The organism is Micromonospora sp. NPDC049799 (assembly GCF_040656655.1).
Lineage (GTDB): Bacteria > Actinomycetota > Actinomycetes > Mycobacteriales > Micromonosporaceae > Micromonospora.
Map to the genome: position 1 here is coordinate 1 of NZ_JBFAMU010000003.1, position 55,717 is coordinate 55,717.

The following is a 55,717-nucleotide window of genomic DNA, read 5'->3' on the forward strand; positions in this document are numbered from 1 at the left end:
CGCGAGCAGAACCCCGCCAAGTTGGAAGGCGGCCCATCCGTCATCGCTGGTTGGTAGTTCGGGCCAGCCCAGTGCGCGGTAGAACGAGCGCAGGGCGCTGATGTCGCCCGCGCCGAGGGTGACGACGGACAGCCGGGAGGGGGCGCTGCTCATGCTGCCGATTATGCCTTCTCGCTGCCGCCACGTGGCCGTTGACATCAACGGCTGACGTCAACCGATAGCGATTCCTCATCGCGACATCCCGAGCCTATCCCGAGCGGACAGCGGCAGATCCGTGCACGTGATCTTCGTGCGCATGTCAGTGTGACGGCTGCATCCCAGGCCGAGGCGTAGCATGAAGCGGCTGTGTACGTCCGCCCGCGACGCTTACCGTGGGCCGGCCGGTAGGTTGTTTCGGGGAGAAACCCGATGTCGCCGAGATGTGGCAGGCCCATTGTGACCGCGCTGGTTTCCACCGCTGCTGCGCGACGCCGAGGTCGGCGACATCGATGCAGCCCTTCTTGATGCGGGGGCCGCAGGCTGCGTGAGCGCCTACTCCTGAGTCCTTGAGAGCACGGCGGCGGCCGTGATGCGCGACTGGAAACCGGCAGCCATCAATCGGATGGTCCATCGTGACGCGAGACGGACCGCCCAGACAAATGGACGGCGCATCCTGCGGGTTGGTGGCTGACGCCACCAACCCGCAGATGGCCAGCGACTACAATCCGCAAATCCTCAGCGGACAGTGAAGCGGATCTCCTGCTGCAGTGCTAGGCGGCATCCCGCTGGTCCAGCCACTTGAGAATCGCCTGGTTTGTTTCGTCCGGCTTTTCCTGCTGGATCCAATGACCGCAATCCAAACTGACCACTTCCACATTCGGCACGAAGTCTGTCAGTCTTTCGGACCTCGCGACCGTATCGCGGTCGCCGTAGATCATGAGGGTAGGTTGTCGGATGATTGGGTTCACGTCCGCCAGCAGACGCCAATTGCGGTCCAGGTTTCTGTACCAATTCAGACCGCCCGTGAAACCTGTTGATTCGAAGGCGGAGACGAAGACGGCCAGTTCGCTGTCGCTCATGATGGGCTTACCGAGTGGGGTTTCCATTCTGGCGAGGTTGATCAACGCATTGCCCGGCTGCGGCTGCGCGAGGGGCACGTCCTTCCGGTACATGTTCCGGAGGAACTGGAACGTGTTCTCCTCGAACACGGCGTCCGCGACGCCCGGCTGCCGGTTGAAGTGGACGAAATAGAAGTCGCTACCGAGCACATCCTCCATGAACTCGATCCAGGGCTTATCCCCGCGCTCGAGGTACGGCAGGCTCAGGTTGATCACCTTGTTGACACGGTTCGGGTGCAACAGGGTCAGGCCCCAGACGACGGCTGCGCCCCAGTCATGACCAACGAAGGTGGCATCGCCGTATCCGTAGTGATCGAGCAGTGCGACGAGGTCACCCGACAGGTGTGCGATGTCGTAGTCGGTGACTTCGGTCGGGCGGGACGAGTTGCCGTAACCTCGCTGGTTCGGGACGATTACGTGGTAGCCCGCTGCCGCGAGGGCGGGCATCTGATGGCGCCAGGAGAAGGCGTGCTCCGGCCAGCCGTGACAGAGCACGATGGGGTTCCCCGTGTTCTGCCGGCCGGCTTCGAAGACTTCGAGTTCCACACCGTTGACCGAAATGCGGGTGGGCTCGGGAAAATCGGTTGTCATGCCGGCATCTTGCCGACCGATACCGGTCACCTCCTGACCGGTTTTTGTGGAAGTGTTGTCGGAGTGCGCGCCGACCGGTTGATGGCCATCCTCCTTCTGCTGCAACATCGCGAGCAGGTGACAGCAGCGGAGGTCGCCCGGGAGTTGGAGATCTCCGAGCGCACCGCCCGCCGTGACCTCGACGCCCTGGGTATGGCCGGAGTCCCGGTGTACTCCATGCAGGGCCGAGGCGGCGGCTGGCGCCTCGTGGGCGGTGCCCGCACCGACCTGTCCGGGTTGACCGCAGGTGAGGCCCGCGCCCTTTTCCTGGTCGCCGGCCCGGTCTCGGCTGCGACGCCGGCCGTGAAAGCGGCGCTGCGCAAGCTCGTTCAAGCCCTGCCGGAACCCTTCCGGGTGCAGGCCGAGGCGGCAGCGTCGTCGCTCGTCATGGACCCGCAGCGATGGGGGGCGAGCCGGGCCGAGCCCCGACCGCCTCGCTTCCTCGACGCGCTCCAGGACGCGGTGATCCGCGGTGTCCAGGTCCGGCTCGGCTACGTCGACCGCGAGGGCACCGAAACCGAGCGAACCGTCCACCCGCTGGGCATCGTCGCCAAAGGCCCATCGTGGTACCTCGTCGCCAACACCGAGGCAGGTCGGCGGACCTTTCGGATCGACCGCGTTTCGTCCGCCGACCCGACCTGCGACCCCGCGCACCGGCCCGAGGACTTCGACCTTGCCGAGGGCTGGCGCGCGATCGCCGACGAGGTCGAGCGCAAACGAATGCCCCTCGAAGTCCGGGCGGTGTGCGCGCCCCAGGGGATAGGCGTGCTCCGGATGGGGTTCGGCGGTCGGCTCGAAGTGGGAGGTTCAAGGACCGACGGTCGCATTGAGGTCGTGATCCGCGGCAACGACGAATACATACTCGCTGGCGAACTTGCCGGGCTGGTCGAATGGATCGAGGTCACCGGCCCTCCGGGTGTGCGAGACCACCTAGCCTCGATCGGCAACACGCTCGTCGAGCGATACGGCTGAGACCGGCAGGACGTCGTACGGCAGGACGACAACCGAGGTCATCGGGCTCTACAGCCACCGACGAACTCCGACTGACCACACGCCACTACGACGAGACGAGCCCCATCTACGCGGCCCAGCTCCCCGTCTCCGTAACGACGAGCTGTGAGCGAGAATGCCGCTCGTCATCGACGCGGTAAGGAGCAGCAGCCGGGGCAGCACCCCAGCATGGGGCGACGTCGACGCACGCTCATCGGCAGGACCGCGCGCCGAGCATCGCCGCGCCCTCTGCCACGTACCGTGACGCCCGGTCGGCGGCATGTTGGGGCGTTGGGCGGCGCCTGAGACGCGAGCACGATCGCCCGCCGTCGGTCACTAGCGTGAGCCGGGTGATCCGAGGGAAGGCGCGGCGTGGAAGCTCCCGCTAGGCTCGCGCCGGTGATGACCCGGACAACCCCTGCACGGCCTCTGGATCTCAGTGAATTGTTCTCCGGCGTCAACGCGTTTGCGCGAACCGCGACGCGGCTGCATCCGCGGCCCGGCGACCCCGACGTGGGAGGAAGCCACGTCGGCGGGAGGTTGTTGTGGCCCGCCGATGAGCCGTGGCCGGTCTGCGCAGGGCCGCACGTTGTTCGCCAGGAGACCCCGATTGCGCCGGATCTCGTCGCCCGGATGCAGGCGGGAGACTGGGCCGCGATGCAGCAGCTGGCTCGGGACGTTCCCGGCTTCGCCGGAACGATGACCACGGACCAGGGCTCGGTCGCGATCGGCTCCGTGACCGTGTCCGAGCCGACGCCGAGCCCGATGGTGGCGGTGGCCCAGTTGCACGCCGCCGATGTTGCGGATCTGCGCTGTCCCGATGACGCCGATCTGTTGCAGGTGCTGTGGTGCCCGAATCAGCACCGCGACGGGGACTATGCGGGACCGGCAGTCCAACTGCGGTGGCGCACGGCTAGCGGCGTCACGACCATGCTGCCCACCCCGCCGCCGCCCACTGTCGCTCGCGAGGAGGACTATCTGCCCCGTCCGTGCGCTCTACACCCGGAACAGGTCGTCGAGTATCCCTGGTGGCAGGAGCTACCGGCGGAGTTGGGCCAACGGATCCGGCAGTGGGACGACAGCCGTCAGTTTGGTGAGGAGACCTACTTCTCCGTGTCACAAGCGCCGGGGTGGAAGGTCGGCGGATACGCAAACTGGGAGGTGTCCGATCTGCGGCCGATGGACTGCCCTAACTGCCGCCAGCGCATGGACCTGCTGCTCACCATCAGCTCCAGCGAATCCGACGGTGGGAGCTGGATGCCGGTGGAGGAATCCCACCTGCAGCCGTCGTGGACCGACCCCCAGTGGAGGGCCGTCAACGAGCCAACCGGTATCACGGTCGGCCGCCGCGGCGACCTTCGGATCTTCGCCTGCTTCAAGTGCCCGGCAACGCCATACAGGCTAAACCTGCAGTGACCAGCCCGGACCGACGCCGTCTCCTCGCCAGCGAGCGACCCGCGGCAGATGAGTACGGCGAAGCGCTTTCGTCGGCCGGCTCCGGGGGCGGCACTTTTCTGGCCGCCCCCGTGTCTGGTCAAATCCTTGCCGATACCGCAGCAGCGACGTCGCCCCGGTGCCGGCCTGGCCACGCCTCGGCTCAAGCCTCAGCTGACGAGTGACGATCTCATCCCTGCAAGACGCGCCGCGGCTTGAACCGGCGAACCTCCTGCGGCCAGCCGCATGCCTCCGCGATTTTGCCAGCCCACATCCGGGCGGTCGCCTCATCCGGCACGTCCACGATGGTCAGGCCACCCAGGAACTCCTTGCTCTCGACATAGGGCCCGTCGGTGAAGACCATCGCACCGCTTGTGGCGTCTGCGCTGAAGACCGGGCCGTCCTCTTCCTCCAGGCCCCCGGCGAAGACGAATGCCCCGGCGGCCTTGATCTCGTCAACAACCGCCCTGGCGAGTGGACCGCGCCCGCGGAACCACTCCTCGGTGTGGTCACCCACCCACTGCTGATTGAAGTAGATGAGGTACTCAGGCATATCCGCTCCCTCTGATCGTCCGGACCCGACGTCCGTCTCTGCATACGCTACGAACGGCATCCGGCAGATCCGACACTCTCCAGCTTGATTTCTGTCAACCGGTCAACCGTCGCACTCACATCGGCTACTTCTGTTGGGTGATCGTGGCGGCTGAGATTTCGCCGCTCTGCATGTTCCCGGTCACCACGACGGTGTCGCCGGCCTGGAGGTCCTTGAGCGCGCCGGGCAGCCGGACCTGCGTACCGTCGTCGGTCTGCACGGTGACCACCTCGCCGGACTCGCGCCGGATCTTCATCGTGTTCCCGTCGATGTCGGTGACGGTGCCGGTGGTGGCCGGGGTGGCGGTGGCTGCCGGGGGAGCGGCGCCACCGCCACGGGCACCGCCGCCGCGGGCCCCACCGGCGGGTCCGTCGACCGCCGCCCCGCGCCCCGTCGGCGCGGGCGCGGTATCCGGTCCGTATGCCTGCTGCGCCTGGGCGCCGCCGGCGAAGCCGCCGACGAGCAGCAGCGCTGCCATGAGCCACGGGGTGGCCCGATTCCGCCAGGGGCGGGGTCCGGCGGCGAGAGCGGTGTCCAGATCGGTCGTCATGCTTCACCTGTCATTCGTAGCGGAGTGCGTCGATGGGGCGCAGGCCGGCGGCGCGGCTGGCGGGGACACTGCCGAAGAACAGCCCGATCGCGACGGAGACGCCCAGGGCCAGTGCGACGGAGCTGGGCACGATCACCGGTTGCACGCCGACGATGGTGAACCGGCTGCCGATGAGTGCGGCGGCCACGCCGAGGCCGCCGCCGAGGACGCTGAGCATGGTCGCTTCGGCGAGGAACTGGGTGAGGATCGTGCGTCGGGGTGCGCCGAGGGCCTTGCGGATGCCGATTTCCCGGGTTCGCTCGGTGACGGTCACCAGCATGATGTTGGTGATGCCGATGCCGCCGACGAGCAGGCTGATGCCGGCGACGGTGCCGAGCAGGACGGTGAAGGTCTGTGCGGTCTCGGTGCGGGTGGCGAGGAGTTGGGCGGCGTTCTGGATCCGGTACGGCGCGGCACCCGCGCCACCTCCGCCGCGGCCGGTGGCGGTGGTGCCGGCCGGCAGCTTGAGACGTTGGTTGAGGATCTGGGTGACCTGTTGCTGTGCGGCGTTCACGCGGTCCGGGCCGGTGGCCTCGACGAGGATGGAGTTCACCGGGCCGTACCCGGTGAGGGCCTGCTGCACGGCGGTGAGCGGGGCGACGGCGAGGTCGTTGGGGTCGGAGAAGCCGGACGCCGAACTCTTCTCGGCGAGGACTCCGACGACGGTGAACAGGGCGCCGCCGACGGTGACCTGCTGGCCGACCGGGTCGGTGTCGGCGAACAGTTCGGTGGCGACGGTCCGGCCGAGCACGACCACCCGCAGCCCCTGGGCCACGTCCTGGTCCGTGAAGGCGGTGCCGGCGACCAGTGGGCTGTTCGACGAGCCGAAGTAGGTCGGGTGGGTGCCGAGGAACTGCGCCACCGGGTGCTCGGTCCCGGCGTGGGCCATCGTCGGGGCGGTGCTGACCACCGGTGAGACCGCCCGGACGTCGGGGGCGAGTGCCGGATCGTGCAGGGACTGCGCGATGTCGACCGTGAGTGGCGATGGCGTCGTCCCGCCGCGGGCGGTGCTGGACACGGTGATGGTGTTGGTGCCCAGCGCCTCGATGCTGCGGTTGACGGCCTGGGCGGAGCCGTTGCCGACGGCGACCAGCAGGATGACGGCGGCGACGCCGATGAGGATGCCGAGCATGGTCAGCGCCGAGCGCAGCTTGTTGGCGGCGACGCCGCGGCCGGCGAAGCGGAGGATCTCCAGCAGGCTCACCGGGCACCGTCCTGTCGTACGTCGGTGGTGATCCGCCCGTCGAAGAGGGTGACCAGCCGACGTGCCCGGGCGGCAACCTCCGTCTCATGGGTGATCATGACGATGGTGCGGCCGGCGGTGTGCAGCTGGTCGAGGATGGCCAGCACCTCCTCGGTGGAGTGGCTGTCGAGGTTTCCGGTGGGTTCGTCGGCGAGGATCAGCGCGGGCTCGGTGACCAGGGCACGAGCGACGGCGACGCGTTGCTGCTGCCCGCCGGAGAGCTGGTTCGGCTCGTGGTCGGCCCGGCCGGCGAGACCCACCATGTCCAGGGCCGCGAGGGCCCGCCGGCGTCGCTCGGCCGGCTTGACGCCGGCGTACGCCAACGGCAGCTCGACGTTGGCCACGGCCGAGGTGCGGGGAATGAGGTTGAACGACTGGAAGACGAATCCGATCCGGCGGTTGCGGACCAGGGCCAGCCGGGCGTCGTCGAGTCGGCTGACGTCGACCCCGTCCAGGCGGTAGGTGCCGGCGCTGGGTACGTCGAGGCAGCCGAGGATGTTCATCAGCGTCGACTTGCCGGATCCGGAGGAACCCATGATGGCCACGTAGTCGCCGGCCGCGACGGTCAGCGACACGCCGCGCAGCGCGTGCACGGTTGCCTCGCCCTGCCCGTACACCTTGGTCAGGTCCCGGACGTCGAGCACCGGACGGTTCGGGCCCTCGGTGGTGCGGTGAGCTCCGTCGACCAGGTAGAGGGTCACCGGTTGCCCCGCCCGCCGCCACCGGTCAGGCCGCCGCCCGCCGGCCCACCCCGACCACCGCCACCGGTGCTCGTGTCGGCGCCGCCGGTGCTGGGCAGCACGACCCGGTCACCTTCGGTCAGGCCGGAGGTGATCTCGACGAGTTGGTCGCCGCGCAGGCCCACCTCGACCGAACGGACGACCGGGGTGCCGTTGTCCAGGACGGTCACCGTGTGCCGGTTGCCGGCGCTGGTGACCGCGAGGGCTGATACCGCGACGACGTTCTCGGCCGTGTCGAGGGTGACGGTGACCTGCACGCTCTGGCCGGGCCGGGCCGCCTGGGGACGGTCCTTCAGGCTCAGGGTGACGCCGTAGGTCACCACGTCGTTGGCGGTGGTGGCGTTCGGGTCGATCGCGGCGAGCGTCGCCTCGGCGGTGGTGCCGGGCAGCGCGTTCCAGCTGACCGTGGCGGGCATGCCCGCCTTGAGCCGGGTCGCGTCGGCCTCGGGAACCGCGGCGCTGACCTCCAGCCGGGTCAGATCGGCGATCTGCACGAGTCCGTCGCCTCCCGGACCGGATGGGGTGCTGCCGGCCCCGGAGGCGCCGCCCCCGGTCGCGCCGCCGGTGGCCGCGCCGCCCGCCGAGGTGCCGGAGTCCCCGACGCTGCCGTTGACGGCCACCACGGTGCCAGCGATCGGCGCGGTCAGGGTGGCGCCGTCGACCTTCTCCCGCGCTGCGGCGACCTTCAGCTCCGCCTGGGTCACCGCGGCCTCCGACTGGGCGGTCGAATCGTCTGCTCCTGCCGCCCGGTCCGCCGCATCCCGCGCCGCGTCCAGGTCGGCCTCGGCCGCCGCGAGCTCCCGCTTCGCGGCCGAGGCGTCGACCCGGGCCAGCACCTGGCCCTCCTTCACCGAGTCGCCGACGGCGACGGTGATCTCCGTGATCGGCCCGGCGGTGGCGAAGGTCGCGCTCGCGGTCGCCGCGCTGCGCACCGATCCGGGTACGGACACCGCGGACGTCACCGTCGCCCGGCTCACCGGCACCGTCCGGGCCTCGCCGGCAGCCGCCGTCTCCGGTCCGGTGAACGCGGTGTACGCCCAGCCGCCCGCGAGCAGCACCGCCACGGCGAGGCCGGTGTTGACGAGCAGGGACGGGCCGCGGGCAGGGATGAGTCGTCGCACACGCATGCCCGACAGCCTGGGGGTGGCGGCTCGGAGCGGACCCGGCGCAACCTCGGAGCCGGCTCGGAGTCGGCGACGGTCAGCTGTCGGCGAGGAAGTCCTCGATCCCGTGCCGGATGTCGTCCCTGTTGTCGTCCTGCGTCAGGGTCGGAGCGGGCTCCGGGTCCGCTGGACGTTGCCGGACAGCCGCCGGTGGGTCAGCTGTGCATGGTGCGCAGCAGGTCGACCAGTTCGTCGCGGTCGGCGTCGGGCACCGAGGGCAGCAGGACCCGGAAGGTGGCCCCCCGGCCGGGGGCGGTGAGCAGCTCGACCCGGCCCTGGTGTCCCCGCACGAGGGCCGCCACGATGGACAGGCCGAGGCCGGACCCGCCGCTGCCGCGGGTCCGGCTCGGATCGGCGCGGTAGAGCCGCTCGAAGACCCGTACGGCCTGGTCGGCGGGGAGCCCCGGCCCGTCGTCGGTCACCTCCAGCACCGCGGCCGGCGTTGCGGCGGGCAGCGGGTCTCCCACGGCCGTGACGGGCGGCGGTCCGGCAGGTGTACGGCGCAGCCGCCCGGCGCGGACCGTCACGCGGGCCTGCGGTGGCGTGTGCTGCAGGGCGTTGTTGAGCAGGTTGGCGGCCACCTGGCGCAGCCGGTGCTCGTCGCCGGTGACCATCACCGGTTCGAACCCGTCGTTGTCGTCGAGGGCCGCCAGGCGGATCCGCCGTTGGGGCGCGCGGGCATGCGCGTCGCGGACACTGTCGGCGGCGACGGCCAGCAGGTCGACCGGTCGGCGTCGCAGGGGGCGTTCGTGGTCGAGCTGGGCGAGCAGCAGGAGGTCCTCGACGAGCAGGCCCATCCTTGCGGCTTCGGCCTCGATCCGAGCCATCGTCTCGTCCAGCTCCGGGCCCGGTGGCGTTCCGCCACGGCGGTAGAGCTCGGCGAACCCGCGGATGGAGGTCAGCGGCGTGCGCAGCTCGTGAGAGGCGTCGGCGATGAACTGCCGCAGCCGCCGCTCCGACTCGCGGCGGGCGGCGACCTCGGTGGAGATCCGGTCCAGCATCAGGTTGAGCGCCCCACCGAGCCGGCCCGGCTCGGTGTGCGGATCGGCGTCGGGCACCCGGCGGGACAGGTTACCCCCGGTGATCTGCGCCGTGGTCTGCTCCATCCGGGTCAGCGGCCGAAGGCCGAGCCGGACCACCACCGCGGCGAGCGACGCCAGCAGCATCAGGACGACCACGATCACGACCGCGTCGATCAGCAGCAGCAGGTCGGTGGTCTCCTCGACCTCGCGCAGCGACACCGCCAGCACCGCGATACCCCGGTCGTCGCCGCGCTCGACCACCAGGACCCGCCAGGCGGCTGTGCCGTCGGCCGCCCCGACGGTGTACGGGCGGGTGTCGGTGGCACGAGCGACCAGCCTGTCGTACGGCTCGACCACCGGCACCCTTGTCGACTCGTCGGAGCGCCGGACGTCCTCCAGGCTGCCGTCCGGGCCGTACAGCAGCACCACCTGCTCCGGACCGAGCCGGGCGCGCGGCAGCACCCGGGTGCGCTCGCGCGGGTCGTAGGTCGGGACGGTGTCCCGGGTGAACGGCCGGCTGACCGCGGTGAGCTGGTCGTCGATGCGGTCGGTGAGGGTCCGGCGCAGCAGCACCAGCCCGGCCGTGTTCGCCACCACCAGCGCCAACGCGGTCAGCGTCGCCACGACCACGACCAGCCGGGCCCGCAGCGTCCACCGCCCCCAGCGGCGCGGTCGCCGCAGTCGGACGGCGCGACGGCGTCCCACCGTCACCCACCCCCGGTGCGAGGCACTCGCAGCGTGTAGCCGACACCCCGCACGGTGTGGACCAGCGGTGGAGCCTGCACGTCGATCTTCTTGCGCAGGTAGTAGATGTACGACTCGACGATCCGTCCGTCGCCGCCGAAGTCGTAGTTCCACACCCGGTCGAGGATCTGCGCCTTGCTGACCACCCGTCCGGCGTTGACCATCAGGTACCGCAGCAGGTTGAACTCGGTCGGCGACAGCTCGACGACCCGGCCGCCACGGCGGACCTCGTGAGCGTCCTCGTCCAGTTCGAGGTCGGCGTAGCGCAGCACGCCGTCCTGCGCCAGCGCGTCGTCGGCGCGGCTGCGGCGCAGGATCGCCCGGATCCGCAGCACCACTTCCTCCAGGCTGAACGGCTTGGTCACGTAGTCGTCCGCCCCGACCGTCAGTCCGGAGATGCGGTCCTCCACCGTGCCCCGCGCGGTGAGGAACAGCACCGGCACCCCGGCCCCCGTGCCGCGCAGCCGCCGGGCGACCTGGAAGCCGTCGAGGTCGGGCAGCATCACGTCGAGCACCACCAGGTCCGGATCGAACTCCTCGGCCAGGGCCAACGCCTCATGGCCGCCGCCGGCCACCCGGACGTCGAACTCGACCAGTCGCAGTGTCGCCGAGAGCAGGGCACGGATGTTCTCCTCGTCGTCGACGACGAGCACACGGGTACGGCGATCAGACACGGTTGCCAGGTCTATCCGTGCAACCTCGGAGCGAGCTGGGAGCGACCTGTCCCGGACCTGAGCGTAATCATTTGGCGGCGAGAATCAGGTCACCCTCGGCGAGGCCGGACCTGATCTCCACGAACTGGTCCCCGCGGACACCGATCACGACGGCGCGTGGTTCGGCCGCGCCGGCGAGCAGCACGGCGCCCGAACCGTCAGGTCGTACCTCGACCGCGGCGGCCGGGACCCGCAGCACGTCCGCGACGGTGGCGATCTGGATCCGCACGGCGGCGCTCTGTCCGATCAGCAGATCGCCCGGAGCGTCGTCCAGCGCGAGCCGGACTCCGAACCGGACCACCTGACCGTCGCTGGCGCCGACCGGGTCCAGCTGAACCACCTCGGCGTCCAGGTCGGTGCCGGACCGTCCGGCCGGGGTCACCGTGGCGGTCTGCCCCACCGCGATCTGCCCGGCGTCGGCTTCCGGGAAGGTCGCCGTGACCTGCATCCCCTCGACGACCGCCAGTTCGACGAAGCGCACACCCGCGGACACCCGGGTTCCCACCGGCCCGGCCACCGACAGCACCCGGCCGGCGACCGGCGCGGTGATGGTCGTACCGGCCAGCCGGTCCTCCGCCTCGGCCAGGGCCAGCTGTGCGGCGGTCACCTGCTGGTGCGCCCGCAGCAGCGGGTCGGCGCCGGCGGCGTTCCCACCCGGTCCCGAACCACCCGGCTCCGTCGGGCAACCTCGCGGGCCTGCCGGCGCCGGGGCCGTCGCGGTAGCCGCTGGCCCCTTCCCGGTTCCGCTCGGCGAGGGCTTGACGGGGGAGACCGACGAACCCGTGGGAGCCGGTGTGGCCGACGGTGTGGGGGACGGCGAGGACTGGTCGGGGTCGGGTTTCGGTGTGGGTGACCCGGTGTCGCCCGATGGCGTCGTCCGGACGGTGTCGCCCGCCGTGCCGGCGGCAGCCGCACCTCCCGCGCCGTCTCCCCGCGTGGCCGAAACGGGCGACGTGACGCACGCGAGGGTGTCCGGTTCATCCTCGACCTCGAGGTCGTCGAGCGCGGCCCGCGCGTCGGCCAGTGCCTGCTCCGCGCGCGTCACCTCGGCGTGGGCCTCGCCGTCGTCGAGCACCGCGAGCACTTGTCCGGCGGTGACGTCGGCCCCCGGGCGGACCCGGACCTCGGTCACGGTGCCGGGGGCGGTGAACGCCAGTCCACGGCTCGCCGCGGGCCGTACCGAGCCGGTCGCGGCGACCGCCGAGGTCACCTCACCCCGGTCCACCCGCACGGTGGCCGCCGGCGTTCCGGTCCGGTCGGCGCCGTCGGAGAACGCGGCCGCCCCCGCCACGACGGTGACCGCGACCAGCGTGACGGTGGCGCCGACGGCGGGTACCGGCCGGCGCCGGACCGCCCGCCACACATGCAGGTGGATGCCCATGGCAGCCGATCGTCGACCCACTCCCTGACAGTGGACTCGGCCGCACCTCGGAGTTACCTCACAGCCCGACACTCCGAGGCGACTCCCAGGCCCGTCGGAGCGACGCCGGAGGTTGGTCGTCTCTGCTGACCCCGTCGCGCGGGCGTGGGCCCGCACCCGAGACCCGAGGAGAGCCACATGCCCCGCATCCATCGACGGCCGGCCCTGACCGTGGCGGTCGGCGCCGCCCTGCTCGCACTCGCGGCCGGCTGCGGCGGCGAGCCGGCGGCCGAGCAGTCGCAGCCGACCCAGCCGGCGTCCGGCGGGCTGGCCGCGTACGCGGCGTGCCTGCGTGAGCAGGGTATCGACGTACCCGAGGACCTGCCCTCGGCCCGACCCGGCCGCAGCGGGCAGGCGGACCGGACCGCCCGACCGACCACCCGACCCACCGTCAGGCCCTCCGGCCAGCCGGGCGAAGGGAACCGCCAGGGCGGGCAGGAGGCGCTACGGCCGGCCGATGTCGACGACGCCACCTGGGCACGCGCCCAGCAGGCATGCGAGGGCTCACGTCCGCAGGGCGGCCGGCGCGGAGACGGCTGACCCGAGCGCGGTGTGCCGGGGCAGAGGACCTGTCGTGGCGGCGAAACCTTCCACCGCGGGGCGGAGTGTCTGTCTGCGAGCCGCCCGACCGGGACCGACAGCACCCGGTCCCGGCCGGACGGCGACCACCCCTCGTACCGGAAGGACCCCTGATGCCACGGATCACCCGTCCCGGCCTCGCGGCCGCAGCCTGCGCCCTCGGGCTCGGCGTCGCCGTCGCCCTGACCGGGCAGCCCGCGCAGGCCGCGCCGCCCGCCCTCGACTTCGGCTGTGAGCGGATCGCCTGGAGTTCGGACGGCAACTACCACGACCGCGACGACATCGGCGCGTCCGCGATGGCCCTGGCGCTGCTCGCCGAGAAGGGCCAGCAGTCCCGGCTCGTGCACTGGGACTACAACTCGCACCTCGGCAGCTCCACCGCGAGCTGGGAGCGGGACATGGTCACCGCCACCGAGGGCGTCGCGGGGCAGTTCGGCTACGACGTCGCCGGCATCTTCCGCAACAGCCAGACGAACCTCGACGCCGCGGTGACCCACCTCCGCTCGGCGGTCGACGCCTCCACCGCCATCAACACCCTCTGCCTCGTCGGCGCCGGCCCGATGGGTGTCGTGTACCGGGCGTTGCAGGGCTCGAACAGCGCCGCGCGTCAGCACGTCACCCTGATCTCGCACTCGGACTGGAACAACAACCACGACGACGACGACAACCGGTGGAACCTCGCCGACATCCGTCGCGACTTCCCGCAGGTCAGGTACACGCGGATCCCGGATCAGAACGCCGGTCTGGGCACCGGCGGCGGCGAGGAGAAGTGGGCCTGGATGGCCAACAACTCCGACCAGCGGCTGCGCTACGTGCACAACGTGGTCAACAACATCATGAACAAGAAGGGCGACGTCTCCGACGCCGGAATGATGTACTACCTGATCACCGGCGACGACGCCGGCAACGCCAACAAGCTGCGTACCTTCCTCACCACCTCGGGGGGAGGTGGAAGTTCCGCGGAGACGGTGCAGGGTGAGTCGTACACGTCGCACTCCGGCGTCCGGTTGGCGTTCCACAGCGCGGCGCAGGGCGGTGCCACGGCGGGCTACCTGCACGACGGCGACTGGGCCGGCTACGCCCAGGTGTCCACGACTGGCCGGACCGAGTTCTCCGCAAGGGTGGCCTCCGGCACCTCCGGCGGCACCATCGAGGTACGGGCCGGCTCGGCGACCGGCCCGCTACTCGGCTCGGTCGACGTGCCTGCCACCGACGGCTGGACGACCTACCGGACCGTCTCGACGTCGCTGTCGGGCACCGGAACCGGGCCGCTGCACCTGGTCTACACCGGTGGCGCGGGCTTCCTCTTCGACGTGGACAGCGTCACCGTGAGCTGAGCACGGTCGGGCCCTTTCCAGGGTGGGGTGCGGCGGTGACGCCGCACCCCACCCGGCTCCGCTCAGGGGCGAAGGTGTGCGAGGAGATCCTCGGCTCCGGTCGTCTCGTCCACTCGGAGCGCCGCGTGCAACTGCTGCCTGCCCCGCCGCAGCCACGTCTTGACGGTGTTCTCCGGAACGCCCAGCTCGGTAGCCACGTCCCGCACGGAGAGGTCGACGACATAGTGCAGCACCAATGCCTGCCGGTGCCGTACCGGCACCGCCCGCAGGGCCTCGGCGACGGCAACACCGTCAGTGCTGTCGCCATCGTGGACCCGGTCGCTGCCGAGGCGCAGCAGGGCGGCCGCGCCGCGCAGCGCCTTGCGGCGCCGGGAGAAGGCGAGGTTGAACGCGACCCGCCGCACCCACGCCTCCGGCGCCTCGTACCCGCTGATCTTCGTCCACCGGGGCAGCGCACGGGAGAACGCCTCCTGGGCAAGCTCCTCGGCGTCGTGGCGGTTGCCGGTCAGCACGAACAGCTGGCCCACCAGCCGACGGTACGTCGCCAGGTAGAACTCGGTGAACTCCCGATCTGTCGACATCGGACCTCTCGACACCTGTCGCAACGCGCGCATCCCCGATTCGGGCGCTTACCGTGCGGCGACCATCCGACCTGGACGCTGTCGTACTCATCCGCTTAAATAACGATCGCACCGTATGTGATTAATGCGGCAGCGTCAAACGGTAGAGTGGCGTCGGCTACGCCCAGGGGAGATGACGGTGACTGACGGAATTCCGGACGCGGAGGCGACGCGTGACGCGCTGCGCCGGATGGCCGGGACCGCCGCCGACACCGCACGTCCACCGGATCTGAGCGACCTGCGCCACCGTGCACGCCGTCGCCGCGTCCGCTCCGTCGCCGCAGCCGGCCTGGTCGCCGCGGCGATGGTGGCCGTTCCCGTCGTCACGGCCGTGGTGGCCACACCAGCCGGTGAGCCACAGGTCGCCGCTCCCGTGCCGACGGCTCCCACCATCCCGCCGCCCGCATCGTCGGCCACGCCGCCCCGTCCGTCCGATGTCCCGTCCACCGCGACGGCGAGCGCCCAGGCGACGGAGACCGGCGGCCCGATCCAACCGGCGACCGAGCCGACCACCGGCACCCGCCGGGTGAAGCTGTTCCTGCTGCGTGAGCAGGCCGGCCAGCGCTGCCCGCAGGTCGTCACGGTGACCCGGGAGGTCCCGGCCCGCGGCGTCGCCAAGGAGGCCCTGCGGGCGCTGCTCGACGGCCCCACGCCGGCCGATCGCGCGGCCGGCCTGACCAGCGCCTTCGACGGTGACGCCCACCGCTTCCGCTATCTCAAGCTGGACGGGACGAACGCGCGGGCCGACTTCACCGAGCTCGACGGCATCCTGGCCCCGAACGACAGCTGCGAGAAGACCAAGCTGCTGGAGCCGATGCGCCGCACCCTGGAACAGTTCGGCTGGATCGAGCAGGCACGGTTCTCCATCCGTGGCGACCAGCGAGCCTTCTACGTCGACGTGCTGCACGACCGGGTTCCCGACTGACGACCCGTGCCTGACCGCATCCCGTGACGGCTGCGATCGACGCGTGAAACCCCAGGCGTCGGTGCGGAGTGTTCACCAGCATCGAGGCCTGCCCGAGTCGGCGGGTGCTACCCGCCGATCACGGCTTGCTCGTGGCGCATGAGAGACGTCGCCGCGTCACGCCAGTGCTTAGACGCCGTGCGGCCAAGCACGGACTGGCGCTAATTGCGGCGTACTTGACCGGTAAACCGGTTAAGTGCCTTCTGTGGAAATACGTCCCTTCCGTTAGGCCGTCGCGGGACCTATCGTGGTCGATGGAAGCGCTCCCATGGGTCGGGTTCGCCTTCAGGCGTCCTGGCCGATCTCCACGGCCATCACCACAAGGAGTTTCACCATGCTGGCAAGATCGAAATTGCGGGCCATTGGCGTAGCCGCCGCTGCCGTCCTCGGGCTGGCTGCCAGCTCCGCCGTCCCGGCCGCGGCCGCACCCGAGTCGGGCGGGTCAGCCGTCCAGGCAGAGGCGGTGCCGGCGGCCGACTGGCTGCACACCGACGGCAACAGGATCGTCGACTCCGCCGGCAACCGGGTCTGGCTGACGGGCGTCAACTGGTTCGGCTTCAACGCCACCGAGCGCGTCTTCCACGGGCTCTGGGGCGGCAACATCGAGTCCATCACCAAGGGCATGGCCGACCGGGGGATGAACATCGTCCGGGTGCCGGTCTCCACCCAGCTGCTGCTGGAGTGGAAGGCCGGCCAGACGGTGATGCCGAACGTCAACCTGTCGGCCAACCGGGAGCTGGCCGGCCTGAACAACCTGCAGATCTTCGACTACTGGCTCGACCTGTGCGAGAAGTACGGCCTGAAGGTCATGATCGACGTGCACAGCGCCGAGGCCGACAACTCGGGCCACATCTATCCGGTGTGGTGGAAGGGCACGATCACCCCGGAGAAGTTCTACCAGGGCTGGGAGTGGATCACCGCCCGGTACCGGACCAACGACACCGTCGTCGCGATGGACATCAAGAACGAGCCGCACGGCCAGCCGAACGAGTCGCCGCGCGCCAAGTGGGACGGCACCACCGACCAGGACAACTTCAAGCACGCCTGCGAGACGGCCGGCCGGCGCATCCTGGCCATCAACCCGAACCTGCTGGTCCTCTGCGAGGGCATCGAGGCGTACCCCCGCCCCGGCAAGACCTGGGACTCGCCGAAGACCAACCCCGACCTGAGCCCCAACTACTACAACAACTGGTGGGGCGGCAACCTGCGTGGCGTCGCCCAGCACCCGGTCGACCTCGGTGCCAACCAGGACCAGCTGGTCTACTCCCCGCACGACTACGGACCGCTGGTCTACGAGCAGCCCTGGTTCCAGGGCGAGTTCGACAAGACCTCGCTGACCAACGACGTGTGGCGGCCCAACTGGCTCTACATCCACGAGAACGACACGCCCCGCTGCTGGTCGGCGAGTGGGGCGGCCGGCTCGGCCAGGACGCCCGGCAGGACAAGTGGCTCAAGGCCCTGCGCGACCTGATGGCGGAATACGAGATCCACCACACCTTCTGGTGCCTCAATCCGAACTCCGGCGACACCGGCGGCCTCCTGCTGGACGACTGGACCACCTGGGACGAGACCAAGTACACCCAGGTGCTCAAGCCGGTGCTGTGGCAGCACAACGGCAAGTTCGTCAGCCTCGACCACCAGGTGCGCCTGGGCGGCGTCAACTCCACCACCGGCATCAGCCTCACCGAGCGCTACGCCGACGGCAGCGAGGACGACGACGTCGCCCCGACCGCTCCGGGACGGCCCACGGCCAGCAACCTGACCGCCAACGCCGTCACCCTCGACTGGGCGGCGTCGACCGACAACACCGGTGTCACCTCCTACGAGGTGCTGCGCGCCACCGGCACCGGCCCGGCGACGGTGGTCGCCACCGTCTCGGGCACCTCGTACCGGGCGGGCAACCTGTCTGCCGAGACGAGCTACACCTTCACCGTCCGGGCTCGTGACGCGGCCGGCAACGTCTCCGCACCCTCACCCGGTCGCACCGTCACCACCCTTCCCGGCGCCGGCGGCGGCACCGACGGCTGTGCTGCGACGTACACGGTGACCAATGCCTGGCAGGGAGGCTTCCAGGGCCAGATCGAGGTGAAGAACACGGGCACCACCGCGACCGGCAGCTGGCGGGTCACCTGGACCAACCCGGCCGGGACCGCGATCTCCTCGGTGTGGAACGGACAGTGGACCGCATCCGGCGGTAGGAACACCGTCACCAACGAGCCGTACAACGGCAAGCTGGCGCCGGAGGCCACCACCGTCTTCGGCTTCACCGGCACAGGTGCGGGCACCACTCCGGCCGACCTGACCTGCGCCGCGTCGTGACCGGCCCGCTCAACTCCGAGGAAGGAACGACACGGATGAAGCGCAAGACGCTGGGTGTGGCCAGTGCTGTGGCCGTACTAGCCGCGGCGGCGTTCACGGTAGTGATGGCACCCCGACCGGCGTACGCCCACGGCGCGATGACCTCGCCGGCCACCCGGACCTGGGCCTGCTACCTGGAGGGGCCGGAGAGCCCGCTGAGCAACGCCTGCCGGGACGCCGTCGCGCAGGGCGGCACCCAGCCGCTCTACGACTGGTACGGCGTCCTGATCGGCAACAACGCCAGCCGCCACCGGGAGTTGATCCCCGACGGCCAGCTCTGCGGTGCGGGCACCGCCAAGTACGCCGCGTACAACGCCGCGCGGGCCGACTGGCCGGCGACCACCCTGAAATCCGGCGCCGACCACCGGTTCACCTACGCCGCCTGGGCGCCACACCCCGGCACCTTCGAGGTGTACGTCACGAAGGACGGCTACGACCCGACCAAGCCCCTCGCATGGTCGGACCTGGAACCCGCACCCTTCTCCACGGCGACCAACCCCTCGATCGTCAACGGCGCGTACCAGTGGGACGCCGTCCTGCCCGCCGACAAGACTGGGCGGCATGTCATCTACTCCATCTGGCAACGCTCGGACAGTCCGGAGGCCTTCTTCAACTGCTCCGACGTGGTCTTCGGCGACGACGGCGGCAGCGGCCCGGGTACCGACGGGAAGTGCGCCACGACGGTGACGGTGGACCAGCGCTGGCCGGGCGGGTTCCAGGCATCGGTGACCGTCCGCAACGACGGGCCCGCGAGCCTGCGGCCGTGGTCGGTCGGCTGGCACATGTACAACGGCGCCGTCATCGGCAGCGGCTGGAACGCCGTGGTCAGCCAGACCGGGCACATGGCCCGGGCCGACGCACCGAGCTGGAACGAGACCCTGGCTCCCGGCTCGTCGGTGACAATCGGCTTCATCGCCTCCGGTGAGCCGGCGGATCCACCGATCGCCACCCCCTTCCTCAACGGCGTGGCCTGCGCGTAGGGGGCCGGCCGCAGGTTCGCGGCGACCCGTCCGGGCACTGAACCAGGTGCCCGGACGGGTCGCCGTCGTCTCAACTTCGAGGTGCCGGCGCGTCCTTGCGCCGTGCTCCGGGGCTTCCGTGGCGGAGCCGGCCGGGTGTCCCGGCTCCGCCACGGACATGCCGTCACCTGCAGCCGGTGACGACAACCTTGTTGCCGGAGGTGTTGGCGCCCTGGAACGTGTTGGCGGAGGTGCTGCGCACCACCGAGCAGTCGCCGCCTTCGACACGGATGGTCTTGTTCTTCACGCCGTCCTTGAACGCGTAGAGCGGCGCCTCGGCCATTCCCGGGTTGACCTTGCGGATGAAACCCGCACCGACGATCTTGATCGTCCGGGTGTCGGCCTTCGTGCCACCGGCCCAGGAGAAGACGCCCTGGTTGTAGCCGTTGGACGAGTTGGAGATGACGGTCAGCCCGTCCAGGATCGCGGTGCCCTGCCCGTAGTCGCCCCAGGCCATCTGGATCGGCGCGCCGTTGCGGTTGTGCACGATCGTGGTGTCCCGGATGGTGAGGTCACCGGTGTAGAGCTTGGCGGAGTCGTCCCAGGTGTCGATGAAGGTGTTCTCGATCAGCGAGTTGTCGCCGCCGCTGAAGCCGTCGGAGTTGTTGCTGCCCAGGTCCCGGTTGTCGATGTACCGCATGCCCGACATGACGACCTGCGCGCTCTTCGCCCACATGTGGTAGAAGCGCGGGTTGACCGAGGTGTAGTTGCGCAGGGTCAGCTTGATCTTCGCTTCGGTCGTCACGCCGGCCCGGGTGTAGTCCTTGGCGTGCGGGCCGTCACCGGTCAACTGGGACGTCTGCTTGTCCCGGCCGGTGATCGTCAACGCCTTCGTGCGGTTGGCGGGGATGAAGAAGTTGCCCTTCAGGGTCACCCCCGCGCCGATCACGATCTCCGTCCAGGAGTCCGGTACGGAGAGCTTGCCGATGGTCTTGTTCGCGGTGAACGTCGCCACCCCGTTGCTGACCGACGGGTTCGCCGCACTCGCGTCGCTCCCGGTCGTCGGCGTCGGAGCCTGCGTCGGCGCCGGCTCGCCGGCCTGCTGACCAACCGTGAACCGTACCGTCTGCTGGGAGGTGCCGCCGGGGCCGATCGCCCGCACCGCCAGCGCGTACGCGCCGTCGGGAGCCGCAGCCGCGCTCCAGCCCGGCACGATCGTGCCGTTGTTGCCCAGGAAGTAGTAGGGCGCCTGCCGTTCGGTCCAGGTCGCCGTGCTCGCGCCCGAAAGCGAGAACTCCACCCGGTCGACGGTGCCGCTGGTGCGCGCCTCGATCCGGGCCGTGCCGCTCAGCGTGGCGCCCTCGGTGACACCGGCGAGCTGAGTGATGCGGGGGGCGTCGTCGGCGGAGGCGGTCGGGGCCACTGCCCACGCCCCACCACCCGCAGCCACTACCAGGCCGGCAATTGCCAGCTGACGCCAGGATCGTCGTGACATCGTCGTGTCTCCTTGGGACTCGTTGGGCTTTCGCTGATCGGCGGTAGCGCCGATCGACAGGGGACACTCCGCGTCGCCGGCCCAGGTTTCGTCGAGGAACGTCGGATGCGGCGCTGCCGTGACGAAACCGTCCACGGCATTGCGGAGTGTTCCCCTTCGTCAGCAGAAAGCCCGTGCCGGTTTGTCGTATCGACGAGGCCGGTGGCCCCAGAAGGAGTTCCGTGGTGCCCAGAAGAAGGAGGCTGCTCACGGCAGTCGTCAGCGCCGTCACAGTGTTCGGGATGGCCGTCGCCGGCATCACCTCCGCCAACGCCGATCAGCAGCACCCGGCAAAGGCCGCAGCAGCCGTCGAGGTGACCTCCGGCAACCCGATCGTGAAGAACATCAGAGGGGCCGATCCGGACGTCCACGTGTGGGACGGCAGGGTGTGGATGTACACCTCCCAGGATCGACCGCCGATCGACTCCTCGACGAACTACTCAGGGATGGACGGCTACCACGTCTTCTCCTCCACCGACATGGTCAACTGGACCGACCACGGCGAGATCCTGCACTCCCGCGACGTCAGCTGGGGTTCGCGCGGCTACATGTGGGCGCCGGGCGCGGCCCGCAAGGGAACGACGAACTTCCTGTTCTACCCGCACAAGGACAGGACCGGGATCTGGCGGATCGGTGTGGCCACCGCGAACAGCCCGGCGGGGCCGTTCACCGACAGCGGCCGTCACATCCCGGACATTTCCGGGATCGACCCGATGGTGCTGCAGGACGGCAGCAACTACTACCTGTACTGGAGCGGCTGGAGGAGCGAGGGCGGGCAAACCAAGCACGTCCCGTACGTCGCCAAACTCAAGAGCACCATGACCGAACTCGCGGAGAGCCCGCGGGCGGTCAGCTACGGCGCGACCAACCACAAGGAGGGCATCTTCGTCTTCAAGAAGGGCACCACCTACTACTTCACCTACACCGACTGGCAGGGCGAGCAGGATCAGGGCTTCTGGGCCACCGGCAGCTCCCCCTACGGGCCGTTCGGCGGCGCCGGCCAGCTCAAGGGAGCGGTCGGGCCACGCCCAGCCGGAGCGCAGGACCACCATTCGATCATCCGGTACGCCGGCAGGTGGTACTACTTCTACCACGTGGGCAACTACACCAACGCCGCCGGTGAGCCCGGCGCCGGATACCGCCGCAACGCCTCCGTGGACTACCTGCATTTCCGGGCCGACGGCGGCCTGAAGAAGGTCGTGCACACCACGACGGGGGTCAACCAGGTGACCTCGCCGGGCGGCGGCACCCCGCCGGGTGCCGCCAGCCGGATCCAGGCCGAGGACCTCACCTCGCAGACGGGCGGCGTCCGCATCGAGACCACCGCCGGTGCCGACGGGCGCAGCATCGGGTACGTCACCGACGGCTCCTCGGTCACCTACGAGGTGGACATCACCACGACCGGGCGCCACCGGGTGACCTTCCGCTACGCATCGGCGGCGGCAGGCGGCCGGATCAGCGTCAAGCAGGGCCGGACGCAGGTCGGTGCCACGACCGCCACCGGCACCGGTGGCTGGACGGCCTGGCGTGCCGCCACCGCCGACGTCGACCTCAAGGCCGGCACGAAGCAGCGTCTCACCCTCACCTTCGAGGGCGACGGCGACTACCTGCTCAACCTGGACCTTTTCGACATCGTCCGGCGCTGACGGCAACGCGCACCAGGTGTTCCGATGCTCGACGCCAGCGGCCACTGAGGGGTCAGATCAGGCATGGCAGCCACCGTTACCCCCGTTGCCGAGCCGGTGAACCTGGTCGCAGGACGGTCCGGCCGATCTCGCACCGTGTAGCCGCTGGCGTCGGTTGACGATCTGTGCTCGATTGCATGACAGGTGTGTGAAGAAGTGCCGGCATGCCATCGGGAGGTTTCGCCGGCGACACCGCGGGGGCACAGTGACCCCCGGCAGACAACCTCTGGAGGGATGGCTCTCGTGGAAGTTACCGGCTTCTTCACCGCGATCATCATCGGTCTGATCATCGGCGCGCTCGGCCGCCTGGTGGTGCCGGGCAAGCAGAACATCCCGATCTGGCTGACCCTGCTCATCGGTGTGGTCGCCGCGATCCTCGGCACGCTCGTCGCCGGTGCTCTCGGCGTGGACGACACCGCCGGGATCGACTGGATCGAGCTGGCCCTTCAGGTGGCCTTCGCCGCGATCGGCGTCGCGGTCGCCGCCGGCGCCTACGGCCGCCGCCGGATCCACTGATCTGAACAGCGGGTGCCCGGCCTGTCCCCTGTGGGACGGGCCGGCGCGTGCTGTCCGGCGTGATACCGGCAGACACCGGCTCCCGGATCCGCCGGGTGCTGCCCACCGCCACGGCGATCTACCTCGAACCCGACATCGACTGGCAGCCCACCCCCACCGGCGCTACCACGCCCGGCACCTGAGCCCTCGGGTGTGGTTCAGGTCCGGTGCCGGAGTACTGACGGCGGCGTAGCGCCACCATCGACGCGGGAGGCTCCATGGGTATCGAGGACAAGATCGGCAACGCCTCCGAAGAGGCCGCCGGCAAGGTCAAGGAAGGCGCCGGCCGGGCGACCGGCGACGAGCGGCTCGAAGCCGAGGGCCGCGGCGACCAGACCAGCGCGAGCGTCAAGCAGGCCGGCGAGAAGATCAAGGACGCCTTCGAGAGCTGACCCGCACCGCGCAGGGCGCGGCAGGGTGAGATGACCGAACGGCCACGACGGCGAACCCCCGTCGTGGCCGTTCCCCATGTCAGCTGGTCCGATGTTCGGGGGGTGCCTGGCGGTTACCGCTCGATCGCCGTCATCGTCCCCACCGGGAGAGCGATGTCGTCCCCGGCTTTGTGGGCCCACCGGGCGGCGGCGACCGCGTAGCCGACCGCGAGGAGGCCGTAGCCGGCCGCGGCGATACCGAGCAGCACCGGTGAGCGCCCGTCGTCCGGGATGAACCGGGACGCGACCACCATGCCGAGCACGTAGGCGAGGTTGAACGTGGTGTCGTTGGCCGCGAACACCCGCCCGCGGAAGGCGTCGGCGCACTCGTGCTGCACCATCGTGTCGACCACGATCTTGATGCCGTGCCCGGCGACGTTGACCACCAGCACGACCACCACCAACAGCAGCGGATCGAACGGCAACCCGAACACCGGCAACGCCACCGCGACCGCCGCGAGCAGCCCGGCCACCCACCGCCACCCGCCGATCCGGCGGGCCACCGCCGGGGTCACCGCCGCCGCCAACAGGACACCGGCCGCGCCCGCGGCGAAGACCAACCCCAACTGCGCCGGTACGCCGTCGAGGTCTTCCCCGGCGAACCGGTTGCGGTAGAGCAGCAGCATCGCCAGCGCCAGCACCCCGAACAACAGCCGGAATCCCGCCTGGGCCCCCATCGCGTACGCGGCACCACGCGCCCGCCCCAGGTGCCGCATCCCGTCGGCCATGCCGCGGACCACCGCCGCCGCCTCCCCGGCGATGCCCGGCCGGTGCGGCAGGGCCTGGTCGGGGCCCAACTCGTCGCGGGCGAAGGAGAACCGGGCCAACGCGGCGGACGCCAGGTAGCCGACCGGCGCGAGCAACGCGATCCCCGCGTAGCCGGCGTCCCCGGCCGGGAAGACGGTCTGCAGCAACAGCAGGGCGCACCCCAGCCCGAGCGAGTACGCCACCGACCCCGCCGTACCGCCGACCGCGTTCGCGGTCACCAGCCGCTGGTCGGGCACCACGTGCGGAGTCGCCGCCGACAGCCCCGACAGCAGCAGCCGGCCCAACCCGATCACCACCAGGGTCGAAACGAAGAACAGCGGCCCTTCCGACCCAAGGAAGATCATCGCGGCGATCGGCAGCACGACACCCGCCCGGACCAGGTTCGTCACCACGGTCACCGTCCGGCGGCTCCACCGGTCCAGCAACACCCCCGCGAACGGCCCCACCAGCGAGTACGGCAGCACCAGCACCGCCGCAGCGAACGCGATCGCCGTCGGGGTGGCCTGCCGGTCGGGGTTGAACAGCACGCTGCCGGCCAGAGCAGCCTGGAACACCCCATCGGTGAACTGCCCACCGAGGCGCACGGCCAGCAGTCGCCGGAACGCCGGCACGGCGAGCAGGGCGCGGAGGTGGTGAGTGCGGCGATGAGCCATGATCCGGCAAGCCTACGGTGGTGAACGACGCCGCCGCCGGGTCACCCGCTGGGCCCCCGACGAGGCCGCCCGGGGCTTGGCCAGGTCTGCGGCGTCACCCGAGTGCCCGGGAACTTTCCGGGCCCCGCCGGCGACTACCAGTTGCCACCCGGAGCGGGCCGGGACGGTCCCGCGCGCCTGCGACAGGGCGGGGATGAGGAGAGGGATCGGCGATGTCAGCGGCAGGCAAGCGGACGGCGACCGTCACCGCCATGGTGATCACGGTGGTGTTGGCGGCGCCCGGCGTCGCGTGGGCGCACGGGGTCGGCGGGTCGAGCGACACGGTCGGTGGGTTCGTGTGGTTGGGAACGAAGCACATGCTCGCCGGCTGGGACCACTTGCTGTTCGTCGGTGGGATCCTGCTGCTGGCCGGGGAGGTGCGGCGGGCGGCGAAGTTGATCTCGCTGTTCGCGCTGGGCCACAGCGTGACCCTGTTCACCGCCACCGTCGCGGACGGGCGCGTCAATCCGGTGCTGGTGGACGTCGTGGTGGCGTTGAGCCTGGTGTTCGTCGGTGTCGTCGGCCTGCGCGGCCGGCCGAAGGACTGGGCGTGGTTCGCCGCCGCCGTGCTCGCCTTCGGTCTCGTGCACGGCCTTGGCCTGGCGACCCGGCTGCAGGAGGTCGGCCTGCCGGCTGGCGGGGAGGTACCTCGGGTGCTGGCGTTCAACGTCGGCGTGGAGATCGGCCAGCTGATCGCGGTGGCGGCGATGTTCATGCTCGGTGACGTGCTGCGGCACTACATTCCGAGGCTGCGCGACGTGCGGCTGTCACACGCCGTGCTCGTCGCCGCCGGCACGGTCGCCGCGGCGGTCCTGGTGATCACGTCCGGCGGTGAGGTGCTGCGCCCGGTCCAGGCGCAGGCCGGAGCGAGCGGAAGCGGCGGGTGTGAGGTCCGCGACCGCACCGAGACGTTCCCGGCCGGCGGCGGCCACCCGGTGAAGGACTTCTTCGAACCGGGCGAGACGGTGCCGGCGACCTCGTTCGGGCACGTGATCAGCGACGGGTACGTCATCGTCACCTACCGGCCCGACCTGCCCGCCGACCAGCTCGCCCAGGTCCGCGCCTTCGTCACCGACCCGACCGCCGGACGGGTCGTCGGCGGCCCCGCACCCGATCAGGCCGAAGCGGTCAAGGCCGTGCACGCCTACCGCACCGCCGCCTGCGACCGCGTCGACGTCGACGTCGACGCCAGTTCACCCGCGCCTGGTTCGACGACCCCCGCTCCCGGCCAGCCGAATAGCAGCCCGCAGGCCTGGCGTTACTCGGGGACACCCTGCACAACGTCGCCGACGCCCTGACCGCGGTGCCGCTGGGCATCGCGTTCCTGCTCGGCCGACGCGCCGCCACCCGCAGCTACACCTTCGGCTACGGCCGCGCCGAGGACCTCGCCGGCATCGTCATCGTCCTGGTCATCGCCGGCTCCGCCGTCGCCGCAGCCTGGACCACCGTCGACCGGCTCCTGCACCCCGCACAGCCACCCCGGCGCCGACCACCACACCGACCTGCCCCACCAACGCCGCAGCAGCGGAGTACCCGTCACCAGTGACCGCCCCTGACGGCGTACGGCAGAGGCCCGCTCATCCGCCCGGGGCAGCGCCTTCAACCTCTTCGCCACAAGCGGAACCCGTGGTTATCCGGTCAGCGGAAGCGAGGTAGAGCGCGCCCGGCGACGCGTCGACGTCCTCTAGGCCCTCATCCGCGACAACAAAACCTTCGCCCGACCAGCAGCGGCGGTCCGCGCCGCAGCCTGAACCAGCCCACCACCCCCGCCGACCCGACCCCGGTCCCGCCGGTCGTCCATCTTGCCCACCATGATCAACCGGAGTCACATGGAGACTCCTAAGACGGTGCCCTATCCGCGTCCGTAGGTCGATCACCTGCGAGTTCTCGGTTTTCGCGTGGTGCGTGCCGGTTGTACCGGGCTGTTGCTGTCGTCGCTGCGGTCCTCGCGATTCCCCGCGCCGGTGTGTCAGTCCACGTCGGTCACGTCAACGTTTCGGTGTCGCGTCTTGCTGCCGGCGATGTCTCGCTGCCGGTAGGTGACGCCGGTCCCAGGAGAGCGAACACCCATGCGTCGCTGCCGATGATGGCGCCGCAGTGACGGATGGTGGGGGTCGACCTTGCGGCCGTTCGTCGATGGTCCGCGATGCCCCGAAGCCCTCCTCTCGAGCGAACCGCCTTGGATGCCGATCTGGTTTCTGCCTTTGCCGGCCTTGATGCGGGAAGGGGGGTGCCTCCGCGCAACGGGCGGATATCCCCCCGACCGGCAGGGCATGGTGGGGTGCATGGAGACATCGCCCCCGAGCGTCGCGGGTTTCGTGGCCGACCGTCCCGCCCCCGGCGACCCCGTACCGCAGACGTTGTTGTTGCTCGGCGCCAGCGGTGACCTGGCCGCACGCCTGCTGCTGCCTGGGCTGGGGCGGCTGGTGGCCAGCGGCGCCCAGCCCGGCCTGCGGCTGATCGGCAGTGGCACCGACGACTGGGACGACGAGCGGTGGCGTCGGCGCGTGGCCGACTCCTTCGCCTTGGTGGGCGCGGACGGGCCGCGGGAGACCGAGGTGGTCCGCGCCGCCCGGTACCTGCCCGCCGACGTGACCGGGGAGGAGGACCTGCGGCGGCTGCTGGCTGCCTGTCACGGCCAAGTGGTGATCTTCTTCGCGCTGCCGCCGGCGATCACTGCGCGGGCCGCCGCCGCGCTGGCTCGCATCGGCCTGCCGCCCGGCACTCGACTGATGCTGGAGAAGCCGTTCGGCACGGACGCGGTGTCGGCGCGGTCGCTCAACGACATCCTGGCCGGGCTCGTGCCGGAGGACCAGGTGCACCGCATCGACCATTTCCTCGGCAAGTCCACCGTCGTGAACATCCTCGGCCTGCGATTCGCCAACCGGATCTTCGAACCGGTGCTCAACTCCGCGCACGTGGCGTGCGTGGACATCGTTTTCGACGAGACCCTGGGCTTGGAGGGCCGCGCCGGCTACTACGACGGCACGGGTGCGCTGGTGGACATGGTGCAGAGCCACCTCCTGCAGGTTCTCGCGCTGATGGCGATGGACGCGCCGCCCACCCTTGACGCCCGGGACCTGCGTGGTCGCAAGGCGCAGGTGCTGCGGGCCACCCGCGTATGGGACGACGACCCGGTGCGGTGGAGCAGACGGGCCCGGTACACGGCCGGGGAGGTGGACGGTCGGCGGTTGCCCGGGTACGCCGACGAGCCCGGCATCGATCCGGCCCGGGGAACCGAGACGCTCGCCGAGGTGGTGCTGGCCGTGGACACCTGGCGGTGGGCGGGAGTGCCGTTCCGGCTGCGCTCCGGCAAGGCCCTGGCGGGCACCCGCAAGGAAGCCATCGTCACCTTCAAGCAGCCGCCCCGGGTGCCCACCGGGCTCACCGGGTACGAGCAGCCCGACCGGCTGCGGATCGGCTTCGGCCCGGATCGGCTGGGCCTCGACGTCAACGTCAACGGCCCGGGCAACCCGCTGGAACTCGATCAGGTGCACCTGATGGCCGACTTCGGCCCCGGCGAGCTGCCGCCGTACGGAGAGGTGCTCCGAGGCGCCTTCGAGGGCGACCCCACCCTGTCGGTGCGAGGCGACACCGCCGAGGACTGCTGGCGCATCGTGGAGCCGGTGCTGGAGGCCTGGCGGGCGGGGGCGGTGCCCTTGCAGGAGTACCCGGCGGGCAGTCCAGGGCCGAAGGACTTCCTCCTGACGCCCGCGCCCGGTGAGATGCGTCGTCACTGATTACGGCCCCGACCGCCGATGCGTTCGGACGCGCTGAAGGGCGACCCCCACACCGCGCGGGGTCGCCCTTCAACGGCGCCGGCGTTCCGGTCTGGCCGGCACGCGCCGTGACTGCCTGCGGAGTCCGGCCGTATCGCCCACATGGCAGCCGCGTTCGCCGGAGAGAACAAGACCGACGCCGCGAGGCGGTGGTCATCGCCCAGACCATCCGCATGCGCCCCGACAACCCGATCCTGGAACCCTCCGACCGACTCCTCGCCGAACTGACCGTGCTGACCGGCTACCGCGGGCTTGGCGCCTGTTTCCCGCGATTCCGGAGGGGTTTCCGGTAACGATCGGCAGCCCGCCGCTACCACCGCAGGCTGCGCCACAGTTTGTGGATGGTCGCGTTCACCGCCGTCAGGGAATGCGCCACCTCCCGCGCCTACTACGAGAAGAAACGCGCCGAAGGCAAACACCACCGCCAAGCCGTGCTCGCCCTCGCCCGCCGACGCGACCCCGCTCCCGCCGGCCGCCCCACCCTGCCCATCAAGATCAACCGGAGTCGCATGGAGACTCGGGGTGTGGTCCTAGGCTGGGAGAACGGGGGTGCGGATGGCGTGGGTGAATGTGGGCCACTCCCTGCCACCCCAGGTGAACCCCAGGTCGCTAGACTAGGCCCTCGCGCCCTCGTAGCTCAGGGGATAGAGCATCGGTTTCCTAAGACGACGCTCCGTCGGTGTCCGCAGGCTAATGACCTGGGGCTTTCCTATCGTCCCCCGTTGCGTGCCGGTCGCTTTGCGGGCTCGCTGCGATCGCTTGCCGAAGATCAGCTGGAACGTTGCGGGTCCTGCGGGTGCAGGCCCAACGTTGCCGCGAGTCGGGGCCGAGTCATCCTTCCTCGTCGTCGAGCAGTTCGCGGCGCCACTGGGCGAATCGGCCTCGGAGATTGTCCAGCGCTGGGCCGGCGACGCCGTACTGAGCGAAGTCATCGGGATCGAGCTGGGCGGCTTGTCCGAGGGCGTCGGCGAAGATGCGCGGGTCGAAGCCACGGTCGGCGCGCTGCGCGAGGGCGAGCAGGGCGTCGCGGGTGTAGCGGCCGGATCGAAGGGTGGCATCGATGTCGATGAAGTCCCGGGCGAACGCTCGCCCGTAGAGGGCGCTCATCTTGTTCGCGACCGCGTCGTCGGGATGGAGGACTGGTCCGATCGCCATGAGGATCGGTTCGTTGGCGCGCCAGTCCACGCCGAGTTCGACCTTGGACACCCGCACGCCGTCGGTGACGGCCAGCCGGGCGAAGGTGTCGTACTGGCGCTCGGTCTCGACGGTCAGGCCGTCGTCCCGGTAGGCGTGCACGACGGCGGCGACCGCGGCGGTGAACTCGTCGCGGCGGTCCCAGGCGGTGAACAGGTCGACGTCCTCGCTGGGTCGCTCGACGAGCCCGGCGGCTTGAACCGCGTAGCCGCCGGCCAGCGCGAAGCCGTATCGATCGGCGGCCCCGAGCCCGGTACGGGCGAGGCGTTCGTGGAAGGGGTCCACCGTTATGCCGCGTTGCTGCGGGTCGCGGCGAGTTCGGGGAAGGCGTCCTCCCAGCGCTGGCGGAGCTGGGGTGGTAGCCAGAGGGTGGGCCAGAGCCGCCGGAGGACGTCGGCGTCGAGCCAGGCATTGAGGTCCTCGGCCGTGCTGGCTTCGGTGAGCACCACCTTGTACATGCTGGCCAGGCGTGCGGTGCGGTTCAGGTCGTACTCGGCGTGCCCGGACCAGTCGAGGTGACGCGGAAGCGTCACCGTGCCGTCGGTCGGGCCGTGCAGTGCGGCGAGGGTCTCGGCCACCACATAGGGCTTCCGGTCGCCGTAGGTCCGGTAGTCCGCCGGCGGCTGGGGTGATGTCCTGCGCCGGCTGATGTTGGTCGCCCGCCGGACTTCCGGTCGTAGTGCCTGCCGGATCGTCTCTCGGCTGTAACCGGTGACCCGCTGCAGATCCACCGGCCGCCACCCGGCGGCGTGAAACGCCCGCAGCTGCTCGTCCCGCTCGGTCAACGCGGCCGCCCGTGTCGCCTCGTACCGCGAGACAACCGCCTGCAACTCATCCTCGGAGAACCGGCCCATGGCCGTTAGCCTACCAGGCTGGGCCCAGCATGCTTGGCTTCTCCCATCCTCTTGGCCGGCCCGGTAGTGCTGCAATTCCGAGCCTCGACGTAAGCGGCCGCCCCGTATGATTCGGGCCGCGTAGTTGGCGCGGGTCACAGGTACCCGCCAGGACGGGGATCCTCGTCGACGGCAGCCTTGATGCCCACCAGGAACTCCAGAGCGCGCTTGATCTCATCAGACCAGGAGTTCGGAGGAGTCCACGAACCCGACGGGATCGGCGACCGCCACCGCCCGGTCCTGGGCCCGATCAAGATCGCGGCGCTCGGCTAGACGGTCGCCGGCAACGAGGTGGACCAGGTTGTTCGTGCCTGCATCGCGTACTCCGTTGACCAAGACGACGCGGGTGTCCGCCAGATCGGCGTTGACCTGCGCGGCGGCGCGGCGGGGGATCAGGTGTGAGGTGGACACGGCGCCATGATGGCGGATGTATTTTCGATCTGCGAGGGTCTTGGCTTCCGGGTGGCCGCTTGCCGTTCCTCCGGGCAAGCGGAGGGACTGATCGGGCCGCGACGACGGCGTTCAGTGCGCCGGTGAAGGTTTTTCGGGCGGGCGCCCGGTGGCGTGCCGAGCGTCGGCGACAGCGACCCCGAGCAGCACGAACGCGGCCGTGACGGCAGCGGCCAGGGGTGGGGTGCGGTGCAGCGGTACGGCGGCGGTCGCCAGTGCGGCGATGGCGACGACGCGGCGGATGGACAGCCGGTCGAACACGACCCGTTCCAGGCGGATGCGGCCGTAGAGGAAGAGTGCGGGACCGCCGAGGATCACGGCGAGCCAGACGGGCTCGGGTCGGCCGGTGGGGTGTTCGAGCATGATCTCGTAGCCGACCGCGGTGGTGACGATGCCGATCACCATGACGACGTGGGCGATACCGGTGGCGCGGCCGGCGGCCAGCCGATCTCCGGCGGCGGCGACCGCCTCGGCGAGGACCTGGCCGGAGCGGTAGAAGTAGATCCGCCAGAGCAGCACCGTCGACAGGTACGCCACCACCAGCGCCGCCCAGGTGGCCGCGGTGTTCGGCAGGTCGGTGAAGGTGAGGCCCACGGCCAGGACGGTCTCGCCAAGGGCGATCATCAGCAACTGTTGGTAGCGCTCGGGCAGGTGGTGGCCGCTGTCCATCGCCCACGCGCTGACCGGCGGTCGGGCCCGGCCGAGAACCGGCCAGCGTAGTTGCGCGGCGACGATGTCCACCGTCACGGCGATCGCCCACAGGGCGGCGCGGGCGTCGCCGCTCACGAGCGTGCCGGCCACCCAGATTGCCGCCCCGACCGCACACCACGGCAGCGACCGGGCGTAGAGGTCGCGCAGGGCGTGCCCGCGCACGCTGGGCAGCAGGATCAGCGGCCGGACGCAGAGCAGGATCACGTACGGCAGCGCGAACGACCAGCCCTCGTCGGTGAACGCGTGCGGTAGGGACGAGGCCATGACCAGCAGACCGAACGCGCTGGCGAGCACGATCCACTGGACCTTGCGGCGGCGGGGGTCGAACCAGCTGGTGATGTGCGCGGTGGTGATCCACAGCCAGAGCAGCGGCAGGGACAACACCAGCAGGTAAGCCAGTGACCGCCACTGCACCACCGGGTCCTCTGCGGTGGCGTCCCGCACCACCCTGTTGACCACTCCGGAGAGAGCGAAGACCAGCACCAGGTCGACGAAGAGCTCCAAGAAGTTGGCCTGCCGGACGTCCTCCCGTCGTTGCAGCAGGTCCCGCCCGTCGCCTCGTGGGAGCCCCATGGCACCCATGCTCACCCCCGCAGCACCTTCCTGACCTGCGGTTGGAAGCCCTCCACTCGGAGGACACCGCCCATGCGCCCTCCGGTGGCGACCGCAGCGGGAGCCGACCGGCCGCGAGCGGGGTGAAGGGGCGGTACGGAGATGCTCGGGTGCGGCGGTGGGTTGAGCAGCCTGAGATCGAGGAGGTCATCGAGACGGCGCGGTGGCGGTGTGCCCGGAGCGACCCGGGGTAGCGGAAGAAGAGGTGGCGGATGCTCAGGAGGACGAGATGACCGAGCCCAGGTACGTTCCGATCGGGTTGGTTGCCGCCGGGCGGTTGACCGAGGACGACGGCGATGGTGCCGCCTCCGGCGGGGAGGTCGTCGGCGCGGACGACGCGGCGGCGGATGCCGCCCGGGCCGGTGCCGACGTGGACCTGTCCGGAGCCATCCGCGACGGCGACGGCACCCCGGTCGGGACGGCCGGCACCGAGGCCGACCGCGACCGTGCCGCCCGTGACGGGTGACCCGAGGAGCCGTCAGCCGCCCCGCCTGCCGTCGCTCGGACGGCGGGCGGTTTCGGTTCCGGGCGCGTCGGCTGCCACTCGCGGTTCCCGCCGCGGGGAAGCGTTTCAACTTTTCGCCGTGCTGCGGCCTGTCGGGCTGAAGACTGGGTCGGTGACTGAGGGTGCGGCCGGTGATCGGCGAAACCAGGAGCCGCCTGTCGAAGAGGCGATGCGGGCGGGCAGCCGCGCGGGAGAGAAGCGCCGGGCTGACTTCGTCGAGTTGTTCTTCGATCTGGTGCTGGTCTTCGCCCTGTCGGTGGTCGTCTCACGGGTTGTGCCAGACCTGACCTCCGACATGTTGACCACGCGGTGGGTGGGGTTGCTCTACGGTCTGGTGCTGGTCCTACCGATCCTGTGGCTTTGGACGACCACCTCCCACATCACGAGCCGGTTCGACGCGCGGCGGCGACCGGTCCAGGCGATGGTGCTGCTCACCGCGTTCGGCGTGATCTTCATGGCATCGTCGTTGCCGTACGCGTTCCGGGAGCGCGGCTGGGCGTACGCCGTGCCGTACGTGGTTCTTCAGGTGGGTAGGCCGCTGGTGGCCATCCGGCTCGGGCGGGATGCTGCGCTACAGGCCCTCTATCTCCGGTCGGCGATCTGGTTCGGCGTGTCGGCGCTGCCGTGGCTGGCCGGCGTCCTGGTCCAGGACGCGGCCCGGGTGGCCCTGTGGTCGCTGGCCATCACGATCGACCTCGTGTCGGCCCGCCTCTCCTGGCCGGTGCCCGGCATGAGCCGGGAACTGGACGACGCCTGGGACCCCGCCAACACCCACCACCTCGCCGACCGGTACGAGCAGCTGCTGCTGATCGCGCTCGGCGAGAGCGTGCTGGCGCTGGGGTTCACCTACACCGACACACCGTTGTCGCTGGCCACGACGCTGGCCCTTGTCATCGGCTTCGCCACCTCGGTGCTCCTGTGGAGGATCTACTACTACCGTGCGGGGCAGGTGCTCCCCGAAGCCATCGAGGCCGCGGAGGACCGGGTTCGAGAGGGGCGAATCGCCGGACGCTCCCACACGATCATGGTGTTGGGTATCGTGCTCGTGGCGATCGGATACGAGATCGTCGTGACCCACCCGGTCGACCACGTGCGACCAGTCTGGCTCGCCGCCATCCTCGGCGGGCCGATCGTCTATGTCGTCGGCCGCATCGGGTTGGAACGTGTGGTCTTCAACCGGCTCTCCCGGCGCCGGCTCATCGGAATCGCCGCTTTGGCCGCCGCGGTACTGCCACTGGCCTTCACCACACCGTTGATCGCCGCGGGCGCAGCCCTCGCCATCCTTCTCGGCATGGCCCTGGCCGACGCCCGACACGCCCGCGGCCGACAACCAGAGCTCCCGTCGCCACCCCGCGGCCGAACTGGGTCCGACCCTGCCCCGCCGCAGTGACACCGGCTGACCCGGTGCTGCCCGCCGGCCGTACCAACCGGCACCCGCTTCTGACGGCGCGGTTCGCTGCTCCTTGTCCGGGTATTCGGGGCGCATGGCAGGAGAGCCGCGTCCTGAGGACGTCTACGACCGCGCCCGGGGTGAGGGTGAGCGTCGTCTGTCGATGAGTACGTTGGAGCAGGCGTCCACCGGTTTCATCGCCGGGGTCACCATCGTGTTCGGCATCGTGGCTCTCGGTGTGGCCCGCGAGTTGGTCGCGCCGGACTACGCCTCCGGTGTGGGTCAACTGATCGGGGCGCTCGCGTTCGGTATCGGTCTGGTCTTCGTGGTGGTCGGCCGCACGGAGCTGTTCACCGAGAACTTCTTCGACCCGGTGGCGGCGGCGATCGCCCGCCGCCGTGCCTCGGCTGTCGGACAGTTGGCGCGGTTGTGGTTCCTGGTGCTGCTGCTCAACTTCGTCGGTGGCGCGGTGATGGCCGCGGTGTTCGCCGTGCGCGGGACCCTACCCGGCCGTGCGCACGAGACGCTGGTCCTGGTCGCCGAGGAGATCGCCGCCAAGGACGGATTGGCCACGTTCACCCGGGGCATCGCGGCCGGCACGCTGCTCACGCTGCTGTCGTACCTGCTGCACGCGGTCGGTTCGGCGGGGAGCCGGATCGCCCTGGCGTACGTGGTCGGGTTCTTCCTGGCCCTCGGCCCGTTCGACCACGTCGTGGTCTCCGGCCTGCACCTGCTGTTCGGTATCTGGCTCGGCGCCCACGTGAGCTACGCCGACCTGGGCCTGAACGTCCTCCTCGCGGGCGCCGGCAATCTGCTGGGTGGTCTACTGCTCATGACGCTGACGCACGCGGTGCAGGTCCGTGGCGCCCGTTGAACGCCCACCGACGCCGCGCAGAATGCGATGGCCGACGACTACACCTCGATCGCCGACGGGGTGCTGCTGGTCGGAGTGATCATCGGCTGGGCGTACCTGCTCGACGTGCTGGGCTACCGCTGGCCCGCCGCCACCCGCATCATCCACCCGGGGTCCCTGGTACTGGTGCGCGACGACCGCATGCTGCGCCGCAACATGCGCCGTGAGTTGATCACCGAGGACGAGCTGTACAGCCCAGCTCCGCCAGCAGGGCGTCGAGCGCCTGGACGACGTCAAGGTGTGAGGATGGAGTCCGAGGGCCGCTTCGGCGTCATCCCCCGCAATGCCGACAACAACCTGGGACCCGGCGCCCGCTGAGCCCGTTTGCCTCCACTGCCGCACGGGAACGCGGCGGACGACAGCGGCGCGCGGAAACGCGGCGCCATCGCACCCACGGGGAGGTCGACATGGGTGACCGGGAAAAACTGCACGATCTGCGTCAGCAGGCCCACGACGCGGGCATCGAGGGCAACTCCAAGATGACCGAGGAGCAGCTCCGCGAAGCGCTGCGCAAGGTCGGCAAGGGCGAGCAGCCCCAGATGGCCAAACACGAGGCCAAGCGGTGACGAAGCGGGCGGTGCCGGCACCTCTCGGGGCGCCGGCACCGCCCGCCTGCCTCTCAGCTGATGGTGGCCAGCAGGTCGCGGCAGGCCCGCTCGCAGGCACGGCACGCCTCGGCGCAGACCCGGCAGTGTTCGTGCTTGTCGGCGTGGCTCGTGCACTCGTCGCCGCAGGACTTGCAGGCGGTGGCGCACGCCTGCAGCAGTGTGCGGCTGATGTTGGCGTCGTAGCCGGTGTGTCGGGACAGCACCCGGGCGGTGGTGGCGCAGATGTCGGCGCAGTCCAGGTTCGTCCGGACGCACTTGGTCAGTTCGGCGACCATGTCCTCGCTGAGGCAGGCGTCGGCGCAGGCGGTGCACGCCTGGGCGCAGTCGTTGAGCGCGTCGATCGCCGCCGCGAGCTTCGCCCGGTCCAGGTTGATCGATTTCGGGTACGTCTCCAGCATGGGCATCGTGGTGCTCGGCATCAGGAAGTCCCCTCTCTCTGTGAGTCTTTCTACCTACCGTCGACTTCCTGCCCGGTCCGCCGGGCGGTACGCACGGCGGGCCCGGCCGATCCGGCGTCAGCCGAGGGTGCGGAGGCGGTCGGCGAGGGTGTCGCGGTAGAAGTCGAGGAATCCGTCGGGGTCGGGGCCGGCGTTCTGCAGCACCCGGCGGCTGGTCGGGCAGGTCGAACACTGGGCGTCCTCAAGGTGGAGGTGCTTGCCCTCGTACGACTGGTAGCCGCCCTGCCAGAGCAACCTGATGATCTCCAGTGCCTCGCGGAGTCGTTCGTGTCGGCCTCGCACGCTCGCGAAGCCCTGGCCGACGACGTGTTCGTTGAGCCGCTCGCCGGCGCCCACGCCGAGGGTGAACCGGCCGTCGGAGATGATCGCGAGGGTGGCCGCGGTCTGCGCGATCATCGCCGGGTGGTAGCGGACCGTCGGGCAGGTCACCCCGGTGACCAGGCCGACCCGCTCGGTCCGGGCGGCGATGGCCCCGAAGACCGTCCAGGTGAACGACGAGTGGCCGCGGCGGTGTTTGGGCGGTGGCCACGGGGGCAGGGGTCATCGACGAGGAGCTACGAGAGGAGTGACGATGCCGGCACGAAAGGACATGCCCAGCACCCTGAAGCGGTCGCCGAAGAAGGCACAGGACACCTACGCGGAGGCGCACGACTCGGCGGTCGACTCGTACGGTGAGGGCGAGCGCGCCCACCGGACGGCGTTCGCGGCCGTCAAGCACTCCTTCGAGAAGGTGGGCGACCACTGGGAGCCGAAGGGCAGCAAGGGACCGAGTGACAAGAAGGCCGCCGGCGGCCGCGGCTCGTCGGGCCGGACGGCCGGTGGGGTCGACGCCAACGCCAGCAAGGAACACCTGATGGACGTGGCGAAGAAGCTCGACGTCCGTGGCCGGTCCCGGATGAACAAGGCGGACCTCGTCGAGGCCATCCGCAAGGCCAACAACGGCAGCACCCGCGAGGCCCGCGAAAAGTAGACGCGGGTCAGCGTTCTCCGGCTGCCCGGTCGACGAGGGCCTGGGCCACGTCCCGGAGCTTGCGGTTGGAGTCCTGCGACACCTTCGCCAGGACCGTGAACGCCTCGCCGGGAGTGCAGCGGCGTTCGGCCATGATGATGCCCTTGGCCTGCTCGATGACCGCGCGGCTGGCCATCGCCTCCTGCATCTGCTGGGCCAGGGTGGCGGTGCTGTCGTAGAGGTGCGCGTTCGCGAGGGCGACCGCGGCGTACGCGGCGAAGGTCTCCAGCACGGTGACGGTGTCGTCGTCGAAGGCGTGCGGGGTGCGGGCATAGACGTTGAGCGCGCCGACGACCGCGTCCTGGATGGGCAGGCCGATCGACACCGAGCTGCCCACCCCCGCCTTCACTCCGCGTTCGGCCCAGTCCGGCCACCGGTCCTCGGCGGTGAGGTCGGGTACGGGCAGGATGTCGCCGGTGGTGGCGGCGTCCAGGCACGGTCCGCGTCCCTGGGCGTACTGCCGCTCGTCCATGTCGCGGGCCAGGTCGTCGGTGAACGCCGCGGTGTGCCCGGTACCGTTGCGGACCAGCGTGACCGACACCTCCACCGGTGTGTCCAGGGCGCGTTTGGCCAGCTCGGCGACGCGTTGCAAAACGTCGTCGAGGCCGGTCTCGCCGAGCTTGATGCGGCCGAGTTCGGCGAAGGCGTCGGCGGGGTCCGTCGGCAGGGTGGCCATGGCACAAGTCCTCACAGGCGGCACGCCGGCAGAACCAGAAGAGTGGGCGTGCGATGGCAGCCCGCGCGTCGCGGACCGCTGCACGAACCCACCGGAGGATGGAGCCGGGACCAACGCCGCTGCTCGACGCCGATTCGTCACACCCGATACGGCGGATGTGAACTACAGACCCGCCACGATACCCCCACTTCCGTCGAATGCCACGGCAGCAGCATGGTGTGGAGGCGCACTGCCTCAGGTGCCCTGTTTCGACCCGGTCGCGCCGACCGGTGCGCTCGACCGGGTGTCATCGGCGGGCCGGCGGGTAGCAGGCGAGGATGACGCCGACCAGCAGAGCTCTCATCGCCGGCGCGGCCGGCGCGTCCGCATTGAACGCCGTCACCTACCTCGACATGGCGGTACGGGCCCGACCGGCCAGCAGCGCCGGGGAGGACAGCGCCGCCCGCCTGGCCGACCTCGCCCACGTCGACCTCGGCGTCCAGCAGACGGGTGAGAACCGGAAGTCCGGGCTCGGCCCGTTGCTCGGCTACGCCACCTCGGTGGCCGCGGCCGGTGTGTACGCGGCGGCGGGAGGCCGCCGGCTGCCCACCGCCGTGTCGGCGCTGGCGCTGACCGGCCTGGCGATGATCGCCTCCAACGCCCCGATGACCGCCCTGAAGGTCACCGACCCCCGCTCGTGGTCGGCTGCGGACTGGGTCACCGACCTCGTCCCGCACCTGGCCTACGGCGCGGTCACCGCCGTCGCCCTGAAGGCCCTGCGGTGACCGGCCCGGTAACCGACGAGTCGGTCGGCGACCTGGTGGTCGTGCACACCTTCACCGGGCCGATGCCGACCGGCGTGAGCGTGTCCCACACGGGCCGGATCTTCGTCAACTTCCCCAAGTGGGGCGACGACGTGCCCGCCACGGTGGTCGAGCTGCGCGACGGCACCGAGGTGCCCTTCCCGGACCAGGAGTGGAACAGCCCGTCGGCCGACGACGACGCGCAGGCGTTCGTGTCGGTGCAGAGCATCGTGGTCGACCCGGCCGACCGGCTGTGGGTGCTCGACACCGGCAGCCCGATGTTCCAGCCGACGAAGCCGGGCGGGCCGAAACTCGTCCGGGTCGACCTGGACACCGACACCGTCGCCCAGGTGGTCACCTTCCCGGCCGACGTGGCGCTGCCCAGCACCTACCTCAACGACGTGCGCTTCGACCTACGGCGCGGCGAGGCCGGCGTCGCCTACATCACCGACTCCTCCGACTCCGGTCCGAACGGGGTCATCGTGGTCGACCTGGCCAGCGGGGAGTCGTGGCGGCGGCTGCACGAGCACCGGTCGACGAAGGCGGAGCCGCTGGAGACGTTCCGGCCGGTGGTCGAGGGCCGGCCGTTCCTGCAACGCCCCGCCGACGGCGACCCGAAACCGGTGGCCATGGGTTGCGACGGCATCGCCATCGCCGCCGACGGCTCCCGCCTCTACTACTGCCCGTTGGCGTCGCGTCGTTGGTACAGCGTAGCCACCGACGCCCTGGCCGACCGCGCGCTCGGCGACGACGAGGTCGCCGCGACGGTACGCGACGAGGGCGACAAGGGCGGCGGCTCCGACGGCCTGGAGACCGACGACGCCGGCCGGCTCTACCTCACCTCCTACGAGCACGACGCGGTGCTGCGCCGCCGCACCGACGGCGAGTACGAGACCGTCGTCCACGACCCGCGACTGCTGTGGCCCGACACCATGTCCGTGGCCGCCGACGGCCACCTCTACGTCACCGCCAACCAACTGCACCGCCAGGCCACGTACCAGCGCGGACAGGACCTGCGGCGCAAGCCGTACGTCCTGTTCCGCACCCGGATCGACGCGGGCCCGGTCCTGCTGCGCTGACCGGTCTCTCGCCCCTCAGTCGGCGACGACGAGCGCCTGGGGCGCGGCGGCCTTCATCCGGGTACGCAGCCACTTGAGCTGGATCGCGGTCTCTCCCTCGCACCGCTGTACGACCGCGAGCAGGTCCTCGTCGCGGACACCGTAGGCGGCCTGGCCGACGACGGTCCAGGCGATGTCGCACTCGGCGGCCATCAGGTACAGGTCCTGGAGATCCCGCAGGAGGCCGATGCCGCCGGTGCGGGTGCCGGTGAACAGTTGCGAGTGCAGCCGGTCGGGCTCGTCGGGCGCGTCCTCGGAGTAGCGGACGGCGAACGGTTGCAGTTGCTCGGCGTGGGCGTCGCAGCGCTGCGCCTGCTGCTGGCAGAGGTGCTGGATGTCGGGTTCCTCGGCGTGCGCGTCGGCGACCTGCCGGAACGCGTCGGCCAGGTTGACCTGCGCGCGGTGCAGCAGTCCGAGGTAGTGGGCGAGGTGCACGACTCACTCCTTCCCGCTGGTGGCCCGCGCCGTCGGCCCCCCGACGGTCGGTGGCACGCCGGCGTCCGCGAGCGGTGCGCTGCCGCCGACGGTCGGCGCCGGTGAGGGTACGCCCCGACCGTCGGCGAGTTTCGCCACCGCGACGGCCGCCACCTTGAACAGCGGCTGCTTGGACACCGGGTCCCAGGCGGTGATGGTCAGTTCGTTGGCGGCGCGGGGTGTGCGGTCGTCCGGGTCCTGGTCGAAGTAGCCGTAGTGGAACGGCACGAAGACGACGCCGGGGCGGATACCGCTGATGCGGGCGCGGGCCTCGATGCCGCCGCGCGCGGAGGAGATGCCGACCAGGTCGCCCTCGGTGATGCCGAGCCGGGCGGCGTCGGCCGGGTTGAGTTCCACCCACACATCCGGGGCGGCCCGGTCGAGCTGTGGGGCGCGGCCGGTCTTGGTGCGGGTGTGGAACTGGTAGACGGTGCGGCCGGTGGTGAGCAGCATCGGATGCTCGTCGTCGGGCACCTCCGGGGAGGGTTCGTAGTCGACGGCGTGCAGGAACGCCCGCCCCTCCGGCTCCTTCGCCCGGTACTCGGACTCGGTGAACTCCGCACCGGTGGCGAGGTCGTGGCCGTACGTCTCGCAGTAGTCGGGGTCGGTGTTGAACTGCCCGTCGGTGTAGAGGCGCTCGGCGCCGTCGGGGTGCTCCTCCGTGCAGGGCCACTGGATGCCGGAGCCGCCGCGCAGCCTGTCGTAGGTGATGCCGGTGTAGTCGCACGGCCGGCCTCGCGAGCACTCCTTCCACGCCTCGAACACCTCCTGCGGCCCGGTCCACGGGATCAGCGGCTGACCGTCGCGGTCGCGGAAGTCCATCCGGCGGGCGTAGTCGAGGAAGATGTCGAGGTCGGGCTTCGCTTCGCCGGGTGGGTCGACGGCCTTGTCGGAGATGTGCACCGTCCGGTCGACGCTGGTGAACGTGCCGGTCTTCTCCCCCCACGTGGCGGCGGGCAGCACGACATCGGCCAACTCGGCGGTCTCGGTGAGGAAGAGATCCTGGACCACCACGAACAGCTCCGGCCGGGCCAGGATCTGCCGGATTCGCCGCAGCTCCGGCAGCGAGACGGCCGGGTTGGTGGCGGAGATCCACAGGAGCTTGATCGAGCCCTGCTCGGCGTACCGGAAAATCTGCATGGCGTGCGTCGGTGGCGCCCAGTGCGGGATGGTGTCCACGTCGACGTTCCAGAGCCGGGCCAGTTCGGCGATGTGCGCGGTGTTCTCCCAGTTGCGCAGGCCGGGCAGGTCTCCGTCGGCCCCGGTCTCCCGGGTGTTCTGCGCGGTGGGCTGGCCGTTCATCTGATAGATCCCGGCACCGGGGCGGCCGATCATGCCCCGGATCAGGTGCAGGTTGTTGACGGCGCAGGCGGCGGCGGTGGCCTGGTTCGACTGGTAGAAGCCCTGCAGCACGGTCGACAGCAGCCGCTGCGAGGTGCCGAGCAGTTCGGCGGCCCGCTCCACGTCGGCCGCCGGCACGTCACAGATGTCGGCGACGCGGCGCGGTGGGTAGCCGTCGACGATCCGGCACATCTCCTCGAAGCCCAGGGTGTGCGCGTCGACGTAGTCGCGGTCGTACCAGCCCCGCCGGATGATCTCCCTCAGCAGGCCGTTCATCAGCGCCACGTTGGTGCCGTTACGCACGGCCAGGTGCAGGTCGGCCTCCCGGGCGACCGGGGTGGCCCGGGGGTCGACCGCCACCATCGCCGGTGGGTTGGGGCCGTGCCGGCGGTCCAGCATCCGCATCCACAGCACGGTCTGCGTCTCGGCGACGTTGTGTCCCCACAGCGCGATCGCGTCGCAGTGGTCCACGTCGGTGTACGAGCCGGGCTGCCCGTCGGTGCCGAAACTCGCCTTCATCGCCGCCGCCGCCGTCGCGGTGCACAACCGGGTGTTGCCGTCCATGTGCGGCGTGCCCAACCCGGCCTTGCCGATCACGCCGAGCGCGTAGTACTCCTCCAGGAACAGTTGGCCGCTGGTGTAGAAGCCGAAGTGACCCCATCCGCCCGGCCCGTCGAGGAGTTCCTTCGACCGGGCCACGATCCGCCCCATCGCGGTGTCCCAGTCCGTCTCGACCAGACGGTCACCGTCCCGGACCAGCGGCCGGGTCAGCCGGTCCGGGTTGTGGTTGGCCTGCCAGCCGTACAGGTCCTTCGGGTCGACACGACCCCGGTTGACCCGGTCCACCGCCCGGCCGCGTACCCCGACGATCCGCCCGTCGGCCACCGCGATGTCCAGCGCGTCGCCGTTGGAGTGCAGCACCGACGCCGACTGCACCCACCGGTCCACGTCGGCATCGGTACGCCCGTCGGCCAGATAGCGGTCCACCCGCACCGGCCACTCCTGCCCCGGCCCGTACGGGGTCCGCTCACCCCACGGGTCGGCGATCCGGTCAACCACGACGCGCTCCCTCCGACGACTGCCCAGGTGCCGCCCACACCGGCATCGGCCGGCCCGACAACCGCCCGTACAGCCAGTCAACGATCGTCACCAGCACCACCGCGCCGGCCGCGACGAGCAACTGGGTCGGTGTGGTCAACAGGCCCAGGCTCACGATCAGTGTGGTCGCGCCCGCCGGGGGATGTGACGCCTTCAGCAGCACCAGCACGAGCGCGGTCACCGCGAGCGACCCGGCCGCGGCGACGATTCGCGGCCCGCTCATCCCCTCCTGGAGCACCGGCGGGTTGTCGGTCAGCCTGCAGGCCACCAGGAATCCGTACCCGGCCAGCAGGGCCACCGCGTGCCCGATCAGGGTGTTGCGGGGTGACGACTCCGGTGAGTCCGGCTTTTCCACGTGCAGCATCACCGCCGGCCCCAGGCTGGGAAACAGCCATGGCTGACCGGTGAGGAGCGCGACCACCCCGGCGATCACCACCGCCAGCGCGCTGCCGGCGAAGGCATGCACCGACTGCCGGACCCGTGTCATCACACCCCTTTCTTCGTTCCTCGACCTGCCATTGACGTCTCCGGAATCCCGGTCGGCACACCTCCCGCCGTCACCGGGGGTCGTCGAAGCCCTCGGTGGCCCGTTCCCGGCGCAGGTGTGCCAGCGCCCGCCGGCCCAGGTCGGTGTCCTCCCGGGCGAGCGCCTGGTACATGGTGGCGACCTTGTCGTAGGGCTGGGCGGGAGGCAGCAGGGGGATCGCCGGGTCCACGATCGCCTCGATCAGCGTGGGCCGGTCCGCTGACAGGGCCTCGTCCCAGGCGGTGTCGACCTCCGTCGGCGTGGTGACCCGGAGGCCGTGCAGGCCCAGCAGCTCGGCCCAGCGGGCGTACGGGGCGTCGGGCAGGCGCTGGGAGTCGACGAAGCGGGGATCGCCCTCCATCTCCCGCTGCTCCCAGCTCACCTCCGCCAGATCGCGGTTGTGCAGCACCAGCACCACGAACCGCGGGTCCGCCCAGTCCCGCCACCGGTGCGCGACCGTGAGCAGTTCGGCCAGGCCGTTCATCTGCATCGCCCCGTCGCCCGCGAGTGCCACCACCGGGCGGTGCGGGGTGGCGAGTTTCGCGGCCAGCCCGTACGGCAGCGCCGAGCCCATCGAGGCCAGGGTGCTGGACAGGTGCGCGTCGACGCCGACGGGCAGCCGCAGATGCCGGGCGTACCAGTAGGTCACCGACCCGACGTCCACCGACACCTGCGCGTCGCCGGGCAGCCGGTCCGTGAGAGCGTGCAGGACGTACTGCGGGTTGAGCGGCTCGGCCTCGGCGGTGGCCCGGCGCCGGGCGATGTCGCGCCAGCGGGTCACCTCGCCCTCGACGCGCTCCCGCCAGCTCCGGTCGGACCTTGGTGTGAGCAGTGGCAGCAGGGCCCGGATGGTCTCGGCGGCGTCGCCGAGCAGCGGCACCTCCACCGGGTAGCGCATCCCCAGACGCCGGCCGTCGATGTCGACCTGCACCGCCCGGGCCTGGCCCGGCGCGGGGTAGAACTCCGACCAGGGATCGTTGCTGCCGACGATGAGCAGGGTGTCGCACTCGTTCATCAGCGTGCTGCTGGCGGTGCTGCCCAGGTGGCCCATCACGCCGGTGTGGAACGACAGAGCCTCGTCCAGCACCGGCTTGCCCAGCAGTGACGCCGTGATCCCGGCGCCGAGCGCCTCGGCCAGCTCCACCACCTCGGGCGCGGCGGCGCGGGCGCCCTGCCCGACGAGGATCGCCACCCGCCGCCCGGCGGTCAGCAGCTCCGCGGCGGCCCGGAGGTCGTCGGCGCGGGGCCGCAGTTCGGGCACCGGCAGACCGGGATTGGTCACCATGATCCCGTGTTCGTGGGCACCGAGGTCCGGAGCGGGGGCGGTCTGCACGTCGTGCGGCAGGATCACGCAGGTGGGGCTGCGGGTCGCCAGGGCCGTGCGGATCGCCCGGTCGAGCAGCATCGGCAACTGCTCCGGGGTGTACGCGGTCTGCACGAACTGCGCGCACACGTCGCCGTAGAGGCGGACCAGGTCGATCTCCTGCTGGTAGCCGCTACCCAGCACCGACGTCACCTGCTGGCCGACCAGCGCGAGCACCGGCTGGGAGTCCAGCCGGGCGTCGTAGAGGCCGTTGAGCAGGTGCACCGCGCCCGGTCCCTGGGTCGACAGGCACACGCCCAGCCCGCGGGTGTACTTGGCGTGGCCGCAGGCCATGAACGCGGCCGTCTCCTCGTGCCGGGCCTGCACGAACTCCGGCCGGCCGGCCCGGCGCAACGCCCCCATCACCCCGTCGATACCGTCGCCCGAATAGCCGAAGACCCGGTCCACACCCCAGTTCGTGAGCCGGGCCACCACCAGGTCCGACACCGTCGCGTCCGCCACCGCCGCCTCCTCGCCTCGGCCCCTCACCGCATCAGGCCGTACCCCGAACCGCCTCGTTGTACCGGACAGGCCGCATCTCGTCGGGTTCCTCGTCTTTGCGCCGCCGACCTGTCGGTGTCCGTCGGCTTTCACATGTCGCTCAACCTGGCCTGCGAACAACGGCCACATCGAAACTCGTACACCGCTCAACTGGTGTCCGCGGCGAACGTCGTGGGTATGGTGGTCTCCGGGTCAAGACATGTGCCCAGGTCCGCCGACCGCGCCGACGACGCGGGAGGATCCGACTCACCGATGCACCAGATCGGGAGGCGCCATGTCTATCCTCGAACAGCCGACTCGACACCGTGCTCGGGTCGCCAAACCGATCATGACGCTGGACCTGAACAGCGAGGGGCCGGTACCAGCTATCGCCGTTCGCGGTGAGGTCGACATGAGTACCGCCCACCTCATCGACGAGTTGGCCGCACACGTGATCGCCCGGCGACCCGCACGGTTGATCCTCGATCTGTCCCGGGTGACCTTCTTCAGCGCGCACGGCATCAGCGCCCTGCTGCGCACGCACCGTGCCGCCGCCTACGCCGGGGTCACGCTCACCCTGCACGATGCCGCCCCGTGCGTCACCCGCCTGCTGGCGGCGACCCGCGTCCGATTGAGCAGTACCGCGCCGACGGTGCGAGGCGGCGAGCCGGACCCGGTTGGGCGGCGTCGCGCGGGGGAAAGCAGCTCCGCATGAGGTTCGCAGGTGCGGCAGTGGGCGCATCCCTGGCCGTGATGACCGTGGCAGGCTGCGGGGCGGTGACCGATCGCGCTGACGCGGCCGCCGCTGTCACCACACGGATGCTGGACGCCGTCGCGGGGCGGGACGGCCCTGCCGCCTGTGCCGTGTTGGCTCCCGACACCGTCACCGAGCTGGAACAGTCCGCCGACAAGCCGTGCGCCGAGGCGATCCTGGCCGAGGATCTGCCCGAACCCGGGGCGGTCGTTGCCACCGACGTGTACGGGCAGCGTGCCCAGGTACGGCTGGACGGCGACACCGTCTTCCTTGCCGTCTTTCCCGGCGGCTGGCGCGTGGTCGCCGCCGGCTGCACCGCCCGAGGGGACAAGCCCTACGACTGCGGGCTGCAAGGAGGGTGAGCCATGCGATTGCAGTTCGTGCTGCTGCTGCTCGTGGTCGCCGTCGGCCTCGTCTACTTCACCGCGTTGGGGGTGCTGCACCGGTGAAGAAGTTCCTGCGCGAGAACTCCCTCGGCCTGGTCTTCGGTCTGCTGTTCCTCCTGTCACTGGTCGGTCAGGCGTTCGCCGGGCACGCCGACTTCAACCAGCGGCAACTCAGCGAGGGGCTGTCACCGGTGTCGCTCGGCCGGTACGTCACCTCGGCGAGCTTCGCCGTCGACGTCACCGAGAACTGGCAGTCGGAGTACCTGCAGTTCTTCCTCTACATCTTCCTCACCGTCTGGCTGCTGCAGAAAGGCTCACCCGAGTCGAAGGAACTCGACAAGGCCGGCCGCGAGTCCGACAAGGATCAGATGGTCGGCCCGTACGCCACTGACACCTCTCCTGCCTGGGCCCGGGTCGGAGGCCTGCGGCATGCCCTGTTCTCCCGCTCGCTGGGCCTGGTCATGGGCGTGATCTTCCTGCTGTCCTGGCTGGCCCAGTCCATCACCGGGGTCGCCGCCTACAACGAGCAGCAGCTCGCCAATCTCCAGGACCCGGTGTCCTGGGGCGAGTACCTGCTGCAACCCGACTTCTGGAACCGCACCCTGCAGAACTGGCAGTCCGAGCTGCTGGCCGTGACGTCGATGGTGGTCCTGTCCATCTATCTGCGGCAGCGGGGATCCTCGCAGTCCAAGCCGGTCGGCGCCGCCCACTCCGCTACTGGAGTGGAGGGCTGAGCAGCGGCGATGCGGCTGGGTGTCAGGTGCGCAGTGTGTGGCTGGGGCTGCAGCCGTAGGCGGCGCGGTAGTCGGTGCTGAAGCGCCCGGGGTGGGTGAAGCCCCACCGTCTGGCGATCATCGTGACCGTGGCGCCGGTGGTCGGGTCGGCGGCCTGCAGGTCGCGGTGCGCGCGTTCGAGGCGGACCTGGCGGGCGTACCGCATCGGGGTGGTGTCGTGGTGGCGGCGGAACGCGAGTTGCAGCGCGCGGGGGCGCACGCCGGCTGCGGCGGCGACCTGCTCGACCGTGATCGGCTGGTCGGCGTGGTCGTCGACGTAGGCCACGGCTCGGCGTAACGCCAGTGGAGTGACCTCGCCGGCGGCCCGCAGGGCCGTGGCGTGCGCGGTGTTGGGGAACACGGCCAGGGTCGTCGCCGCGAGCAGGTGGCGGGTGTTGGCGGCGACCAGCGGGTTGGCCATGAGGGCGGGGTCGGCCAGCACGCTGCGGGTCAGGTGAGAGACCGTCTGCGTCCAGTGCCGCCCGAGCGCTGCCGAGATCGGCCGGGAGCTGTCGAAGCGCAGGTCCGCGCCGCTGATGCCGGTCTGCGCGTGGGCGACCTCTTCGAGCAGGGCGCGGGAAAGGCGGGTGGTGAACGAGTCGACGTCGTCGAACTCGGCTTCCTGGGGCTGATCCGGCAGCATCAACACCACATCGCCGGGCCGTAGCCGGTACTCGTCCTTGGCCCTGGCGATGGTGAAGCGGCCGGTCATCAGGTGGGTGATGGTCAGGTCCCCGTTCGGGGCAGTGCCGACCTGGGTGCGCGCCGAATAGTGCAGCCGGGTCACACCGATGTCGGCGAGGCTGGTGGTGATGGTGCGCAGGCCGGCTCCGTCGCGGCTTTCGCCGGAGAACCGCACGTTGACGTCGAAGAAGGCTCGCCGGATGTAGGCGTGTGCCTCGTCGGTGTCGCCGGTGGCGTAGCGCTGCCAGTGCGAGCCGGAGTAGACCGTGCCATCTGTCATGTCCACGCCTCTCCCGCCCCATACTCGGCGACCGTTCTATCCACGATACGCATTACCTTCGCGGCAGGCGCAGTGCGCTGTCCGCCCCCATGGCGGTACGGCCCCGGCCGCGGATATGCAGCAGGTAGATCGCCGCGTCCGGCCGTTGCCGGGGCGATCCGGCGGGTGCCCTTGGTCAAGCAGTCGGGCAAGGGCACCCGCGTCCCACCGTTCGCGTCCGCGTCGCTGGCAGGGGCGGGCCGGATGTGTCGTTAACCAGCAGCAGGTGTCGACCTGCCCGCGCTGGAGTCCGCCCACCACCTCGGCCAGCCCGGTCGGCGCGGTGCCGTCCCGGGCCTGGGTCGGTCTCCTCCGCGTGCCGGACCAGACCGGATCCGCGAAGGTTGTCCTGCCGGCCGAGCGGCAGTTGGATGGCCGATCGCCACTTCGCCTGCGGCCGTTGGCTTCTCCCGTGGAGCCGGTGCGGATGCCGCATGGTTCGCTACCGGTGACCGTCCCCAGGTCGGGGCAGACCGTAACGCCCGCCTGAGGTGTCGGCGTGACCCCCGGCGTCCGACCCCAACGGCTTCGGACTCCGGGAGTCCGTCCAAACCCGCAACGGACATCGAAGTAAGTCGTTTGCTGGGTTGGACCCGGAGGGTCGGGTGACTGTCTGGGTGTGTGCTGCCGATGTCATGGCCAGCTTGGAGTAGGACGCCCCGGCCCTCGCTGATGACCGCTGTGTCAGCACTGGATGGAGACTTGCGACCGATCGCCCTTTCCGAAGTTGTGGCTACTGAACCGCGGCGGGTCCACGCCCCTTGACCAGCACGAGCGAGAAGGGTGATGCCCGATGGGCAGCCTGTGGGCCGGCGTCGACGTCGGCAAGACCCACCACCACGTGTGCGTCGTCGACGACGACGGCACCGTAGTTCTGTCCGAGAAGATCCCCAACGACCAGCACGCGATCTCTGGCATCGTCGGGCGGCTCGGTAAGCGGCGCAAGCCGATCACCTGGGCTATCGACCTTCGCGGCGGGCCGGCGTCGCTGCTGCTGGCGGTCCTGTTCGATCGAGGTGCGGACGTGCGCTATGTCAGCGGCACGGTCACCTCGCGGATGGCGGAGGCGTTCCACGGCGAACGCAAGACCGACGCCCACGACGCCTACGTCATCGCCCAGACCCTACGCATGCGCGGCGATCTACCGGCCCTCACCGTGGCTGACGGGGTGCAGCAGCAGTTGAAGCTGCTTGTCTCCCGCCGCCTCGACCTGGTCGCCGACCGGGTCCGCCTCACCGCCCGCATCCAGGACCTCCTCACCATGATCAGCCCCGCCCTGGAGAAGGCACTGAACCTGAGTAGCAAAGGTGCGCTGCGGCTCCTCGCGCAGTGGCAGACCCCCGCCGGACTGCGCCGCGCCGGCGAAGCCCGCATCCTGGCCTACCTGCGTCAGCACGGTGTCCGGGCAGCCAAGGCCCTCGCCGCCAAAGTCCTCACCGCCGCGCGCACGCAGACCGTCTCCGTCGCCGGGGAGGCCACTGCGGCCGCGATCGTGGCCCAGATGGCCACCGACCTGGAAGCGGTCAACGACCGCATCACCGCCATCGAGGAAACCATCGCCGCTGTCGTCGCCGCCCACGAGCTGGGTGAGATCGTCACCAGCCTGCCCGGCATCGGCACCACCCTCGCCGCCGAGTTCCTCGCCCACGCCGGGACCCTCACCACCTACGCCAGCCCCGCGGCACTCGCTGCCCACGCCGGCCTCGCCCCGATCTCCCGCGATTCGGGACGACGGCAGGGCCATCAGGTTCGGCCCCACCGCTACCACCGTGGTCTGCGCCGGGTGTTCAGCATGTCCAGCTTCGCCGCCCTGACCCACTGCCCACGATCACGCGCCTACTACGACAAGAAACGAGCTGAAGGAAAGACCCACCGTCAAGCCACCGCCGCCCTGTCCAGACAACGCCTCAACGTCCTCTGGGCCTGCATCCGCGACAAGACCCCCTACCAGCCCAAACAACCAAGATCAGCAGAGGTGGCGCTGTGCGAAGTCGCGTAGAGACTCCCTCCAGCCGGTGCCAACCGGGGTGAACCGGTGCCAACGTGGGTCACCCGGGGCGACCGCCGGTCGCAGACCGGGGTTCGTGTGCTCGGGGTGTGCTCCTGGGCTGCGACAACGGCGGTCCGGGGAACGTGGGTGAACCCGTGCCACTCCCTGCCACCCCAGGTGAACCCCCAGGTCGCTAGACTAGGCCCTCGCGCCCTCGTAGCTCAGGGGATAGAGCATCGGTTTCCTAAACCGTGTGTCGCAGGTTCGAATCCTGCCGGGGGCACCAGGTCACAGCCTTGATCACCGATCACGCTTCCGCCTTCGAGGCTTCCGGGTCCGCGGCGTACCCGATCGCTTCGCCCCTTTGCCCCGCTCGCGTCCAGGTGGGGGACGACCTCCGCATCCCGTCCCTCGACCGCCCGGCGTAGTGGCGGATCGTCACGCTGGCACGCCACCCGGAGTCCGCAATCCGGCTCGTGTGAGTGGCCCGCACGAATCTCGCCGGGTGACCCGGAAGCCGCCGCACGGGTTCACCCCGGGAGCCCGGAGCCGATACCGTGCGGGGTCGAGAGGCGACACGGGGGGACATGTGCGACAGGGTGGCTACTTCGACGTGGACGTGGTGAAAGCCCTACAGCGCGACGCGACCGCACTCGTCGGCGAGTTCGTGGCGTTGATGGGGCGGGTCCGGGACTCCGCCGGAGCCGATGGCGCGGCCATTGTGGAGCTGGACCACGCCGGGCTGGTGTCCGGTGTGGAGCTGGTGCCGGACTGGCGTACCACGGTGGGACCGCAGGGGCTGCCGGAGACGGTCCTGGCCGCCGTCCGGCAGGCCATGGTGGCCCGCGCGTCCGCTGAGGCGGTCGTCGCCGTCGGCGACCCGGTCGACGGCGGGAAGGGTGCGGGTGATGCGGTTCCGGGTGATCCCGGTTCGCCCGAGTCGGTTGGCAATCTGCGTGACCTGCTGGCGGTGCTCGATCGCTTTGACGCCGAGCTCGCTTCTGCCGCCGACGCAGAGCCGGTGGAGGGGGCGGCCGAGGTGCCGCCCGTGCCGGAGGTGGCGGGCAGCAGCCCGAACGGCACCGTCACGGCCCGCATGACCGAGGACGGGTCCCCGGTCGCCATCGAGGTCGACCCGGACTGGTTGCACGCGGCGTCGGACGAGCGGATCGGCCGGGCGCTGCGGGACGCGCTGTACGACGCCCAGCGGCAGACGTCCCCGCCGTCGGGCGGCGCCGACGGCGCCTCGACCGCGAGCGCCGAGCTGCGCCGGCTGACCGAGCGTCCGGAGGTACTGCTCCGCAAGCTCGGGCTGATCCGCTGACCGCACACCGGCGACCTACGCCGACAAGGGCAGCCCACGGCTAACACGAAGAGACACGACAGAAGGCCGAACACCGAGGACGAGACGGGAAGACGGTACGGATGACCACACCCACAGGGGAGCAGTTGGTCGCCTCGATCGAGGCGCTGCACACCGACGCCGGCCGCTGGTACGAGATGGCCGACCAGTTGGAGGCGGCCGCGGAGGACGCCGCCGGGCTGGTGCTGAGCACGTTCCACTTCTCGGGCCTGGGGCACCTGCTCGGCATCGACGCGTTGTACGAGGAGTTCCAGCAGGCCGTCGTCGCTCTGCTCCGGCAGGGTGCCACGAACTTCGAGAGTGTCGGTGGCGCGTTGCGGGCCGCCGCGGAGGGCTATCAGCAGGACGAGGTGGACAACCTCCACCGACTCCGGAACATCTACTGACACCGAGGCGGCAGGAATGTCCTTTCCCGTACCCACCGCGCCGATCGCCATGGGGATCCAGGAGTTCCAGGAACTCGTCGACCGGGTCGAGCGCTACATGGCCCAGGTCGAGAAGAACGTGCAGCGCCTGTTCGACAACTGCAACCGGGCCGTCCTCCTGCTGCCGGGCTTCCTCGCCGAGGAGATCCCGCCCCGACTGGAGCGGCTCCGGGACCTGACCCGGCGGTTGTTCATGGAGATGATCAAGGTGACCGCCAACCCGGGCTGGCCACCGGCGATCCTCTCGGCGTCGGACGACTGGACCTCCCGCGTCGGTGGCCCGGTCAGCGGGCTGGCCGCCCGGCTGACGCCTGACCAGATGCGCAGCGACAACAAGTGGGAGGGCGCGGCCGCCGACGCGTACGCGGAGATGCTGCCCACCCAGAAGGCCGCCGTCGAGGGCATCAAGCAGATGACCGACGTGCTCGGCAGCAGCCTGACGAAGATCGGCTGGGGCATCATCGCGCTGTGGGCCGGTCTCGCCATCGCCACGGCCGCGTTCGTGGCCGAACTCGTCGCCGAGGTGGGAGCCGCCGCGACCGTGGTGGGTGCCCCGCCGGCCGCCGGGGCCGCGGCGCTCTCCACCGCCAAGGTCGTTGCGCTCGTCGGTGCCACCATCACGGCCTTCCTGACCTACGTGGCACTCACCGCCGACTCGTTGAGCACCATGCGGCAGAAGCTCGCCGGCCACGAGGCGTACCCGGGAGGGGCCTGGCCGCGCTCCACCACGAGCGACATCGAGGACGGCAGCCTCTCCGACGGCGACGGGACCGACTGGCGGTTGAAGCTCTGATGAGTCACCCGTACCCGGGCACGCAACCGGCCGGCGGTCCCCTCGCGCCGGCCGCGATGGCCGCACTCCGCCGCATGTTCGTCCTCTTCGCGGTCCTGAACGGCGTGTTGCTACTGGGCGCGACCGGTGTCCTCGTGCTGTCGGTCTCGTCGGCGGCGGGCGGGCGGCGCTTCGTCCTGCCGGCGGTGCCGGGCAGCCTCGGCGCGGTGGTGGCACTCGGCGTGACGACGCTGGCCGCGGTGGTCGCCGCCGGGGCCTGCCGACCCGGGGGACTGGACGGCAACCTGCTCGGCGTGGCCCGCCGCCTCGGTCTGGCCGCGCAGGTCGTCGCCGTCATGGCGGCCCTGTTCGCCGTCGGTGCCGGTGCGATCCTCGCGGCCGGCGAATCGTCGGCGCTCGCGATCGGGTTCGGCGTCGGGGTCCCGACCGCGCTGGTCGCCTTCCTGGCCGGCACGGTCCGTCGGTCCGCCACGCGAGCCGCCGGTCCCGACCAGGACCGGCCCGGCGACGGGGCCGCACGCGGAACCCTTGACCTCGACCGAGGTTGAGGTTGTCGGATGGTCGCATGCGCGCGATCCGGCTCCACGAATTCGGCCCTGCGACCAACCTGGTCCTCGACGAGCTGCCCGACCTCGCACCCGGCCCGGGCCAGGTGCGCGTCGCCGTCGAGGCCAGCGGGGTGCACCTGCTCGACACCACCCTGCGTCGGGGCGAGGCGGGCGGCCCGCTCCCGTTGCCGGAGCTGCCCACCGTTCCGGGCCGCGAGGTCGCGGGTGTCGTCGACGAACTGGGTGCGGGCGTCGACGAGTCGTGGCGCGGCGAGCGGGTGGTGGCACACCTCGGCATGGTCCCCGGCGGGTACGCCGAGCAGGCGGTGACCGACGTCGGGACGCTGATCCGCGTACCCGGGACTCTGAGCTTCGCCCAGGCGGTGGCCGCGGTCGGCACGGGCCGGACCGCCCTCGGCGTCGTGGAGCTGGAGCGGCCGACGCCGGACGACGTGGTCTTCGTGCCCTCGGCGGCGGGCGGCGTGGGCTGGCTGCTGGTCCAGGCCGCGCGGCACGCCGGCGCCACGGTGGTGGCGGCGGCGCGTGGCGCCGACCGCACCGCGAAGGTACGCGACCTCGGCGCCGACCTGGTGGTGGACTACGGGCTGCCGGACTGGCCGGATCGGGTACGCGAGCACAGCGGCGGGCCGACCCTCGTGTGGGACGGCGTGGGTGGCGCGGTCGGACGGGCCGCGCTGGAGCTGCTGCGGCCCGGCGGCCGGTTCATGATGTTCGGCTGGTCCTCCGGCGAGGCGACCGCGATCGGTACGGCCGACCTGGTCGGCCGGGGGATCACCGCCGGCTGGCTGGGGCAGCGGATGCGCGCCCTGCCCGGCGGCATCCCCGGGCTCGCCGGCCGCTCGGTCGAGCTGGCCGGGCGTGGCTGGTGGCGGCCACTGGTGACGACCTACCCCCTGGCCGACGCGGCGACCGCCCACGCGGACCTGGAAGGCCGTCGGGCCCCCGGCAAGGTGGTGCTCACGACGTGACGGTGGCGGCTCAGCCCGCGTCGGTGGGCTTGCGGGCGAGAAGGTACGCCTGCGGCGTCTCCTCGGTGTGCGTCGGGTGGGCCTCCGGCTCCCGGACCAGCCGGACCCGGACCGGCAGGCCGGCCCGGGCGAGCAGGTCGGCGACCGCGTCGGGGCGTCGCCGGTGGAAGGTGAGCGCGACCGGGGCGCCGAACATCACCGTCGGGCGGCGCGGTTCGTCGCCGACCTGGAAGGCGAGCGCGAGGTGACCACCGGGGACCAGCACCCGGTGGAACTCGGCGAGGACCGCCGGCAGGACGTCGTCCGGGACGTGGATCACCGAGTACCAGGCCACGACCCCGCCGAGGCTGGCGTCGGGCACGTCGAGGGCGGTCATCGAGCCCTCGACGAACCGCAGCTCCGGGTACGCGCGTCGAGCGGCGGCCACCATGCCCGGCGAAAGGTCGACGCCGGAGACGTCCAGTCCCCGCTGGTCCAGGTACGCGGTGACCCGGCCTGGACCGCAGCCCACGTCCAGCACCGGCCCCCGGACGATCCGGGCGTACGCGTCGAGGAAGGCGCCGTCCCACAGGTTGTCCGCCAACTCCTCGCCGAACAGTTCGGTGTACGGCTCGGCGACGGCGTCGTAGGCGGCCCGGGTGTCGCGCAGGAAGTCCTCGGTCATGCGACCGGACGGTACCGGTGCACCGGGTGCCGGACCGCAGCGCCTGTCAAGGAGGGCCCCCTGTACAACGCCAGGCGTTAACGGGGGCCCTTCCTTTCGCCGTCAGAGGGCGGCGCGGATCGCCTCGGCCAGGGTGGTCGGCTTCCGGCCGATCAGCCGCTCCAGGTCGTCGCCGGCCACCTCCAGCTCACCGGCGGCGGCGCCCCGGTCCCCGTCGGCGAGCACGGCCGCGAACGGCTCGGGCATGCCCGTGCCGACCAGCACCTCGACGTACTTCTCCACCGGCAGGTCGGTGTAGGTGACGTCCTTCCCGGTCTGCCGGGACAGCTCGCCCGCCAGCTCGGCCATGGTGAACGGGGCGCCGCCCAGCTCGTAGACCTTCCCGGCGTGGCCCTCGGTGGTGAGGACCGCGGCGGCGGCCTCGGCGTAGTCGGCGCGGCCGGCGGCGCTGATCCGGCCGTCCCCAGCCGCGCCGATCACGCCGTGCTCCAGGTACGTGGGGATCTGCGGCAGGTAGTTCTCGAAGTACCAGCTGTTGCGCAGGAAGACGTACGGCAGGCCGGACGCTTCGATCTCCTGCTCGGTGGCGCGGTGCTCGACGGCCAGGGTGAGGCTGGAGGTGTCGGCCTTCGGAATGCTGGTGTAGGCGACCAGTTCGACGCCGGCGTCCTTGGCGGCGGCGACCACGGTGCGGGCCTGCGCGACCCGCCGGCCCAGCTCGTTGCCGGAGACGAACATGAGCTTCTCCGCACCGGCGAACGCGGCGCGCAGCGAGTCGGCGTCGTTGTAG

The 55,717-nt window shown here is 70.8% G+C and carries 54 protein-coding genes, 1 tRNA gene and 3 pseudogenes (1 of these 58 cut by a window edge); 32 read left to right on the plus strand and 26 right to left on the minus strand.

What is annotated here, in order from left to right; translation table 11 throughout:
- Positions 1-749 precede the first annotated feature (749 nt).
- Entirely contained in the window at positions 750-1,796 is a 1,047-nt protein-coding gene (locus tag AB0I76_RS00640; protein ID WP_357027773.1) for an alpha/beta hydrolase, read from the minus strand.
- Between AB0I76_RS00640 and AB0I76_RS00645 the strand changes: the two genes are divergently transcribed.
- Positions 1,752-2,699 (plus strand): WYL domain-containing protein, encoded by a 948-nt coding sequence (locus AB0I76_RS00645; RefSeq protein ID WP_357027776.1) that lies wholly within the window; start codon positions 1,752-1,754, stop codon positions 2,697-2,699. The genes AB0I76_RS00640 and AB0I76_RS00645 overlap by 45 nt on opposite strands.
- Positions 2,700-3,119: 420 nt before the next feature.
- On the plus strand, positions 3,120-4,133 hold the full coding sequence (locus tag AB0I76_RS00650; protein ID WP_357027779.1) for a hypothetical protein: 1,014 nt from the start codon (positions 3,120-3,122) through the stop codon (positions 4,131-4,133).
- Between the two features lie 208 nt (positions 4,134-4,341).
- Here AB0I76_RS00650 and AB0I76_RS00655 read toward each other — a convergent pair whose 3' ends face one another.
- The 8 genes from AB0I76_RS00655 to AB0I76_RS00690 all read right to left on the minus strand — a co-directional run bounded on the left by AB0I76_RS00655 (position 4,342) and on the right by AB0I76_RS00690 (position 12,338).
- Positions 4,342-4,704 (minus strand): YciI family protein, encoded by a 363-nt coding sequence (locus tag AB0I76_RS00655; protein ID WP_334483554.1) that lies wholly within the window; start codon positions 4,702-4,704, stop codon positions 4,342-4,344.
- A 124-nt stretch (positions 4,705-4,828) separates the two neighbouring features.
- On the minus strand, positions 4,829-5,293 hold the full coding sequence (locus tag AB0I76_RS00660) for a DUF5666 domain-containing protein (protein ID WP_357027782.1): 465 nt from the start codon (positions 5,291-5,293) through the stop codon (positions 4,829-4,831).
- Between the two features lie 10 nt (positions 5,294-5,303).
- Positions 5,304-6,536 carry an ABC transporter permease gene (locus AB0I76_RS00665; RefSeq protein ID WP_357027785.1) on the minus strand — a complete coding sequence of 411 codons (1,233 nt, stop codon included), beginning with the start codon at positions 6,534-6,536 and terminating at the stop codon, positions 5,304-5,306.
- A complete protein-coding gene (locus AB0I76_RS00670; RefSeq protein WP_357027788.1) occupies positions 6,533-7,276 on the minus strand; it encodes an ABC transporter ATP-binding protein in 744 nt (247 codons plus the stop codon). The genes AB0I76_RS00665 and AB0I76_RS00670 overlap by 4 nt, the downstream gene beginning before the upstream one ends.
- Entirely contained in the window at positions 7,273-8,442 is a 1,170-nt protein-coding gene (locus AB0I76_RS00675; protein WP_357027791.1) for an efflux RND transporter periplasmic adaptor subunit, read from the minus strand. Before AB0I76_RS00675 ends, AB0I76_RS00670 begins: the two co-directional genes overlap by 4 nt.
- Positions 8,443-8,633: 191 nt before the next feature.
- Positions 8,634-10,205 (minus strand): HAMP domain-containing sensor histidine kinase, encoded by a 1,572-nt coding sequence (locus tag AB0I76_RS00680; protein WP_357027794.1) that lies wholly within the window; start codon positions 10,203-10,205, stop codon positions 8,634-8,636.
- Between the two features lie 2 nt (positions 10,206-10,207).
- Positions 10,208-10,927 (minus strand): response regulator transcription factor, encoded by a 720-nt coding sequence (locus AB0I76_RS00685; RefSeq protein ID WP_357027925.1) that lies wholly within the window; start codon positions 10,925-10,927, stop codon positions 10,208-10,210.
- Positions 10,928-10,985: 58 nt separating this feature from the next.
- Entirely contained in the window at positions 10,986-12,338 is a 1,353-nt protein-coding gene (locus AB0I76_RS00690; RefSeq protein WP_357027797.1) for an efflux RND transporter periplasmic adaptor subunit, read from the minus strand.
- Between the two features lie 210 nt (positions 12,339-12,548).
- On the opposite strand from AB0I76_RS00690, the gene AB0I76_RS00695 reads away from it, so the two are divergent.
- Positions 12,549-12,917: a hypothetical protein gene (locus tag AB0I76_RS00695; RefSeq protein WP_357027928.1), complete on the plus strand. Its 369-nt coding sequence runs from the start codon at positions 12,549-12,551 to the stop codon at positions 12,915-12,917.
- 152 nt (positions 12,918-13,069) lie between these two features.
- Positions 13,070-14,293 carry a carbohydrate-binding protein gene (locus AB0I76_RS00700; protein ID WP_357027800.1) on the plus strand — a complete coding sequence of 408 codons (1,224 nt, stop codon included), beginning with the start codon at positions 13,070-13,072 and terminating at the stop codon, positions 14,291-14,293.
- Between the two features lie 62 nt (positions 14,294-14,355).
- Here AB0I76_RS00700 and AB0I76_RS00705 read toward each other — a convergent pair whose 3' ends face one another.
- Positions 14,356-14,874 (minus strand): sigma-70 family RNA polymerase sigma factor, encoded by a 519-nt coding sequence (locus AB0I76_RS00705; RefSeq protein ID WP_357027803.1) that lies wholly within the window; start codon positions 14,872-14,874, stop codon positions 14,356-14,358.
- A 178-nt stretch (positions 14,875-15,052) separates the two neighbouring features.
- Here AB0I76_RS00705 and AB0I76_RS00710 point away from each other — a divergent pair, with 178 nt between their 5' ends.
- The 3 genes and pseudogenes from AB0I76_RS00710 to AB0I76_RS00720 all read left to right on the plus strand — a co-directional run bounded on the left by AB0I76_RS00710 (position 15,053) and on the right by AB0I76_RS00720 (position 19,215).
- Positions 15,053-15,838 carry a GerMN domain-containing protein gene (locus tag AB0I76_RS00710; RefSeq protein ID WP_357027806.1) on the plus strand — a complete coding sequence of 262 codons (786 nt, stop codon included), beginning with the start codon at positions 15,053-15,055 and terminating at the stop codon, positions 15,836-15,838.
- 373 nt (positions 15,839-16,211) lie between these two features.
- Positions 16,212-18,196, plus strand: a pseudogene (locus AB0I76_RS00715) (cellulase family glycosylhydrolase).
- A 35-nt stretch (positions 18,197-18,231) separates the two neighbouring features.
- Positions 18,232-19,215 (plus strand): lytic polysaccharide monooxygenase, encoded by a 984-nt coding sequence (locus AB0I76_RS00720; RefSeq protein WP_357027809.1) that lies wholly within the window; start codon positions 18,232-18,234, stop codon positions 19,213-19,215.
- 163 nt (positions 19,216-19,378) lie between these two features.
- On the opposite strand, the gene AB0I76_RS00725 is transcribed toward AB0I76_RS00720, so the two are convergent.
- On the minus strand, positions 19,379-20,689 hold the full coding sequence (locus AB0I76_RS00725) for a hypothetical protein (protein ID WP_357027812.1): 1,311 nt from the start codon (positions 20,687-20,689) through the stop codon (positions 19,379-19,381).
- A 281-nt stretch (positions 20,690-20,970) separates the two neighbouring features.
- On the opposite strand from AB0I76_RS00725, the gene AB0I76_RS00730 reads away from it, so the two are divergent.
- The 4 genes from AB0I76_RS00730 (at position 20,971) to AB0I76_RS00745 (ending at position 23,360) form a co-directional block, all read left to right on the plus strand.
- The gene (locus tag AB0I76_RS00730; protein WP_357027815.1) at positions 20,971-22,374 is read left to right on the plus strand and encodes a family 43 glycosylhydrolase; all 1,404 of its coding nucleotides are present in this window, start codon (positions 20,971-20,973) and stop codon (positions 22,372-22,374) included.
- Between the two features lie 282 nt (positions 22,375-22,656).
- Complete coding sequence (locus AB0I76_RS00735) at positions 22,657-22,929, plus strand: GlsB/YeaQ/YmgE family stress response membrane protein (RefSeq protein ID WP_357027817.1); 273 nt, start codon at positions 22,657-22,659, stop codon at positions 22,927-22,929.
- 59 nt (positions 22,930-22,988) lie between these two features.
- Positions 22,989-23,111, plus strand: a complete 123-nt coding sequence (locus AB0I76_RS00740) for a hypothetical protein (protein WP_357027820.1) — start codon at positions 22,989-22,991, stop codon at positions 23,109-23,111.
- Positions 23,112-23,186: 75 nt separating this feature from the next.
- The gene (locus AB0I76_RS00745; RefSeq protein WP_357027823.1) at positions 23,187-23,360 is read left to right on the plus strand and encodes a CsbD family protein; all 174 of its coding nucleotides are present in this window, start codon (positions 23,187-23,189) and stop codon (positions 23,358-23,360) included.
- A gap of 113 nt (positions 23,361-23,473) precedes the next feature.
- Here the strand turns inward: AB0I76_RS00745 and AB0I76_RS00750 are convergent, their stop codons facing one another.
- The gene (locus AB0I76_RS00750; RefSeq protein ID WP_357027826.1) at positions 23,474-24,820 is read right to left on the minus strand and encodes an MFS transporter; all 1,347 of its coding nucleotides are present in this window, start codon (positions 24,818-24,820) and stop codon (positions 23,474-23,476) included.
- 212 nt (positions 24,821-25,032) lie between these two features.
- On the opposite strand from AB0I76_RS00750, the gene AB0I76_RS00755 reads away from it, so the two are divergent.
- The 3 genes from AB0I76_RS00755 (at position 25,033) to AB0I76_RS00765 (ending at position 28,599) form a co-directional block, all read left to right on the plus strand.
- Positions 25,033-26,157 carry a HupE/UreJ family protein gene (locus AB0I76_RS00755; protein ID WP_357027829.1) on the plus strand — a complete coding sequence of 375 codons (1,125 nt, stop codon included), beginning with the start codon at positions 25,033-25,035 and terminating at the stop codon, positions 26,155-26,157.
- Between the two features lie 5 nt (positions 26,158-26,162).
- Positions 26,163-26,405, plus strand: coding sequence for a cation transporter (locus AB0I76_RS00760; RefSeq protein WP_357027832.1), 243 nt, complete (start codon positions 26,163-26,165; stop codon positions 26,403-26,405).
- A 739-nt stretch (positions 26,406-27,144) separates the two neighbouring features.
- Positions 27,145-28,599 (plus strand): glucose-6-phosphate dehydrogenase, encoded by a 1,455-nt coding sequence (locus AB0I76_RS00765; protein ID WP_357027835.1) that lies wholly within the window; start codon positions 27,145-27,147, stop codon positions 28,597-28,599.
- Between the two features lie 870 nt (positions 28,600-29,469).
- Here the strand turns inward: AB0I76_RS00765 and AB0I76_RS00770 are convergent.
- The 4 genes and pseudogenes from AB0I76_RS00770 to AB0I76_RS00785 all read right to left on the minus strand — a co-directional run bounded on the left by AB0I76_RS00770 (position 29,470) and on the right by AB0I76_RS00785 (position 32,459).
- A complete protein-coding gene (locus AB0I76_RS00770) occupies positions 29,470-30,117 on the minus strand; it encodes a nucleotidyl transferase AbiEii/AbiGii toxin family protein (RefSeq protein WP_357027838.1) in 648 nt (215 codons plus the stop codon).
- A 2-nt stretch (positions 30,118-30,119) separates the two neighbouring features.
- Positions 30,120-30,686 (minus strand): hypothetical protein, encoded by a 567-nt coding sequence (locus AB0I76_RS00775; protein ID WP_357027841.1) that lies wholly within the window; start codon positions 30,684-30,686, stop codon positions 30,120-30,122.
- Positions 30,687-30,823: 137 nt separating this feature from the next.
- A pseudogene (locus AB0I76_RS00780) lies at positions 30,824-31,136 on the minus strand (hypothetical protein); the annotation flags it as partial.
- Positions 31,137-31,247: 111 nt separating this feature from the next.
- Positions 31,248-32,459, minus strand: a complete 1,212-nt coding sequence (locus tag AB0I76_RS00785; RefSeq protein ID WP_357027844.1) for a low temperature requirement protein A — start codon at positions 32,457-32,459, stop codon at positions 31,248-31,250.
- A gap of 268 nt (positions 32,460-32,727) precedes the next feature.
- Here AB0I76_RS00785 and AB0I76_RS00790 point away from each other — a divergent pair, with 268 nt between their 5' ends.
- The 5 genes and pseudogenes from AB0I76_RS00790 (at position 32,728) to AB0I76_RS00810 (ending at position 35,872) form a co-directional block, all read left to right on the plus strand.
- Positions 32,728-32,964, plus strand: a complete 237-nt coding sequence (locus AB0I76_RS00790) for a hypothetical protein (protein WP_357027847.1) — start codon at positions 32,728-32,730, stop codon at positions 32,962-32,964.
- Between the two features lie 151 nt (positions 32,965-33,115).
- Entirely contained in the window at positions 33,116-34,393 is a 1,278-nt protein-coding gene (locus AB0I76_RS00795; RefSeq protein ID WP_357027850.1) for a low temperature requirement protein A, read from the plus strand.
- 94 nt (positions 34,394-34,487) lie between these two features.
- A complete protein-coding gene (locus AB0I76_RS00800) occupies positions 34,488-35,267 on the plus strand; it encodes a formate/nitrite transporter family protein (protein WP_357027853.1) in 780 nt (259 codons plus the stop codon).
- 9 nt (positions 35,268-35,276) lie between these two features.
- A pseudogene (locus AB0I76_RS00805) lies at positions 35,277-35,624 on the plus strand (DUF421 domain-containing protein); the annotation flags it as partial.
- 89 nt (positions 35,625-35,713) lie between these two features.
- Complete coding sequence (locus AB0I76_RS00810; protein ID WP_158242072.1) at positions 35,714-35,872, plus strand: hypothetical protein; 159 nt, start codon at positions 35,714-35,716, stop codon at positions 35,870-35,872.
- 53 nt (positions 35,873-35,925) lie between these two features.
- Here AB0I76_RS00810 and AB0I76_RS00815 read toward each other — a convergent pair whose 3' ends face one another.
- On the minus strand, positions 35,926-36,333 hold the full coding sequence (locus AB0I76_RS00815) for a four-helix bundle copper-binding protein (RefSeq protein ID WP_357027857.1): 408 nt from the start codon (positions 36,331-36,333) through the stop codon (positions 35,926-35,928).
- Between the two features lie 96 nt (positions 36,334-36,429).
- The gene (locus AB0I76_RS00820) at positions 36,430-36,909 is read right to left on the minus strand and encodes an LLM class flavin-dependent oxidoreductase (protein ID WP_357027931.1); all 480 of its coding nucleotides are present in this window, start codon (positions 36,907-36,909) and stop codon (positions 36,430-36,432) included.
- Between the two features lie 34 nt (positions 36,910-36,943).
- Between AB0I76_RS00820 and AB0I76_RS00825 the strand changes: the two genes are divergently transcribed.
- The gene (locus AB0I76_RS00825; protein ID WP_357027860.1) at positions 36,944-37,342 is read left to right on the plus strand and encodes a ChaB family protein; all 399 of its coding nucleotides are present in this window, start codon (positions 36,944-36,946) and stop codon (positions 37,340-37,342) included.
- Positions 37,343-37,349: 7 nt separating this feature from the next.
- Here the strand turns inward: AB0I76_RS00825 and AB0I76_RS00830 are convergent, their stop codons facing one another.
- The gene (locus AB0I76_RS00830) at positions 37,350-38,057 is read right to left on the minus strand and encodes a GAF and ANTAR domain-containing protein (RefSeq protein ID WP_357027863.1); all 708 of its coding nucleotides are present in this window, start codon (positions 38,055-38,057) and stop codon (positions 37,350-37,352) included.
- 317 nt (positions 38,058-38,374) lie between these two features.
- Between AB0I76_RS00830 and AB0I76_RS00835 the strand changes: the two genes are divergently transcribed.
- Both AB0I76_RS00835 and AB0I76_RS00840 read left to right on the plus strand, forming a co-directional pair.
- On the plus strand, positions 38,375-38,821 hold the full coding sequence (locus AB0I76_RS00835) for a hypothetical protein (protein ID WP_357027866.1): 447 nt from the start codon (positions 38,375-38,377) through the stop codon (positions 38,819-38,821).
- Positions 38,818-39,918, plus strand: coding sequence for an L-dopachrome tautomerase-related protein (locus AB0I76_RS00840; RefSeq protein WP_357027869.1), 1,101 nt, complete (start codon positions 38,818-38,820; stop codon positions 39,916-39,918). The genes AB0I76_RS00835 and AB0I76_RS00840 overlap by 4 nt, the downstream gene beginning before the upstream one ends.
- Before the next feature lie 15 nt (positions 39,919-39,933).
- Here the strand turns inward: AB0I76_RS00840 and AB0I76_RS00845 are convergent, their stop codons facing one another.
- The 4 genes from AB0I76_RS00845 to AB0I76_RS00860 all read right to left on the minus strand — a co-directional run bounded on the left by AB0I76_RS00845 (position 39,934) and on the right by AB0I76_RS00860 (position 45,221).
- Entirely contained in the window at positions 39,934-40,392 is a 459-nt protein-coding gene (locus AB0I76_RS00845; RefSeq protein ID WP_357027872.1) for a hypothetical protein, read from the minus strand.
- A 3-nt stretch (positions 40,393-40,395) separates the two neighbouring features.
- On the minus strand, positions 40,396-42,831 hold the full coding sequence (locus AB0I76_RS00850; RefSeq protein ID WP_357027876.1) for a nitrate reductase: 2,436 nt from the start codon (positions 42,829-42,831) through the stop codon (positions 40,396-40,398).
- Positions 42,824-43,357, minus strand: coding sequence for an HPP family protein (locus tag AB0I76_RS00855; protein ID WP_357027879.1), 534 nt, complete (start codon positions 43,355-43,357; stop codon positions 42,824-42,826). Before AB0I76_RS00855 ends, AB0I76_RS00850 begins: the two co-directional genes overlap by 8 nt.
- A gap of 70 nt (positions 43,358-43,427) precedes the next feature.
- Positions 43,428-45,221: a thiamine pyrophosphate-requiring protein gene (locus AB0I76_RS00860; protein WP_357027882.1), complete on the minus strand. Its 1,794-nt coding sequence runs from the start codon at positions 45,219-45,221 to the stop codon at positions 43,428-43,430.
- Positions 45,222-45,534: 313 nt separating this feature from the next.
- Here AB0I76_RS00860 and AB0I76_RS00865 point away from each other — a divergent pair, with 313 nt between their 5' ends.
- The 3 genes from AB0I76_RS00865 (at position 45,535) to AB0I76_RS00875 (ending at position 47,113) form a co-directional block, all read left to right on the plus strand.
- Complete coding sequence (locus AB0I76_RS00865; RefSeq protein WP_357027883.1) at positions 45,535-45,954, plus strand: STAS domain-containing protein; 420 nt, start codon at positions 45,535-45,537, stop codon at positions 45,952-45,954.
- Positions 45,955-46,016: 62 nt separating this feature from the next.
- Positions 46,017-46,355, plus strand: coding sequence for a hypothetical protein (locus AB0I76_RS00870; protein ID WP_357027886.1), 339 nt, complete (start codon positions 46,017-46,019; stop codon positions 46,353-46,355).
- 83 nt (positions 46,356-46,438) lie between these two features.
- Complete coding sequence (locus AB0I76_RS00875) at positions 46,439-47,113, plus strand: DUF6766 family protein (RefSeq protein WP_357027889.1); 675 nt, start codon at positions 46,439-46,441, stop codon at positions 47,111-47,113.
- A 22-nt stretch (positions 47,114-47,135) separates the two neighbouring features.
- On the opposite strand, the gene AB0I76_RS00880 is transcribed toward AB0I76_RS00875, so the two are convergent.
- Positions 47,136-48,116, minus strand: a complete 981-nt coding sequence (locus AB0I76_RS00880) for an AraC family transcriptional regulator (protein WP_357027892.1) — start codon at positions 48,114-48,116, stop codon at positions 47,136-47,138.
- Between the two features lie 832 nt (positions 48,117-48,948).
- On the opposite strand from AB0I76_RS00880, the gene AB0I76_RS00885 reads away from it, so the two are divergent.
- From AB0I76_RS00885 to AB0I76_RS00915, 7 genes are all read left to right on the plus strand, one after another.
- On the plus strand, positions 48,949-50,154 hold the full coding sequence (locus AB0I76_RS00885) for an IS110 family transposase (RefSeq protein WP_357027897.1): 1,206 nt from the start codon (positions 48,949-48,951) through the stop codon (positions 50,152-50,154).
- Between the two features lie 201 nt (positions 50,155-50,355).
- A tRNA-Arg gene (locus AB0I76_RS00890) sits at positions 50,356-50,431 on the plus strand.
- 303 nt (positions 50,432-50,734) lie between these two features.
- Positions 50,735-51,469 carry a YbaB/EbfC family nucleoid-associated protein gene (locus tag AB0I76_RS00895; RefSeq protein ID WP_357027901.1) on the plus strand — a complete coding sequence of 245 codons (735 nt, stop codon included), beginning with the start codon at positions 50,735-50,737 and terminating at the stop codon, positions 51,467-51,469.
- Positions 51,470-51,570: 101 nt separating this feature from the next.
- On the plus strand, positions 51,571-51,894 hold the full coding sequence (locus tag AB0I76_RS00900; protein WP_357027904.1) for a hypothetical protein: 324 nt from the start codon (positions 51,571-51,573) through the stop codon (positions 51,892-51,894).
- A 16-nt stretch (positions 51,895-51,910) separates the two neighbouring features.
- On the plus strand, positions 51,911-52,726 hold the full coding sequence (locus AB0I76_RS00905; protein WP_357027907.1) for a hypothetical protein: 816 nt from the start codon (positions 51,911-51,913) through the stop codon (positions 52,724-52,726).
- Positions 52,726-53,274 (plus strand): hypothetical protein, encoded by a 549-nt coding sequence (locus AB0I76_RS00910; protein WP_357027910.1) that lies wholly within the window; start codon positions 52,726-52,728, stop codon positions 53,272-53,274. The genes AB0I76_RS00905 and AB0I76_RS00910 overlap by 1 nt, the downstream gene beginning before the upstream one ends.
- A gap of 17 nt (positions 53,275-53,291) precedes the next feature.
- A complete protein-coding gene (locus AB0I76_RS00915; RefSeq protein WP_357027913.1) occupies positions 53,292-54,263 on the plus strand; it encodes a zinc-binding dehydrogenase in 972 nt (323 codons plus the stop codon).
- A 10-nt stretch (positions 54,264-54,273) separates the two neighbouring features.
- Here AB0I76_RS00915 and AB0I76_RS00920 read toward each other — a convergent pair whose 3' ends face one another.
- Positions 54,274-54,927 carry a class I SAM-dependent methyltransferase gene (locus tag AB0I76_RS00920; RefSeq protein WP_357027916.1) on the minus strand — a complete coding sequence of 218 codons (654 nt, stop codon included), beginning with the start codon at positions 54,925-54,927 and terminating at the stop codon, positions 54,274-54,276.
- Positions 54,928-55,029: 102 nt separating this feature from the next.
- Positions 55,030-55,717, minus strand: the 3' portion of a protein-coding gene (locus AB0I76_RS00925) for an SDR family oxidoreductase (protein WP_357027919.1). Its footprint extends 161 nt past the window's final position; 688 of the gene's 849 nt are visible here — the last part of the coding sequence; its start codon lies beyond the right edge, outside the window; it ends in the stop codon at positions 55,030-55,032.

What these genes read in the sequence shown, in the direction of transcription:
- AB0I76_RS00640 (WP_357027773.1), bottom strand. Translation starts at nt 1,796, where the DNA reads ATGTTGCAGCAGAAGGAGGATGGCCATCAACCGGTCGGCGCGCACTCC.
- AB0I76_RS00650 (WP_357027779.1), top strand. Translation starts at nt 3,120, where the DNA reads ATGACCCGGACAACCCCTGCACGGCCTCTGGATCTCAGTGAATTGTTC.
- AB0I76_RS00655 (WP_334483554.1), bottom strand. Translation starts at nt 4,704, where the DNA reads ATGCCTGAGTACCTCATCTACTTCAATCAGCAGTGGGTGGGTGACCAC.
- AB0I76_RS00660 (WP_357027782.1), bottom strand. Translation starts at nt 5,293, where the DNA reads ATGACGACCGATCTGGACACCGCTCTCGCCGCCGGACCCCGCCCCTGG.
- AB0I76_RS00675 (WP_357027791.1), bottom strand. Translation starts at nt 8,442, where the DNA reads ATGCGTGTGCGACGACTCATCCCTGCCCGCGGCCCGTCCCTGCTCGTC.
- AB0I76_RS00690 (WP_357027797.1), bottom strand. Translation starts at nt 12,338, where the DNA reads ATGGGCATCCACCTGCATGTGTGGCGGGCGGTCCGGCGCCGGCCGGTA.
- AB0I76_RS00700 (WP_357027800.1), top strand. Translation starts at nt 13,070, where the DNA reads ATGCCACGGATCACCCGTCCCGGCCTCGCGGCCGCAGCCTGCGCCCTC.
- AB0I76_RS00705 (WP_357027803.1), bottom strand. Translation starts at nt 14,874, where the DNA reads ATGTCGACAGATCGGGAGTTCACCGAGTTCTACCTGGCGACGTACCGT.
- AB0I76_RS00720 (WP_357027809.1), top strand. Translation starts at nt 18,232, where the DNA reads ATGAAGCGCAAGACGCTGGGTGTGGCCAGTGCTGTGGCCGTACTAGCC.
- AB0I76_RS00725 (WP_357027812.1), bottom strand. Translation starts at nt 20,689, where the DNA reads ATGTCACGACGATCCTGGCGTCAGCTGGCAATTGCCGGCCTGGTAGTG.
- AB0I76_RS00730 (WP_357027815.1), top strand. Translation starts at nt 20,971, where the DNA reads ATGGCCGTCGCCGGCATCACCTCCGCCAACGCCGATCAGCAGCACCCG.
- AB0I76_RS00745 (WP_357027823.1), top strand. Translation starts at nt 23,187, where the DNA reads ATGGGTATCGAGGACAAGATCGGCAACGCCTCCGAAGAGGCCGCCGGC.
- AB0I76_RS00750 (WP_357027826.1), bottom strand. Translation starts at nt 24,820, where the DNA reads ATGGCTCATCGCCGCACTCACCACCTCCGCGCCCTGCTCGCCGTGCCG.
- AB0I76_RS00755 (WP_357027829.1), top strand. Translation starts at nt 25,033, where the DNA reads ATGTCAGCGGCAGGCAAGCGGACGGCGACCGTCACCGCCATGGTGATC.
- AB0I76_RS00765 (WP_357027835.1), top strand. Translation starts at nt 27,145, where the DNA reads ATGGAGACATCGCCCCCGAGCGTCGCGGGTTTCGTGGCCGACCGTCCC.
- AB0I76_RS00775 (WP_357027841.1), bottom strand. Translation starts at nt 30,686, where the DNA reads ATGGGCCGGTTCTCCGAGGATGAGTTGCAGGCGGTTGTCTCGCGGTAC.
- AB0I76_RS00785 (WP_357027844.1), bottom strand. Translation starts at nt 32,459, where the DNA reads ATGGGGCTCCCACGAGGCGACGGGCGGGACCTGCTGCAACGACGGGAG.
- AB0I76_RS00790 (WP_357027847.1), top strand. Translation starts at nt 32,728, where the DNA reads ATGACCGAGCCCAGGTACGTTCCGATCGGGTTGGTTGCCGCCGGGCGG.
- AB0I76_RS00800 (WP_357027853.1), top strand. Translation starts at nt 34,488, where the DNA reads ATGGCAGGAGAGCCGCGTCCTGAGGACGTCTACGACCGCGCCCGGGGT.
- AB0I76_RS00810 (WP_158242072.1), top strand. Translation starts at nt 35,714, where the DNA reads ATGGGTGACCGGGAAAAACTGCACGATCTGCGTCAGCAGGCCCACGAC.
- AB0I76_RS00815 (WP_357027857.1), bottom strand. Translation starts at nt 36,333, where the DNA reads ATGCCGAGCACCACGATGCCCATGCTGGAGACGTACCCGAAATCGATC.
- AB0I76_RS00825 (WP_357027860.1), top strand. Translation starts at nt 36,944, where the DNA reads ATGCCGGCACGAAAGGACATGCCCAGCACCCTGAAGCGGTCGCCGAAG.
- AB0I76_RS00830 (WP_357027863.1), bottom strand. Translation starts at nt 38,057, where the DNA reads ATGGCCACCCTGCCGACGGACCCCGCCGACGCCTTCGCCGAACTCGGC.
- AB0I76_RS00835 (WP_357027866.1), top strand. Translation starts at nt 38,375, where the DNA reads ATGACGCCGACCAGCAGAGCTCTCATCGCCGGCGCGGCCGGCGCGTCC.
- AB0I76_RS00855 (WP_357027879.1), bottom strand. Translation starts at nt 43,357, where the DNA reads ATGACACGGGTCCGGCAGTCGGTGCATGCCTTCGCCGGCAGCGCGCTG.
- AB0I76_RS00865 (WP_357027883.1), top strand. Translation starts at nt 45,535, where the DNA reads ATGTCTATCCTCGAACAGCCGACTCGACACCGTGCTCGGGTCGCCAAA.
- AB0I76_RS00880 (WP_357027892.1), bottom strand. Translation starts at nt 48,116, where the DNA reads ATGACAGATGGCACGGTCTACTCCGGCTCGCACTGGCAGCGCTACGCC.
- AB0I76_RS00885 (WP_357027897.1), top strand. Translation starts at nt 48,949, where the DNA reads ATGGGCAGCCTGTGGGCCGGCGTCGACGTCGGCAAGACCCACCACCAC.
- AB0I76_RS00900 (WP_357027904.1), top strand. Translation starts at nt 51,571, where the DNA reads ATGACCACACCCACAGGGGAGCAGTTGGTCGCCTCGATCGAGGCGCTG.
- AB0I76_RS00905 (WP_357027907.1), top strand. Translation starts at nt 51,911, where the DNA reads ATGTCCTTTCCCGTACCCACCGCGCCGATCGCCATGGGGATCCAGGAG.
- AB0I76_RS00910 (WP_357027910.1), top strand. Translation starts at nt 52,726, where the DNA reads ATGAGTCACCCGTACCCGGGCACGCAACCGGCCGGCGGTCCCCTCGCG.
- AB0I76_RS00915 (WP_357027913.1), top strand. Translation starts at nt 53,292, where the DNA reads ATGCGCGCGATCCGGCTCCACGAATTCGGCCCTGCGACCAACCTGGTC.
- AB0I76_RS00920 (WP_357027916.1), bottom strand. Translation starts at nt 54,927, where the DNA reads ATGACCGAGGACTTCCTGCGCGACACCCGGGCCGCCTACGACGCCGTC.